The organism is Francisella salina (assembly GCF_000219045.1).
Lineage (GTDB): Bacteria > Pseudomonadota > Gammaproteobacteria > Francisellales > Francisellaceae > Francisella > Francisella salimarina.
Map to the genome: position 1 here is coordinate 1,985,172 of NC_015696.1, position 50,760 is coordinate 2,035,931.

Below are 50,760 nucleotides of genomic sequence, written 5' to 3' on the forward strand. Positions count from 1 at the left end.
CTAACATTATTGAGAAAAAAATAGCTAATTCCCACTCACCAAATACCCAATCAAACGATAAAAGTCTAAATACATTAGCAACAACAAACTATGAAAGCTTTATTCAAAAAAGTCAGCCACTGCTCTACAGTAGAGCAACTGATAAGCTTCCAATAACTCAAAAAGATACAGTTTCAAAGCAAGCAATTGATAATAACATAAGAGAGTCAGATAGTAGCTCAGAGATTATAAAACCTCAAATAGAAAAATCTCCTGATATTACAACAAAGTCAGAGAAGCAAGATAATGAGCATAATAAAACAGTACTAGAGAGTCAGCCATCAACAATTTTAGAGCAAAAAAACCAAGATCAAAGTAATAATATAGAGTCTAAGAATCTATCTCCTCAAGCACAGGTAAATAATAAAACATATATAATAAAATCTGGTGACTCATTATATAAAATTGCACAGATGGTTTTAGATAAAATTGATAATAACGATGATTATAGTAATTATGATTTAATTCTCTCAATCAAAGGGTTAAATCTAAAAGATGATCCGGATATTATTAACGATACTATCTTTGCCGGTGAAGAGCTAAATATCCCTACAAATGATGAGCAAATTAAAAACGGTATAAAGATATACAAACAGTATAGTAATAATTAAGTCCTTAAAATTAACTTCATCGTTATAATTTTTTATATAACTCTAGATATATAGTATTATTTAAATATTATTTTTATAAGAATAACTGATTATGTATAGCAAAACACCAAAGATTAAAATCATGCTACTTGGCTCAGGTGAACTTGGTAAAGAATTTATCATAGCAGCTCAGAGACTAGGTATATATACCATAGCAGTAGATCGTTATGAAAACGTCCCTGCTATGCAAGTAGCACATGAGAGTTTCGTTATAGATATGCTAAATGCTGATGCTCTTGAACAACTAATATTAGCAAAAAAACCAACTTATATAGTTCCTGAGATTGAGGCTATAAATACTGATAGCTTAGTAAAGTTAGAGGCTCATAACTTCAATATTGTCCCATGTGCCAAAGCTACAAAGCTCACTATGGATCGCCAAGGTATAAGATCTCTAGCAGCTAATGAGCTTGGTCTAGCGACATCTAAATTTGCTTTTGCAAATAGTGAAAAAGAATATCTTGATGCTGTTGAGACTATAGGACTACCATTTGTAATTAAGCCAGTAATGAGCTCATCAGGTAAAGGACAATCTATAGTCAAGGAACATAACGAAGTTCAAAAAGCATGGAATTATGCCCAAAGTGGCTCTCGAGGTCATGCTAAAGGTGTAATTGTAGAGCAATTTATAGATTTTGATTATGAGATTACACTTCTAACTGTTAGACATAAAGATGGTACTTCATTTTGTGATCCTATCGGACATATCCAGAAAGATGGTGACTATAGATTCTCTTGGCAACCTCATGCAATGTCGGATATAGCTCTAGCGAAATCTCAAAAGATATCCAAAGAGATCACAGATGCTCTAGGTGGATATGGAGTTTTTGGTGTTGAGTTATTTATAAAGGGTGATGAAGTATTTTTTAATGAAGTCTCTCCTCGTCCTCACGATACAGGCATGGTAACACTCATATCACAAAACATTAATGAGTTTGAATTACATCTGCGTGCAATATTAGGGTTACCAATACCGCAAATACAAACTCTTCAACCCTCATCATCTGCTGCTATATTACTTGAAGGAGAATCTACAGATCCAAGTATATTAGGGATTGATGAAGCTCTAGCTGACTCAAGTATAGATATTAGAATTTTTGGCAAAAAAGAAATTCATGGTAAGCGTCGCATGGGAGTAGTTTTAGCTAAGGGTCAATCAACACAACAAGCTTTGGACGTGTCTAAAAAAGCCCTAAGCAAAATTTATCTAGCATAAAAATCAAAGCTTCCTAACTAGGTTGATACCATCTCCTATAGGAATAATACAAGCTTCCACTCTGCTATCATTATAAATTAATTTATTTAACTCTCTTATAATCAAGGTGTTTTGCTCATTATTACAATCATCTGCAACCCTACCCGACCAGAGCACATTATCTATTGCGATAATTCCACCTGAGTTTACCAATTTTAAAGCTTTTTCATAGTAGTTAATATAATTTGGCTTATCCGCATCTATATATACAAAGTCAAACTTCTTAGCTTGCTTTTCAAACCTTTCTAAAGTTTCTAAAGCTGGTGCAATATTAAGATTAATTTTATGCTCAACGTTTGCTTCTTGCCAAAAGTGTTTGTATGGCTTGATATATTCATAACTAATATCACAGGCTTCTACTTTACCGTCAGAGGGTAATGCTTGAGCCATAATCAATGTTGAAAAACCTCTAAAAACACCGATTTCTAAGACATTTTTTGCATTAATCATTTTGATAAAGAGACTAATAAGCTGTAACTGATTAGGTGAACTAAGCATGTGACTTAACTCATCATTTGCTGCTTTATCAAAGAGCTCCTGTTCAGTTTTATCTAGTTTTACTGAATTATCATTTATATATTGATTAAGGCTAGGATTACTAAATAATGATGCTATAGACATAAAAAAATACCAATTAATTTAACGATACAATAGTGATAAGTTTAGAGAATCTCGAGCAAAAAGACAAAAAGTGTGCAGTAAATGGACTACTTAATTTTAGTAATAGAAAATGTCCAGAACCAGAAAATAAGAGCATAAACACCCCACCATTCAACAATATTGTGATTAACTGTTGTCTGATCCATAAATACTGACCATATCGAAAAAGCTGCCGTTATGAAAATCGCAAATCTACGCAAGATAAGTGGTACTTTATTAAGTCGATCTGAATACTTATATTCGATAATTGTATACCAAACCTGACAGATACTCATTAGCACAAAAAACACAGCAACGCCCTTTAGGTGAACTTTCATGAGAGTCTGCTGACCATCAATTACTGAAGTCCCAATGATTAAGCCAATACAACCAACAGATGCTAAGAAAAGCATAATCTTACCTTGCTTAATTATTGATTTTTTATTATCACTTATTTGAACAAGTAACTGTGTGATAAAAAAGAAAATCACTGCCATAAGCGTAGCAGTCGGTATTAGTATAGCCTTAAGCATATACTTCTCATACGATGTAAACCCAGCATGAGTAATATCAGAACAGCCAGAAATAAATGGATTACATAAAGTGTTATTACCATCAGCAATAGATACAAGATATGTTACAAAAAACAAAACCGCTACAGATATCGTTGTCGCAGCGATTAATTTTCTTGGGTCAAGTTCAGCTTTCATTTTTAACCAAAACATTATTATAAATATTTATGCTAATACTATCATTTGTTAATGAATATTTCTAATTTTAGCTATTTTATTTTATGCTTTAGCACTATACAAAATATTAACTGTGGGAGAGATAATCTGCCAAAATAGATTAATATTTACCTTTTTCATATCTATGCTATAATTTGTGGGTTTCTTTTAACAAAAGTAAAATAACGAAAGGATTTAATAAAATGCCATTTGTAGTTACTGAAAATTGTATCAAATGTAAATATGGTGACTGTGTAGAAGTATGTCCTGTTGACTGTTTCTATGAAGGTCCTAATATGTTGGTAATAAACCCAGATGAGTGTATCGACTGTGCTTTATGTGAGCCTGAGTGTCCTGTTGATGCTATCAAATCTAGCGATGATCTTACAGAGAGCCAAGAGCAAATGCTTGATCTAAACAGAGAGCTTGCTGGTATTTGGCCAAATATCGTAGAGAAATGCGACCCTTGTGAGGACGCTGACAACTGGGCATCTGTTCCAGATAAGTTAAAATATTTAGAAAAATAATCTTTCATTTTTATCTAAGAATCTTATCTTATTTTCTTCATAGGCTTATTTTTTTGTCGGCAGCTATTTATAAAAAGTGTATAATGATACCAATGATTTTAAGCTTTAGTACAAACTGATAGTTAAATAAACCTACTAAAAATTTATGGAGAGTTTTTGATGAAATCTTTTTTAAAAAAGATTTGGAATATACTGATGTGGGCCAGGATGACTGCGTTCCAACTCTATTCGTTTGCTGTTATTGGTGGTAGTAGCATACTTATAAATATATTTACTTTTTTTAACCTTCCCATTTCTTGGAGAATGGCGGTTTGTAAAGTTTGGACTTATCTTTATTGGATAGGTATGCTTGTTTTTTTACAAGTATACATCCGTGTAACAGGTCGTATAAACATCGACAAAGATTATCCTTGCATATACGTGTCTAAACATCAATCAATGCTAGAAACATTTATGTTTTATGGTTTGATTGGTAAGTGTCACTTTATCATGAAAAAAGAGCTTTTTGATGCTCCAATCTTTGGTACAGCAATGAAAAACTTAGGCAGTATCGCTATAGATAGAGATAAGCCTAGAGAGTCACTAAAAAAAGTAGTCACTGACGGTAAACAAAGCTTAGCTGATAGCATAAATGTTGTAATTTTTCCAGAGGGTACAAGAGTTGAAGTTGGAGAGTATCCAGAGTTTCAGCGCTCTGCAATGAAGCTAGCAGCTGATGCTAACACCTATATTATTCCTGTAGCTCACAACTTTGGGAGATTTTTCCCTAAGAAATGGGGGCAAGTTATTAAGCCAGGTATTGCTAGAATGGATTTTGGTAAACGCATTGATCCTAGAGATTTTGACTCAAAGACTCTGACTACTCACTGCCATAAGGTAATAACAGAAAAAACAAAAGAGTTTAAAGGTTAAGAAGAGGTCTATCAGATGAAAAAAATTATTCATCTACTATTATTAGCAAGAATGCAGGTTTTCAAAGTTTACGGGTATATAGTATTATTATTTTCTTGTTTACTTATGAATACTGTTGGTGTATTAGGAGCATCATTAAAAGTTAGATTATTTGTTTGTTGGATATGGTCTTGTTTATATCGCTTAGGAACTCTAGTCATACTACAAATATATGTAAAAATTGAAGGTAAAGAAAATATTCCAGACTATCCCTGTATTTATGTTTCTAAACACCAGTCGATGTTAGAGACTTTTGTATTTTATGGCCTTGTTCATGATTGTTGCTTTGTGATGAAGCAAGAGTTACTAGAAAAACCAATTTTTGGTAAGACAAACATATTTGCTGAAGCTATTGGTGTAGATAGATCAAAAGGTCTTTCTGCAATCAAAAAAGTTTTAGAGGATGGCAAAGATAGAATAGAAAATAAAAATTTAAGCATTATAATCTTCCCAGAGGGTACAAGAGTGCCTGTTGGTAAATATCCGAAATTTCATCGCTCTGCAATGAAGCTAGCTAAAGTATCAAATATTCCTATAATCCCTGTGGCTCATAACTTTGGAGTATATTTTGGACGTAAAAAAGGTGACTTTGTGAAGCCTGGTATCGCTAGAATGTCTTTTGGAAAACCTATTGATCCAAAAGATTACTCTGTCGCTGAGTTGACTGATCTTTGCTATGACATCATCAACGATAAAACTAAGTCTTATGGTGGTTAATCAAATATTTATTTGATACAAAACTCTGCAATAATCGGATTATGGTCTGATATTTTTTTGCAATCTAAAACAGATGCTTTTTCAAGGTTTAGACCTCTGTATAATACAAAATCTAAATGATTGCTCTGAAAAGATTTGACTAATTGAGGCTCATCTATAAAAGCCACTTTAAAACTAAACTCTCTACAGAAATCTTTGATTAACTTAACTCGTCTTCTATTCCAAGTATTAAAATCCCCTGCAATTATAATAGGATGCTTATATTTCTCTGGAGAGATATATTCTTTTATTTTCTCAAACTCATATTCATAAACTTTATTACTCTTGAAATTGATTGCATGGATATTCACAACAACAACTTTTGTGCCCGCTATATTTAAATGTGTAATCAAAGAAGCTTTGTGAGTATTTATTACAGACTCTCGATGAGTTGTAAGTATTTTGACATTTTTTATCACTGGGAAATGACTAACTGTAGCTACCCCATAGTTATGTGAACGTAATACAATATTAGATGCGAAGTTTATATCAAATTTGTCGATAGGAAATTTAGTATCATGCTGATGTACTGCTTCTTGTAGACAAAAGATATCAATATTGTGATTAAAGTATGTATGTCTGATATAAGCTTTGAATGCTTCTGTATCTTTATAGTCAATTTTGTATGAGTTCCAACTCATTAAGCAGAATTTTGTAGATTGATTTTGTTGTGAGTTTCTTTCAAACATTTAATCAACTAGAGTTGAATCATCATAATTTCATTATATATTAAAAATACTTATACAGTTATATTAGTGAGGTTTTCTAGCTATAAACCTTAGAACTATATAACCACAAACTCCTGAGAGTAAAGAACCTACTATCACACCTACTTTGATTGCATTAAGAGTATGATTATCATCAAAAGCGAGAGTTCCAATAAATAAACTCATGGTAAAACCTATACCGCATAAAAGGCTTATACCATATATCTGAGAACTCGAAAAAGACTCTCCTAGCTTAAATAGTTTCAGCTTCTTTGAAATAGCCAATATGGAGAAAATACCCAACTGCTTACCGACAAATAACCCCAATATAATACCTAATGTAATTGGCTCAAATATTATAGAAACACTCATCCCTGAGAAATTGATACCAGCATTAGCAAATGCAAATATAGGTAGTATAAAATAGATAACCCAAGGATGAAGAGACTCTTCCATAAAATTAGCTGGAGAATCTTTGTCATTCTCTATAAAAGGAATACACAGCGCTGTTGTAAAACCTGCCAAAGTTGCATGAACTCCAGACTTAATCGTACAAAACCAAGCAAAAAAACCAAGAACCACATATACAGAACTTCTATTAACTTTAAATACTCTATTACAAATAATCATCGCCAATATAAAAAGAGTCCCTAAAGATAGCGAAAGTAAAGACAGTGACTTGGTATAAAATATCGCAATAATTACTATTGCAGCTATATCATCAAAAATAGCGATTGTAATAACCAATAGCTTTAGCTTTGCTGGGATTCTTGAACCAAGTAGAGCTAATATACCTAGAGTAAATGCTATATCTGTTGCAGAAGGTATTGCCCAACCTGTGATATTAGCATCATAGTTAATTGATAAATATATCAAGCTTGGAACTGCAAGTCCTGCAAGAGCTGCTACGGCCGGTATTATAATATTAGAAGGCTTTGACAATGCTCCTGAGATTATCTCTCTTTTGATTTCTAAACCAATATATAAAAAGTATATAGCCATCAAACCATCATTAATCCAATGCATCAAATTTTTGTCGATAACGAGATTTTCAATTCCTAGTTTGACATTGATTGTCTCAAGCATTCCATAGTAGATAGATAATGGTGAGTTATTTATAAGTATTGCAACAAAAGCTGCAGCAAAGAGAATTAACCCTCCGACTATCTCTTGATTATTTTGGTTTGCACTCATATTTATAGTATCTAAAAGATTTCAATAGTATTAATTATCTAATAGCTTAAGGTATAATTCTACTCATGCAAAAACTAATTTTTGTGCTCAATGATAAATAACATTCCCAAAGCTTGGTACGCTATAGCTCATATCAAAGAAATCAAATCTAAACCTATCAAACTAGAAAGACTCGGTAAAAATCTTGTTTTATGGAAAGATGCTGAGAAAATAATAGCTATGGAAAATCGTTGTCCTCATCGTGGTGCAGAATTAAGTTTAGGCAAAGTATGTGATGGAGCTATAGTTTGTCCTTTTCATGGCTTTAGGTTTGACACACAAGGCAACTGTATATACACACCAGAAACTCAAAGCGCTATCCCAAAACTACAAGTTAAAAGCTATCAAACAAAAATTGTCGCTGACATGATTTGGATAAATGTTTTTGATGAAGAACTAGATAATAGCTACGCTTTTGAATTTGCACAAAAGCTATATAATGATTTTGCTGGTAAGTACTCTCTTTTGACGGACACATGGGATAACAACATCCGCCACTGTATCGAGAACCAACTTGATTATACTCATTTAGCTACTGTACATAAGAGATCTATCGGCAGAGGATACAAAATCCCTCAAGATATAAAGCTAAATATAAGTAATGAATATATAGAAGCACTAAAAAACCAACGTTTAATGCTAAAGTACATCTTTCCTAACTTTTGGTTACTTAATAATGCTGATAAACTTAAAATTTGTGTTTATTTTGTACCTATTAATGAGTATCAAACTAAGCTATATTTAGTAAACTATCGTAAGTTTTTGACTGGCAAAATCATCAAACCTATCGCAGACATAGTATTTAGTATCACTAATAAAATCATTCTCAATGAAGATAAAAGAGTCGTTAAAACCCAGAAATATGATGAAAAATACGATACTGAAGATTTTCTATTACGTCATGATCAAATCATCAAAGAATTTAGAAAGATTTGGCATACTCCAGATTAAAATATTTCTCAAAAGTTTGTAAATACTATACAATCAAAAAACACTCTATTAACTTATCTATGATTATGAAATACAGTCTATCTGTTAGGGTTCTACATAGCTTATTGGCTTTTTTGATAATTGCTCAGCTTATCTTGGGCTTCGGTTATGCTTATGATCTATTTGATTCAAGATGGATTATGACCTTGCATAAATCTTTTGGTTTAGTAATTTTCTTTGTGATACCTCTGTTGGTTGTTGCTAGGTTTTTTAGTATCAAACCACCGTATAATCCACCACTACCATTACTACAATTAATCATAGCTAAAATAGTGCATCTTGGCTTATATATTTCAGCATTTGGCATGGCTTTTTCGGGAGTAGTTGGCTCGATGCTAATGGGCTATCCATGGAAGATATTCTTCGTGATACCATTCCCAGAAATCGTGACTCCAAACTTTGAATTAGGTAGCAAAATCTTTAGTTATCATTATATCTTTGCCTCAGTTTTATTAGTGCTAGTGGTACTACATATAGCTGCTGCTCTACACCACCAGTTAATAGTAAAAGATAATATCTTAGCTAGAATGAAGTAATTAATATACAGAGGATCTAATAATAAATATGTTACAAAAAAATCAACGTAAAGCACTATTACTATCAAGTTTAGGCGGTATGCTTGAGTTTTATGATTTTATTATCTACGCTTTACTCGCTAGTTACATTTCTAAGCTTTTCTTTCCTATTCAATCAGCAATTACATCTTTATTAATCGCATTCAGTGCTTATGCTGTTGGCTATCTTGCTAGACCTTTTGGTGGTATTATCTTTGGTCATTTTGGTGATAAATATGGCAGGAAAAAAACTTTTACAATCTCTATTTTGATTATGGCATTATCAACATTTCTGATTGGTATACTACCTACTTACAGTAGTATTGGGATTATGGCACCTATATTGTTAGTACTATGCAGAATAGCTCAAGGGATATCAGTTGGTGGCGAGATACCAGGTACTATCACTTATGTTGGTGAAGCTGTCCCTGAGAAGCGTGGTTTTATGACTGCGGTGATTTTTGGATTCTTGATACTTGGTGTTGCTATAGGATTTATAGTTGAAAGTTTGCTATTGGAGTTCTTTACAAGTCAGAGCATGCTTGCCTATGGTTGGCGCATACCTTTTATATTAGGTGGTCTGTTTGGGCTTGTTGCATACTATCTTAGACGTCAGCTTATTGATATCAAAGAGTTTAATCCTTTTGTGAATGAAGAGTTTTCTCTACCGATTACAAAGATGCTTCTAACTCATCGCTGGAACTTGATCTATTCAACAATTATTGTGTCATTTGGAGCTCTTTGTTTTGTAACACTATTTTTGTTATTACCGGCATATTTTAGTACTATTCTAAATCTTCACTTAGATAACTTCACATGGATTAACAGTCTTGGTGTGATTATTATTTCTATCCTTTGTGTAGCTGTTGGTCTATTTGCTGATAAAGTTAGTAGAAATTTGATTTTGTTAATTAGCATAGTAGCCACATGTGCTTTTAGCTTTGTCATTTATACTACATATACATCACATCAAAATTTCTATTTTATCGCTATAGTTCTTAGTGCTATTTTGGTAGCTCTTTGTTGGGGCAATATACCTGCGATGTTGATTGATTTGTTTAAGCAAGATGTTCGCTATACTGGCATAGGTTTTGCATATAATCTAGGATTTGCTGTCTTTGGTGGTCTGACACCTATGATTGTAATCAGCACTATCAAATTCTCAAATAATAACTTAGCTCCGGCATATATACTAACAGCTGGTGCGATAATCACTCTTATAGCTATGATTGCAAACCTTATTATCTCCAAAAGATAATATGATCCATATACACTTACATTGCTGATTACTCCCTTAATAATTACTTTAACCATCTTTAACGTATATACTAAACTTATTGATAAACTAGATTTTTCAAGTAATACTTAAGTTATTAACTTTTTAAAGTGACTTTATTTTTATGATTAGAATCTTTGTAACATTAACTCTTTTACTGATTATTTCAAAAGTTAGTTTTGCTATTGGTCAGATAAATTATGATGAAACTAAAGTTGGAACATATAAGCTTCCTGATGCTTTAATAATGAATGACGGTAAAGAAGTTACCACAAAAAAACAATGGCAAGAGCGAAGAGCTCAAATAATAGATTTATTTAAACAAAATGTTTATGGAGATATCCCAAAAGATAATTTAGAACTTAGATATAAAGTTATTCAAGAAAATGATAATGCCTTAAATGGTAAAGCTATAGAAAAACAGGCTGTCTTGTATATTGGTAAAACCAAAGTAAATCTACTAATATACATTCCAAATCAACAGAAAAAAAATTATCCAATATTTTTGGGATATAACTTCTGTGGTAACCAAAGCGTAACTAATGACCCTAATATCCTAATCAATAAGAACTGGGGAAATCCAGTGACCTGTCTTAAGCCTACAGATCCTAAAGGAGCTTTGATTGATAATCATTTTACAGCTCAGTCAAAAGGTTATAGATCTAGTAGGTTTGACTTGGAAGATATCATTAATAATGGTTACGGTCTAGTTACTGCTTATTATGGAGACATTGCACCGGATAATGCACAGAAACTTTATGATAATGTGTCTCAAAGTCTTAAAAACTATAAAGATTACTCGGCAATTAGTCTTTGGGCATGGGGTTTAATTAATATCTCTAATGGATTAAAAAACGAGCCTTTAATCAATCAAAATAAAATTATTGTTTTTGGACACTCAAGGCTTGGTAAAACAGCATTATGGGCAGCAGCACTAGATCAAAATTTTGCGATGGTAATATCTAATGACTCAGGTACTGGAGGCGCAAGCTTATCAAAACGAAACTATGGAGAAACTTTATACTCAATAAATACAGAGTTCCCATACTGGTTTTCTAAAAACTTCAAAAAATATAATAACAACACACAAGCTCTGCCAGTAGATCAACATATGTTACTCGATCTAATTGCTCCTAGACCACTATATGTTGCTAGTGCAGAAGATGATCAATGGGCTGATCCTAATGGTGCATTTCTTGCTGCTAAAGCCACATCGCCAGTATATAAGCTCTTTGGAGAAGCGCTAAATCTACCTAAAAATCAGCCAGCCGTTAATAAACCAGTAATAGGTATAGTTAGTTATCATATAAGATCCGGTGGTCACGACCTAACAACCTATGACTGGCAACAATATATAAAAGCAGCAAACTTATTTGTTAACTTTTAATTATTAAAATACGAAATGACTCAAAACCATACTAAAACAGTATAATTTATAATTCAACAAAAATTAATCCTCCTTAAGTCAGCAGATACTTACAGCTTATATTTTGGTATAATATAGTTATAGTCATGTAGTTTTGGATTTGTCCTAATGCACGAGTTTTCATTGTGTCAAAGTGTCATAAGTATCGCGAAGAAAGCAGCTGAAAATAACTCTAAAAAAGTATCTAAAGTAGTTGTCAAAATCGGTAATTTAGCTGGTGTCGATGTCGAATCTTTTGAATTTTGGTTCCCAGTAGCTGCAAAAGATAGTGTCTTAGAACAAGCAAAGCTAGAAATAATACATGAGCAAGCTATAGCAAAATGCAAAGCTTGTGAACATGAATTTGAATTAATCAGATTATATGAGCAATGTCCAAACTGCGGTAGTTTTGAGAAAGATATTCTCAAAGGTAAAGATATGCTCGTAGAATCTATAGTTTTTAATTAAGGAGTAAATTATGTGTACAACTTGCGGATGTGGAACAGATAGTAGTCATCACCATCATCATGGTCATGAAGGCGATGCTGTAAAGCTAGAAAAAGCAATCTTAGAAGCAAATGATCAATATGCCGAGCAAAATAGAGATGTATTAGCTAAGGGTAATAATATTGCCCTAAACTTTGTCTCAAGCCCAGGTTCTGGTAAGACATCTCTACTTGAGAGAACTATCAAAGAGCTTGGTGGTAGTCACCCTATCGCAGTTGTTGAAGGTGATCAACATACAGATCTTGATGCTGAGAGAATCCGTAAGGCTGGTGCAAAAGCTTATCAGATAAATACTGGTAAAGCCTGTCATTTAGATGCTCACATGGTTGGTCATGCTTTTGAACATCTTGGTAATATCAAAGATGGTTTTGTGATGATTGAAAATGTTGGTAACTTAATATGTCCAGCGATGTTTGATCTTGGTGAAAAGCATCGTGTTGCAGTTATCTCAACTACAGAGGGAGCTGATAAGCCACTTAAATACCCTGATATGTTTTATTATGCAGATGTAGTTGTTATCAATAAGATTGACCTATCGCCTTATGTAGATTTTGATATCCAAGAATGTATCGCAAATATTAAAAAGATTCGTTCTGATGTGAAAATATTTGAACTATCCGTAAAAACTGGTGCTGGTTTTGATAGCTGGTTGGATTGGTTGAGAGAATTGAAAGGTTAGAGTAATTATGACCAACAACGAAAATACAAATCCTATTGAACATTTAATTCATAGTACTATAAGAATAGAATGTGAAACTCCTCATGGTATTAGCTCTGGAACAGGTTATTTTTATGCGTTTCTGAAAGAAAAAGAGCACCATATCCCTTGTATAGTAACCAATAAGCATGTAATTAAAGATGCTACAAAAGGTACTTTTTTCTTATCTAAACAAAATAATAATGGAGAAGTAGAAATAGGTAGTCACATTCCAATATCAATAGATGGTTTTGAGAGCAGATGGATTGGACATCCTGACAAAGATATTGACTTAGCTATTTTACCCATTGCCCAGATTATTAAACAAGCTAATCAAGATAATATTACTTTTTACTATAGATCTCTTCATAAAGAACTTTTAGCTCATGATGAACTTCTTAAGTCTTTATCTACTATGGAGGATATAATTATGATTGGATATCCTAATGGAATATGGGATGAAAAGCATAATTTACCAATTATTAGAAAAGGAATTACAGCCACACACCCTAAAACTCCATATAATGGTAAACCAGAATTTATGATTGATGCCGCATGTTTCCCAGGCTCTAGTGGCTCTCCAGTGTTTTTAGCCAATATCGGTAGTTATGTAAGTAAAGACGGTAATCTTTGTGTCGGAAGTAGAATATCTTTATTAGGCACACTAGTGTTTTTAGCCAATATCGGTAGTTATGTAAGTAAAGACGGTAATCTTTGTGTCGGAAGTAGAATATCTTTATTAGGCACACTATATGCAGGTCCTCAACATACAGTAACTGGAGATGTTTGTATTATTAATATACCTACCGTGAATAAACCCATATCAAGGTCTACAATTCCAAACAACCTCGGACTAGTAATTCAAGCTAGTAAACTTAATGACTTTGACGAAATACTAAAAGAGATGCTAAAAAAAGGAGAATCAGAATGAAAACACTAGAACAAGGACAATTAGCTCCAAACTTTAAATTAGAAAATCAAAATAATGAAGAAGTATCATTAAGTGATTTCAGAGGTAAAAAGAATATTTTAATTTACTTCTATCCAAAAGCTATGACTCCAGGTTGTACAACTCAATCTATTGGTCTAAGTAGCATTAATGACAAACTAGCTGAGCTTGATACTGTAGTTCTTGGTATTAGTTCTGATGCACCAAAACGCCTCAAGAAATTTGAAGAGAGATAGCCTAACAGTACAGCTTCTAAGTGATGAAGATCACAAAGTTGCTGAACAGTTTGGTGTTTGGGGCGAGAAAAAGTTTATGGGCAAAGTATATGATGGTATTCATAGAATTAGCTTCTTTATCGACGAAGATGGCAAGATCAATCATGTGTTTGATAAGTTTAAAACAAAAGATCACCATGAGATTGTCTTAGAGTATATTGAGAATTATAAAAATTCATAATTTTAATTCCCCTTTGGAACGAAGGGGTGGCAGTCGCAAACTGACGGGGTAGTTTTAAAAAGAGGTATGACTAACAATTTTTATGTAGTGACAGATCATTGATCTGTCAGCTGTTTGCCATAACTATAATAAGACAGCACACTGTGCTGTCACTACAGCAAATTTAAAAATATAGCTGATGATGAAAAATCATCACAAGAGGAAAAAATGCAACAAACCATAATAAAAATTCTCGTCAATGGTATAGTCCAAGGGGTTGGATTTCGCCCTTTTATCTATTGCCTTGCCAAGGATATGGATTTGTGTGGCTCGGTGCAAAATACTCCGAATGGTGTTGAAATAATTCTACAATGTGATGAATCTACTGCCGATAGTTTTATAACTAATATGCAGGCAAAACTGCCTCCGCTAGCTAATATAGAAACTATTGAAAAGACTATTTGCCAAACTGAAAATAAATTTACAGATTTTAAAATATTAGAAACTCAACAAGGTAGCTCTGCTACCAAAATTCCAGCCGATACAGCTATTTGTGACTTGTGTCTAGATGATATTTTTAACCCAAAAAGTCGCTACTATCTGTATCCATATACTAGCTGTACACACTGTGGCCCTCGCTTTAGCACAATACAAAGCCTACCTTATGATAGAGATAAAACTGCTTATAAAGATTTTCCACTCTGTGATGGCTGTCACGATAGCTACACAAACCCATTAGACAGGCATTATCACGCTCAAACTGTTGCATGCTCTAAATGTGGACCAGAACTATCTCATTCTTTTGCAGAAATATCTCAGGCTATCAGGGCTGGTAAAATTATCTCAATTAAGAGTCAAAACGGTTTTAAGTTAGTCGTAGATGCTACAAATACTCAAGCAGTCGAAGAACTCCGTAGAAGAAAACATCGCCCAAACAAACCATTTGCTTTAATGGCTTTAAATACTCAAAGCATAAAAGAGCATTTTGCAGAAGTTACTACACAGCAAAATGAGCTTCTAAATACGACTATCAGACCTATCGTTTTACTTAAAAGACACTCTACTAACAATATCAACTCATCTATTGCACCACGCATAAATCAGCTTGGTTTTATGCTACCCTCAACAGGGACTGATTATATCCTTTTTTATCATCTATTAAATCAACCTCAGGGAGCTAACTGGCTTAAAGAAGCTTACAATTTAGCTTTGATAGTTACTAGTGCAAATATATCTGGTGAAAGCATCATTGCTAATAATGATGAAGCTCACGAAAAACTCAAAGATATTGCTGATCTTATAGTTACAGATAATCGTGATATAGCGATAAAAAGTGATGATAGTGTTTTTCATACTGTGATAGATAAAAATCTACCTATTAGAAGATCTCGAGGACTTGTACCGCAATCAATCCAACTATCAGAAACCCTACCAAATATACTAGCGACTGGTACATTTTTAAAGAATACTTTCTGTTTTATCAAAGATAATCAAGCCTTTGTATCACAACATATAGGCGATATGGATAGCCAAGCTAATATAGAGTTTTTTGAGCAGTCTCTAGAGCATTTCCAAAAGATGTTTGGTTTAAAGTTTGATGGTATTGCTTGTGATTTACATCCTGATATTTATACTACGCATTTTGCGCAAAACTTTAATCTACCAATTTATCAGATTCAACATCATCAAGCCCACCTAGCAGCTGTAATAGCTGAGCATAATTTACAAGGTCACGCTATAGGTTTGGTACTAGATGGTTTTGGTTTAGGTGAGGATGGTTTAGCTAGAGGTGGCGAACTTTATCATTGTGATATTGATAGTTTAGAATTTAACCGCATTGGTGAGCTAGATCCTATCGAATATATAGGTGGTGACAAAGTAGCAAAAGAGCCTTGGCGAATGGCTCTTGCAGTATGCCATAAATACGATCTTGAGATACCAAATCATCTCAAAAAACTTCCGCAAGCTGAAAGTCTAATCAAGCTTTTACAAAATGACTCTTTACCTAAAGGTAAAACTACTAGTATGGGTAGACTCTTTGATGCTGTTTCTAGCTTATTAAATATTTGCTATATCAACACTTACGAGGCTCAAGCAGCTATAGAATTAGAGTCTTTAGCTGATATTTCAAACATTCAATATGATACCAAATCGGTATCATTTAAAACTAATTTAAATTTAAAAAAACTACTAAAAAGCATAATAAAATGCGATAATATAAGTGTTGCTAGTAACTTATGGCACAGCACTTTGGCTTATGCTCTAGTGCAGTGGATTAGTAACTCAGCCCAACCTCGAAATATTAAGAATATAATACTAAGTGGCGGTTGTTTCCAAAATAAGCTACTACTAACAGAGACTTACCGTCAACTTAAAGAAATGGATTTCAATATTTATATATCAGAGAAAGTTCCTCTAAATGATGGTGGTGTAAGCCTTGGACAAGCTTGGCTTGGTGCCAAAAAATATAAAAAAGGTGAGTAAAATGTGCTTAGCAATACCCGCAGAAATTGTAGAAATCAAAGAAGATAATCAAGCAATTGTTAATGTTGGCGGTGTAAAAAAAAATATCTCTCTAGCACTACTAAGAGATGAAGTTCTTATAGGTGATTTTGTCATAATCCATGTTGGTTTTGCATTAAGTAAACTAGATAAAGAAATGGCTCATCAGACTCTAGAGGATCTAAAAAGTATAATATAAAAGGGGTAATGTAATGGATTACATACAAGAATTTAGGGCCCCGGAAGTTGCAAAAAGTCTTTTACAACAAATCGCTAAAGAAGTTGACCCTAATAGACAATATAACCTAATGGAATTTTGTGGTGGGCATACACATGCACTACATCGTTATGGGATTCCTAGTCTTTTGCCAGAAAATGTCAAAATGATACATGGTCCGGGGTGTCCAGTTTGTGTACTACCAATCAAGAGAGTCGATCAGGCAATATTTTTGGCATCACAAAAAGATGTCATATTCTGTAGCTATGCAGATATGATTCGCGTACCGGGATCTCATCAAGATAGTCTAATCAAAGCTAAAGCACGCGGTGCTGATGTACGGATGATCTACTCAGTGGAAGATGCTCTAAAACTTGCTGAAGAAAATCCTAATAAAAAGATTATATTCTTTGCTATCGGGTTTGAGACAACTACTCCCCCAACTGCTGTGGCTATACAACTAGCTATTGCTAAGAAGTTGGATAATTTTCTAATATTTTGTAACCATGTACTTACACCAGTAGCTATGCAAGCAATCTTATCTGAGGATGTTAAGATTGATGGCTTTTTAGGCCCATCTCATGTCAGTGTTATCATTGGTAGTAATGCTTACGATAAAGTCACAAAAGAATACGAAAAACCAATGGTTGTAGCAGGTTTCGAGCCTTTGGATGTACTACAATCTATACTTATGCTTATCAAGATGATTAACGCTGACAAAATAGGCATAGAAAATCAATATACAAGGGCTGTAGTACCTGATGGCAACCAACTAGCACAAGATTTAATCTCTCAATATCTTACTATCAGAGATACCTTTGAATGGCGTGGACTTGGATATATCCCAAACAGTGCTTTAGAAATAAAAGATGAGTACGCAAAATTTGATGCTGAAAAATACTATCAAATTCCCGAGGTACAAGGGCTAGAGCATAAACAATGTGCTTGCCCTGATATTCTAAGAGGTCTTAAAGAGCCAAAAGATTGTAAATTATTTGGTGTGGTATGTACTCCAGAGCAACCTATGGGAGCTTGTATGGTTTCATCAGAAGGTGCCTGTGCTGCACACTATCAATACGGAGATTAAAATGGCTGTGAAATTAAATATCAAAAACGGTGTAGTCGACCTAGCAATGGGAGCTGGTGGTAAAGCTATGCATCATTTAATCGAGCAGATGATTAAAAAAAGCTTTGATAGTCAATATCTAGCTCAAGCAGAAGATCAAGCTGTATTACCACAAATAAATGGCAAAATTGCCATGACAACAGATAGCTATGTTATCACGCCATATTTCTTTAGAGGTGGCAATATAGGTAGTCTTGCAATTCACGGTACAGTCAATGATCTAGTAGTTGGTGGAGCTAAACCATTATATATATCTGTAGGGCTTATTTTGGAAGAAGGTCTTCCCCTTAAAGATCTAAAAATAATCTTAGACTCTATGGCAGAGGCAGCTAAAAAAGCAAATGTTCAAATTGTAACAGGTGATACTAAAGTCGTTGAGAAAGGTAAAGGTGATGGTATCTTTATCAATACAACTGGAGTTGGAGTTATCCGTGATGATTTTGTAACTAGAGATGCTCTTGAAGATGGTGATGAGATTATCATCAATGGCACTCTTGGCGATCATGGTGTAGCTGTGATGTCACAACGAGCAGGTCTTGATTTTGAGTGTCAAATTCTAAGCGATGCAACATCTTTAGACAACTTAGTTGATTCAATTTATGACAATAAATGTCAAATAAAAACAATGCGTGATCCTACTCGAGGTGGAGTTGGTGCAACCCTAAATGAATGGGCTAACCAATACAATGTAGCTATCGAGATAGATGAGGCAAATCTTCCTGTCTCTAGAGAAGTTCAATCAGCATGTGAGCTTCTTGGTTTGGATCCATTATATATCGCCAATGAAGGCAAAATTTTAATCGCTTGTAAGCCTAGTCAGACTCAAAAGGTTTTGGACTGCTTAAGGGGTCATCCATTAGGAGAAAATGCCCAAGTGATAGCAACCGTAAGAAAAAGTGAGCAATCTCAAGTCTTTATGAAAACCACATTTAGTGGCAAAAGACGCGTAGATTGGTTAAGTGGTGAGCAATTACCAAGAATATGTTAAGGAGAGTAATATGAGTCAGTTTTATTTCTTAAAACATAATGATCTAGATAGAATGATTTCTTACTTCTCAGGGCAAGGCTATGAAGTTATGGCGCCAGCAGTTAGAGATAAATCTATTGTTTATGACAATATAAACAATGCAAGTGAGCTTCCATGGGGTTATGTAGATATACAAGAGCCTGCAAAATATGAAGTCATCAAAACAGATGCCAAAAAAGCTTTTGGTTGGAGTGTACCAGTTCAGTCTGTTAAGCCGATGCTTTTTGAAGAGAAAGAAACTCTCTGGAAAGTTACGCGTGATGAGAATGGTAGATTAGCATTCAATCAAAGTTTGAACAACAAAAAATATGCTGTACTAGGTGTTAGACCTTGCGATCTAAGAGCTATCGAGATTCAAGATAGAGTATTTGTTGAAAATGCTTATCAAGATGTTCGTTATAAAGCTAGAAGAGAAGCTATGTTTATCGTAGCTGCTAATTGTACTACAGCTCACAGTAACTGTTTTTGTATAGCTCTAGGTGATAAGCCTGAGGCTGATAAAGGTTTTGATTTAGCGATGACAGAGATTGATCATGGCTTTGTAATCGAGACAGGTAGTGACAAAGGTAGACAAACAATATTAGCTCTACAACTAGGTCCTGCAACAGGTGCACAAACATACCAAGCTGAACAAAAAGTAAAAGCTGTATATGCTATGCAAGAGAAAACTCTACCACCAATAGCTCAAGTAGAAAAAGCTCTAACAAGCTCTTATGACCATCCGCAATGGGATGATGTTGCAGAGAGATGTCTATCTTGTGGTAGCTGTACTCAATCATGTCCTACTTGTTTCTGCCATACAGAAAAAGAAGAGCCAAGTTTAGACGGCAAAGAAAGTGAACATACTCGTGAATGGGATTCATGTTTTGGATTAGATCATAGTTATACTCATGGCGAGCTATACCGTGAAGAACCAAAACATAGATACCGCCAATGGCTAACACACAAGTTTGGAACTTGGAGAGAACAGTTCAAAACTAAAGGTTGTGTTGGTTGTGGTCGTTGTATCACATGGTGTCCTGTAAAAATTGATGTTACAGAAGAAATTAACGCTATTTGTGAGGAGAAATAATTATGATATACCCACAAGATGCTTACTTACCACATGAAGCAGAGATAGTTGAGTTTATCCAAGATGATCATGATATTTTTACATTTCGTTTACGTTTTGTAGATGAAGAGCTACGTAAAAATTATAAATTCCACCCAGGTCAGTTTAATATGCTGTACCTATATGGTGTTGGCGAAGTTGCTATTTCTATCGTAAATGATAAAAACTTCTCTGATGAGATATTTGAGCATACAATCCAAGTAGTTGGTCGTGTAACCAAAGGTATGGGCAAACTAAAAACAGGCGATACTATCGGCGTAAGAGGCCCTTATGGTAGCTCTTGGCCTGTAGAACAAGCTAAAGGAAAAGATGTTGTAATTATGACTGGTGGTCTTGGTAATGCTCCTCTAGTTGCTGCAACAGAAGAAATCCTAAAAGATAGAGATGCTTTTGGCAAAGTCTATGTAGTACAAGGTATTCGCGATACTTCTGGCCTTATTTATCAAGATAAATATACTCGTTGGAATAACCAACCAAATACAGAGGTGCTTTTAGCAGCTACTGCTGGTGAGCCTCATGGTCCATGGAAATGGTACGATGGTTTTGTAACTGCAGCAATTCCGGATCTTGATATTGATCACAAAAATACTGTGGTTATGACTGTTGGTCCTGAGATCATGATGAAAAATGTTGCTAAAGAGTTTGCTAAGGTTGGCGTACCAGAAGAGCAGATTTTTGTCAGCTTAGAGCGTAGCATGAAGTGTGCTATCGGACATTGCGGTCATTGCCAAATGGGCAAAGAGTTTGTCTGTAAAGATGGTGCTGTATATGCTTATCCAGCTGTTAAAAAACTATTAGAAATAAAAGGAGTATAGTTATGTCAGCTCAAGATAAATTAAAAAATTTAGCTCCTAGACCAAAAATCGCCGTGCATAAATTTAGCTCATGCGATGGTTGCCAACTAGCTCTAATCAATGATGCTGTATCATTACTTACATTAGCTGAAATGGTTGATATTGTTCACTTTGCGGAAGCTGGTCCTCTAGATGAGTTTGCTGATGTTGATATTGCATTTATCGAAGGTAGTGTAAACACTCATCATGATATTCCACGCTTACAAAAAATTAGAGAAAAAGCAAAGTATGTAGTGGCTATCGGTGCTTGTGCCGTAGCTGGTGGTATTCAAGCTCTAAGAAACTATACAAATGCTGCCGAGCTCCTAGAATGGCAAAAAGCTGTATATCCTCAAGATACAGATGTGATTATCAAAGAAGATTTATCTACAGCAAAAGCTATCAAAGAGTATGTAAATGTAGATTTTGAAATCTCTGGTTGTCCTATAACTACGGAGCAAATACTCAAAGCTATCCGCCAGCTACTATTTGGTGTAGAGCCTGAGAAAGTTGTTGATCCAGTTTGCACAAGCTGTAAGCATGCTGGGGTTACTTGTGTAATGGTGGCAAAAGATGAGCCATGCTTGGGTCCTGTAACAGCAGATGGTTGCGGTGCAATCTGTCCAAAACTTGGACGTGGTTGTTATGGTTGCTTTGGTGCATCAAAATATGCCAATCTAGATGCAATGACAACTAGATTAAAAGAACTTGGTTTATCAGACAAACAAATCCAAGATAAATATAGATTTATCAGTAGCCAAGATGAAGTATTTAAAAAGGCTGGAGTATAATCATGAGTAGAGAAACTGTTATTGAAGTGCCTATTTTAGCCCGTGTTGAAGGTGAAGGTGCTTTAGATTTAAGAATTAAAGATGGCAAAATAGATAAGTGTGAGCTAAGAATTTATGAGCCACCTCGTTATTTTGAAAAATTCCTTGAAGGTAGAGAGCCAAATGCAATTATTGATGCTGTAGCACGTATTTGTGGTATTTGCCCTCTTGCATATCAGGCAGGCTTCTCAAGAGCTTATGAAAGTGCTTTTGATATTACTAGAACTCAATGGATAGATGATATGCGTCTATTGATGTTTTTAGGTGAGTGGATTGAATCACATTATTTACATGTGCATTTACTAGCAGCCCCTGACTTCTTAGGCTATAGATCAGCTATAGAGATGGCAAAAGACTTTCCTAAAGAAGTTGTTCGTGGTGTTAAACTACAACATTTAGGTAATGATATTCTTAAGCTTTTAGGTGGTAGATCAGTTCACCCTAACGGTATGAAAGTTGGTGGTTTCTACAAAGCTCCTTTAGTTAAAGAAGTTCATGCTCTGATTCCTAAGTTAAAAGATGCTCTAAAAGAAGCTCAAGATGTTGTTGAATGGGTATCTACACTATCATTCCCAGAGACAGAAATCCCATTTAAGATGGTTAGTTTATCTCATCCTACTGAGTATCCTATCTTTGGTGATGATGTGATTACTAGTGATGGTGAAAAATTCCATATTAGTGAGTATGATGATCATTTCAGAGAGTTTCATGCTCCACAATCTACAGCTCTACACTCTACAACTATTGATGGTGAGCCAATACTTTTAGGTCCTCTTCCAAGAATCAACCTAAACTTCGACAAACTGCCTAAGCATATCCAAGAAATGGCTCATGCTACTGGTGTTAAATGGCCAAGTAAAAACATGTTCCATTCTGTTGTAGCTAGAGCTATCGAAGGTTATTGGGCAATAGAAAGAGCTCTTAAAATATGTGAAAACTATTCATATACAGATACTCCTTGCCTAGACTATACAGTTAAAGCTGCTGATGCTTGGGGTGCTGTAGAAGCTCCACGCGGTATCCAAATCGACCATATCAAGGTTAATGATAAAGGTTTAGCTGAGAAAATTAGAATATCAGCACCTACATCACAAAACTTACCTTGTATCGAGGCTGATTTGCGTATAGCTTTAGAAAACTTTGGTTTAGATAAGCCAGAAGATGATATAAGGCTACATGCTGAGATGGTTATTCGTAACTATGATCCATGTATCTCATGTTCTGTACATTTCTTAACTTTGAATATTGATAGAGATTAAACACAATCAATCATCCTATGACACATATTTTTTTAATTTAGCTATAAATTTCTAATTTAAGAAACAAAATTAGTTAAAATAAGTAGCGAAATATTAACTATGTTCATAATTTAAGGAACTAATATGAGAAAAAATATAACTATTTTCTCTGTACTAATCTTAGCGTTACTATTATTCCTAGCAACCCAAGATCTCAAAATGCTTAGCATGATTGGCATTGCCTTTATGCTAGGTCTTAGACATGGCTTTGATGCTGATCATATTGTAGCTATAGATAATGTAACTAGACAACTAATAATTCAAAATAGAGCGAGTTTCAAAACTGGTTTATTTTTTGCTTTAGGTCACTCTACAATAGTTTTTCTACTTACTCTACTTATAGTTATCGGCTTTAGTTTTGCAAGTATCGAGAAAACTAGTGCTTTGGATGTGGGAGCTTTTTTTGGAACTATTGTATCGGCTGTATTTTTGCTACTAACAGGGACTATGAGTCTTCTCTCTCTAAAGAAAATGCTCAAAAATAAAACTAGTATGGCTCACGATCATACATCAAATTCTATATTGGCAAAACTTTTTAGACCTATAATCAAAGTTATAGATAGACCATATAAAATGTATCTTGTAGGCTTTCTATTTGGTTTAGGCTTTGATACCGCGACTGAGATAGCTCTATTGGGCATGGCTGCTGCTAATGTACTAAATGGTTTATCTATTTGGTATATTATGTTGCTACCTATCTCATTTGCTCTAGGGATGATTATAGTTGACTCTATAGATGCTGGATTGATGTCAAAAGTTCTAAGCTTTAACTCAAAAGAGCAGAGATTTTATCGTTATAACATTATAATACTATGTATTGTGATAGCAGCTGCTTATATCGTTGCATTTGTTGAATTGTTAGGTTTATTAAATACAAATATAGCTACAATTAATATGATTACTGGCTTTGTTGATGATTATTCATCTACTATTGGCTTAAGCTTAGTAGCTATTTTCTCTGTATTTTTTGTGTTTAAGTTTGTAAATGTATACTCAAAAAGAAAAATAAAATAATACCTTACTGGACAGCATAATGTGCTACCCCTACAGAATTTTATTTATCATAAAAGGTAAAAAATGAAGCAAAAAACTCTAATTCTTGGTATAGGATCACCTTTTGCAGATGATCAATTTGGTTGGTTTGTAGCCGATAAACTAGCTGAAATTGTAAGAGAAAAAAATATTCAAAATATCACTGTAGAAAGTGCTGATAGACCCGGTTTAAATCTACTAACATTTCTAGATAGTGGATATGACAAAATTATCTTAATAGATGCTGTATATGCAAAAGTTACACCAGGTACAGAGTTTTACTTCAAAGCAAAAGACATACTTAGCTTTGGTGGTTTTCTATCCTCACATAGCGTTGGAGTCGCGCCATCTTTAGCATTAGCTGATGCTATAGGGATGGATATTAGCAATGTTGAGTTTTATGGTGTAGAGGGTCAAAGAATCTTTGAAAAAGATGAAATACTCTCTGATGTTGTAAAAGGTGCTATAGAGTCAATGTCTAAAAATATTATAAGTAAACTAGATCTATAGTTTAGTAAACTTATAACTAAGAGCTAATATAAATTCATATAATTACTTCTGTAATAGCTTCTCAGCAACATAAGGTGCAAAATACGTAAATATCCCACATGCACCAGCACGCTTAAACACTAGCAGAGACTCTAAAATAACTTTCTCATCTAACTCACCACAATCAACAGATTTTTTAAGCATATTATATTCGCCACTTACCTGATAAACAAAAGTTGGAAGTCTAAACTCTGACGATACTCTATAAACTATATCTAGATATGGCATACCAGGCTTGACCATAATACTATCAGCGCCTTCTGATATATCCATAGCTACTTCTCTAAGTGCTTCATCAGAGTTTGCTGGATCCATTTGATAGCCACGCTTATCGCGAAATTTTAATATTTTATCATTACCTGTTAGGTTAGTAGTACCTATAGCATCCCTAAATGGTCCATAAAATCCTGAAGCATACTTAGCTGCGTATGACATAATCTGCGTATCAACTAACCCCTCATCTTCTAATGCTTGACGAATCATTCCAATACGCCCATCCATCATATCAGAAGGCGCAACGATATCACATCCTGCCTGCGCTTGAACTAGTGCTTGCTGAACTAGTACATCTACAGTCTGGTCATTCAATACCCTATGTTTATCGTCTAGAATCCCATCATGTCCGTGATCTGTGAAAGGATCTAAAGCTACATCACATATAATTCCGATATTCTTATTTTCATCTTTTGCAGCTTTTATAGCTCGACAAACAATATTTGATGGATTTACAGCCTCTGATGCTTGAGAGTCTTTCTTATGACTACTTATATTTGGAAAAAGTGCTATTGCTGGGATTCCTAACTCAGTTGCTTTTCTGACAATGGCTGGAACACTTTTTAGGCTATAACGAAATACTCCAGGCATAGACTCAATAGGAATATCTCCTTCATCATCACGGTCATGTATAAATACCGGCCAAATTAAATCACTTGGCGAAAGAGTATTTTCTGCAATTAACTTTCTTGACCATTCAGTCTGTCTAGTTCGACGAAGTCTAGTTTTTGGGTAACTCTCAAATGACATATAATAATCCCTTAAGGTTTTTAACTTTAAATATTTATCTGAGCAAATTCTAACTTGTGTTAACAACACGTTATACGAAGCAGATTATCAAACTTTTGATAAAAAAGAGTTTAGATAAATATTGTCAGAATAAACTCTGAGGTGATTATAATTTATTTTTTATAAAATTGTTATCTTTGATACAAAAATACATCAGGCCTCTGTAGTAGCTGATGACAAAGAATCAAATAACTTTTGTATTACCTCAGCAGGAATATTACGAGTTATAAAAACTAATCTAGTACGATGATCATTATCTGGCCATTCATCGAGCCATCTAACAGGATGAAAAAGATGTTGTACTCCGTGTATAACCACAGGCACCTCCTCTCCCACTATATTTATAATACCCTTAACTCGAAGCAAGTTTGGTCCTGATATAGCTGAAACTAGCTCTAGAAACAAATTAAATGCCATCAAACTAATAGGGGTATCAACTAGTCATTGAAAAAGCTTGTATTTCACTACTATGGCGATTTATATTATGATGGTCGTGGTCGTGGTCGTGGTCGTGGTCGTGGTCGTGGTCGTGGTTATGATGCTGATCAAACTCTTCGATTGCAAGCCACTTTAAAATTTCTTCAGATTCACTATCTGAATCATAAGTATTTAAACCTATTATTGCTGATATTACAGCACCTTTATCTGCACCATCTATTATTTGAGTTGATGGATTTATTGACCTTAATACACTTATTAGATTTTCTTGTGTTTTTTTGTCAGCTATATCTGTCTTAGAAATAACAATTCGTTCAGCCATTGCGGCTTGTTTAAGAGCTTCTTGATGTATATCTAAAGTTGAAGCCCCATTAACCGCATCAACAATAGTAATCACCCCTGCTAACTTATAATTTTGATGAAGCTCGAATGATCTCATTAATGTATGGATTATAGGTGCTGGATCTGCCAAACCTGTAGTTTCTATTACAACTCTATCGAATTCTTTCGTATCTTTGTTTGACAGTTTATTTGCTAAATTAAGTAATGTTTGAGTCAAATCTGCTCTAATAGTACAGCAGATACAGCCATTTTGGAGTTCAACGATATCTTCATCACTATGTTCAACTAAAGCATGATCTAGTCCAACTTCACCAAACTCATTAATTATTATAGCTGTTCTTGACATTCCTTCTTGTCTAAGAAGCTTAGATAAGAAAGTAGTCTTTCCACTACCTAGAAAACCTGTGATTACGATCACAGGAATAAGTTTTTGAGGAGCCATATCTTGCATTACTAATACCTAACCTTTATTGATTTTGTATCTAGACAATATAAATCTTATCAAATACTATTAAATGTTATAATATAACATATTAAGAATTTTAAGTTAAATCTTCTTGTGTACTGAAGCTATGGTAAAATCTATTGGAAAAAACAGATCTCAATCAAAAGATAAATTAGTACTATCAGATATATACGATGATAATATTAATATCTCTATATGGCAGAGAAATATTAGTGAAAACTTATCTATAGCTGCTAAAAATTACATTAGAGAAAGTAGCAGTACTCATACTCTACCTATAATAGTCAAACCATTAGATGTCAAAGAACAACTAACTAAGCAGCTACCAAACTTTCCTCTGCAAAATTATTTAATTGAAGATATAACAGAGATCATCGATATGTTTTGTTATCTTTTTGATTTAGAACAAGCCGGTCTAAGATTAGCTATTATTGATAAAGCTATGTGCCCTCGTTTTCATGTTGATCATGTGCCATGTAGACTTATAACAACTTATTCAGGTACAGGAAGCGAATGGTTATATAATGAAGAAGTTGATAGAAACTTACTAGGTAAGGTCGATAATCCTTTCTTGAATAAAAATGCAAATATTCAAAAACTTAATACTGGAGATATTGCATTACTTAAAGGGGAGTCTTGGATAGGCAACTCAGGCTCAGCTATAGTTCATAGATCACCAAATATTGTAGATGGAGAAAGAAGGTTACTATTAACTTTAGACTTTGCCTAAAGTAATTTGGAAACTGTAGCCCCCAACTATAAGTTTTAAATATACTCCTTTTTAGTAATTTAACTTTTCACCACTTATCAGATCAGCAGGTAGTTTGACAGTCATATAAATTGCTCCACCTAATGCAAAGCCTATTGCTGCAAATGGAGCTACAAAAGCATTAACTATATCGCTATCACCTGAATGATATTCTCCATTATAGAGAATATCTTGTGTCTTTGAAGCCCCTTTGAATAAACCAAAAAAAGAACCAATTGGTGCAGTTGCCAATAAGGCTACATCTGTAACTGGTGTAACTACAAATTCATCCAAAAAACCTTTACTCTCTACTTTTGAAGGATTAGAAGGAGCATTTATCGGATCATTACTAATACCAGTATCAGCAAAGCTATAGTTTAATAGGAAGAGAAAAAAGCATATATAAAACACTATTTTTTTAATCATAAACCTCTCCAGCGAAGCTATTTATTAAAGAAAAATAATTAAGATTTTACTTTAATATCATTTAGATAAATAGCTGATTAGATAAATATTAATCAACCGAAATTCGCTTATATTTGATCTTAGTGATAGCATCATATTTATCACCAAGACGGCGCTTTTTGTCTTCGATATAAGCATCGTAGTTACCTTCAAACCAAACCACTTCACTATTACCCTCAAAAGCAAGCATATGAGTCGCAATACGGTTTAAGAACCATCTATCATGCGAAATAACCATAATACAACCCGGGAAGGCTAATATAGCTTCCTCAAGCGCTCTTAGAGTCTCGACATCAAGATCGTTTGTCGGTTCATCTAGTAGAATAACATTGCCACCACTTCTAAGTAGCTTCGCAAGATGGACACGGTTTCTCTCTCCACCTGATAACTGAGAAATATATTTCTGCTGATCTGCTCCTTTGAAGTTAAATCTACCTACATATTGGCGTGATGGAATAGTGAATTTACCAACTGTAATTACATCTAGACCATCTGCAATTTCTTCCCAAACAGTTTTGTTATCATCTAGAGCATCACGAGACTGATCTACATAAGCTAAATTTACAGTTTCACCGATATTTATCTCACCAGAATCAGGAGTTTCTTTACCAGTTAGCATCTTAAAGAATGTAGACTTACCAGCACCATTAGCTCCAATAATACCAACAATCGAACCTGGATAAACATCCATTTCAAGACCATCTACAAGAAGCTTATCATCAAAAGATTTTACAAGATCTTTGACTTTGATGACATTGTTACCTAGTCTTTCTCCAGGTGGAATATATAGCTCTTGAGTTTCATTACGCTTTTGGAACTCTTGTGAGCTTAACTCATCGAATTTCGCTAATCTAGCTTTTGATTTAGCTTGGCGACCTTTGGCATTTTGACGTACCCACTCTAGCTCTTCTTTAAGCGCTTTTTGATGTGAAGATTCACGTTTCTCTTCCATCTCTAGACGTTTTTGCTTTTGCTCAAGCCATTGTGAATAGTTACCTTTAAATGGTATACCTTCTCCTCTATCAAGCTCAAGAATCCACTCAGCAACATTATCTAAGAAATATCTATCATGAGTAATAGCTACAACTGTACCTTTATATTCTGCCAAGAATTTCTCTAACCATGCTACAGATTCAGCATCTAAGTGGTTAGTAGGCTCATCTAGAAGTAGGATATCAGGAGCAGATAATAGAAGTTTACATAAAGCAACACGACGAGCTTCACCACCAGATAGCTTAGTAACATCAGCATCCCAAGGTGGAAGGCGAAGAGCTTCTGCAGCAACCTCTAGCTTACGATCAATCTCCCAAGCACCAGCAGCATCTATAGCATTTTGTAAATTACCTTGCTCTTCTAGAAGTTTAGCCATTTCATCATCTGACATTGGCTCACAAAACTTCATACTAATTTCATCAAACCTAGTAAGCATCTCTTGCAAGTGTGATAATGCCTCTTCAACATTACCTCTTACATCTTTTGTTTCATCTAGCTTCGGTTCTTGTGGTAGATAACCAATTTTGACACCTTTACGTGGAGCTGCTTCACCAACAATCTCAGTATCAAGACCAGCCATAATTCTAAGTAGTGTTGATTTACCAGAACCATTAAGACCTAATACACCAATCTTTGCGCCATCAAAGAATGATAGTGAAATATCTTTAAGGATATATTTGTTAGGTGGCACAACTTTGCCGACCCTATGCATTGAGTATATATATTTTTCAGCCATGCAAATTATTTTTGAAAATTTTAGATAAACAGATTATAGCAGATGATTAAAATAGTTTCTTTTATAAAGCAAAAATGACTTATTTTTTTGTTTTTTACAAAACCATATTCACTATAGTTTAGTTATTTTCATGATATTATCTTACGAACAATTTGACCTAATTATTGCGAGTTAGGTACTTTTATTTAAACTTTGAAATTAGAGATAAAAAAATGAAAGACTTACAACTAAAAACTATTTTTCTTTGTTCTTTAGGCATGGTTCTAGAATATTTTGATTTTATAATATATCTGAGCTTTTCTGAAGTGATTGGAGCTCATTTACTTCATAGTTCTAACTCCCAAATTATCATACTTTTAATATTTGCTTTAGGCTTTGTTACAAGACCTATTGGTGGCATTATCTTTGGACAAATTGGTGATAGAGTTGGACGCAAAAAAGTATTGGTAGCTGCTGTACTTTTGATGACAATTGGCACATTAGGTATTGGTCTTATTCCTAATGCTTCAGTCATAGGAATATATGCTGGTTTACTATTACTTACTTTTCGTATTATGCAAGGTCTTTCTGCTGGTGGAGAGGTCAATAGTGCATTTACATATCTAAACGAAACTATCATTACTAACAAAATATATCCTATCGCAGCAATAATGATCTCTGCAGCTATAGGTGTAATGCTTGCTAAGCTACTAACGATAATACTTAATTTTATTTTCCCTGAGAATTATGCTTGGAGAATTGCTTTTATACTTGGTTCTACGCTAGGAATTGTTACTTTTTATATAAGAAAAGAGCTGCATGAGAGTCCTCTTTTTACACAATTATTACAAACTAATCAACTGACAAAAAATCCAATTATTGAGCTATTCAAACATTACAAAATGCCGTTATTAGGTTGTTTTTTGATGACTGCTAATGTTATGTCTTGTATTACATTGTTCTATTATGCTTTACCAAGCTATTTAACAAATCTATCTAGTTATAGCTCTAACAGTATGCTCAAGATTAGTATTATAGGCTTACTTATGATGTGTTTATTTGGCTTACTATCAGCATTACTAATAAAGAAAGATAACATTCCAAAATTGGATAATTGGTTCTTACTTTTATCATCAATATTATCTATCTGGTTATGCTATGCTTTTATTCATAACTCACACTATATGGTTGCGTATTTAGTCTATAGTATTTTTTTTAGTGCTTATATTATGATTGCTCAATATAGATGTATTAATGCTCTACCTGTCAAAGTAAGATTAGTTGGTATGGGAATTGGTTATGGTTTAGGTTCTGCTGTTTTCGTTGGATTTATGCCTCTTATAACACAATCTCTTATTCTAGAGTACCACTCACTTTATGTACCTGCTTTTATTGCTATTATTACAGCAGTATTATCTTTAGTAGGTTCCCTTATTCTAAATAAAAATAGCTAAATTTTATATTCTTCTTTATTTTTCATATCCAATATATTCGACAGAATTATTAGCTACTTCAAACTTAAATATTACTAATCTAAATCTAAACAGAAACATGCCCTCAGTGATATTATCTTCTTTGACTCTTCTAATAACCTCTTCTTCTAGAGATTCATTTGTGTATCTACATAAATCAAAAATACTTGTAAAATCAGTATATAATTTTTCAAAGTTTATAGTTTTCATTATTGTTTCTGATGTAAAACAAATCTATACAACCAAATATACATTACGGTAAAAGTTATCTCTATTAATAATTCTACTAAAAATAGTTTTTCTAATCCCCCAGGTAGCCCCATGCGCAAAGGAGGAAGTAGAGATTTTTTAAGATTTATTTTTTCCTCTATGTTTAAGAGACATAAAGAAGATTTTCCTAAAGACCATGTTTTAGAAAAACAACAAGCTTTAGAGCTCTTAGATAAATTAAATGATTATAGTATTACTTGGTTAGGGCATGCTGCTTTTTTGATTAAGCTTAATGAATATTTTATTGTTACAGATCCTTTTTTAAGTAAAAATGCTGGGCCTAGATTTTTAGGACCAAAACGAGAAATATTTTCTCCTTTAGATTTAAGTGAGCTTCCAAAAATTGATATGCTTATTATTAGTCATAATCATTATGATCATTTAGACTCAAAAGTTATAAAGAACTTTCCAAATAAAGAAAATATCAAAGTAATAGTACCACTAGGGCTTAGTAATTTCTTTATCAAAAGAGGTTTTAAAAATGTAACAGAAATGAACTGGTGGCAAGAGATTAATATAAATAATATTACTATAGGCTGTTTACCATGCGTTCATTTTTCTGGTCGAGGATTATTTGATAGAAATAAAACTCTATGGGCCAGTTTCTCAATCAAAGATAAATACAAGAAAATATGGTTCTCAGGTGATACTGCTTATGGCGATGTATTTAAAGAAATTGGCAAAAAAGAAAAGTATTTTGATCTGGCTTTGATAGGTATAGGAGCATATGAACCTCGTGATTTTATGTGTTCTGTACATGCTACTCCGGAAGAAGCAATTCAAATAGCCAAAGATATCAAAGCGACCAAAACCATAGGCATGCACTGGGGAACTATCAGACTTACACCAGAGCCTTTTTTTGAGCCACCTAAAAGATTCAAACAAGCAGCTATAAATCAAAAATATGGCGATGATAATGCTTTGATTTTAAAAATTGGTGAAACTATAGATTTAGAAATCTAATAGGGTTGATTAGAAACTAATTAGCATTCGAGTACAACTAATCGCAATAATAAACATAAGAATCCCCGTAACTCGTTCTACCCACTGCCAAACAACTAATTTTTGGATAAATTTTCTTAGAAAAAAACCTGATAACATCAAAGATAAAAACCAAGTAAAACTTGCTAACATTGCGCCAAACATAAATTCTATTTTTAAAATATTGTCTTCATAATGCGCTGCTACTCCTCCTAATAGTATAACTATATCCAAAATAGCTTGAGGGTTAAGTAAGCTAAAGGAAATACTCAAAATGAAAATTTTTAAAAAACTATACTTATAAAAGTTTTCTTCTAATGGGTTTTTATTTGAGAAAGATGACCTTATCGAAATAAAACCATAATAAACTAAGAATAATATCGCAATAATAAGCATCACTGGTCTCAAAAGAGGAATGTATTGAGACATAGTAGTAGTTAATAAAATACTTAATATAATTAATACAACATCACAACAAAAGCATAGTAGTGCTGTAGAGATAGCGTAGTGTTTCTTGATTGACTGCTTGAGTACAAAAATATTTTGTGCTCCTATTCCTAAAATCAATGATAAAGCTAAACTAAACCCAGATATGAATGCCATAATTATTTTCTTGTTTTGAAATATTTGATGAAATAGAAATTTATCATACACTCGATAATTAGTATAATTAATAATTATTATAATACATAAGTTAAATTAATAATCATGGTAGATTATAAAGCTATACAGGCATTAAAAGAAGTAATAGAACAGCAAAGTTTCGAACTTGCTGCTGATAAATTATTCATAAGCCAGTCAGCTGTATCACAACGAATAAAATCTCTTGAAACAAAGTTTGGTGCTCCTGTTCTTATAAGGGTACTTCCTTATAAGGTTACAAAGTTAGGCCAAGATTTATTAAGTCATTTAGCAAAAGTAGAACTATTAGAATCTGGTCTACTAAAAGAAAAAAAACTAATAGAAAATACTAAACTGCAAATATCAATAGCTATAAATCAAGATAGTCTAGATACTTGGTTTCTAGATACTTTAGACAATATAGATACATCTAATATCTCTAGATTCAATATCAAAACTTTTGATCAGGAAATGACTCACAAATCATTGCAAAACGGAGAAGTTTTGTCTTGTATTAGTACAAATGATAAAGTCTCTCACGGATGTCTTGTCGAGAAGCTTGGTGAAATAGACTATTTGTTGGTTTGCTCTAATTATTTTTATGATAAGTACTTCAAAAAAATTAAAAGAAATAGTAAAAAATGGATAAATGCTCTGAAGCAAGCTCCTTCTTTATTATTCAATCAGTATGATCAATTAAATGCTAGATTTATGGAGAAATTTTACGGCTTTCAAGTTGATATAGATAATTGTCATATTATTCCTTCTGTAAAAGGATTTAAACAAATGTGTTTACAAAGCAAGGGCTATGCTTTATTACCAAAATCAGACATTATAAAAGAACTTAAAAATAATGAACTTATTGTTTTAGATAATGAGTGTATATGGAATATGAAACTATATTTTCATTACTGGGATTTACCAGATGATACATATCGCGCAATCATCACCAAACTAATTTCAGAAAGTAAAAACCAATTACAACAAATCAATGATTATTTTGATATATCAAATATTGTATATTACGCTGATTGAATAGTATTACTCCTAATTTTAAATAGATTATTTCTTTTATAAAAAATCCTAAGTCCCATAATAAAACTAATAACTGATAATACACTTATAATACTTAGCATAAAACCAATCGATGGATTCATACTTGATGCAATAATACTTATCAAGAAAATCCCACACATTTGCATAGATTCATAAAAAGCACTAGCTACTCCTTTCATATTATCAAATAAACTCAAAAGATTTGCTGCTGAAATTGGTATTACTATTCCACAAGCTAAGAAAAAAATAGCAAGAATAAATAAAAGATCAAATAGCCCTAATAGATTTAATAAATCTAAAATTATCAATATATTAGATGATAAGAACATGAGAAATAATCCAAACAGTATAACCTTATTTTTATCCATATACTTAAGCAATATCATTGATGTCAAAAAACGTGAAACAATTATCATCATTAATAAAAGTGTTGAGATCATACCAAAAGCTACTGATGTTAAATGATAATCCTTGATTAATATAAATGATCCTACTACATCAAACGAAATTCCTCCTGATAAACCAGTAATAATAAAAAGTAGATAAATCCAAAATTTCTTATTTTTTGCAACAATTAGATAATTATTGACTAAATGACTAATATTCATTGCTTTAGGATTTTTATCTTTATTAGTTTCTGGTAATAAAAAAAGTACAGCAATAAATAAACTAACCGCAAAAATAAACATAAAAATAAAATTGCTCTGCCAACCAAAATGAAACTGTAAAAAACCTCCAATAACTGGAGAAATAGCTGGAGCTACGGCAAAAAATATACTCATCCAAGATACTGCTTTTAAAAAGTGTTCTTTTCTAAAAGAGTCCTGAACCAATGTTCTAGCCAAAGTAATTAAAGCTCCTGCACCGAGACCCTGTATAGCTCTACTAAAAATTAGAAATATAATAGAATGAGAGAGAATACATAATATTGAACCTAAAGCAAAGATTATAGATCCTATTAAAATTAAAGGTTTCCTACCGTATTTATCTGATGCTGGTCCATAGATAAGCTGAGATATAGCCATTGTTACAAAAAAACTTGAAACTGTCATTCTAGATAATGATGAACTTGTATCAAAATAATCTGTAATTGCTGGAAGAGAAGGTGTAAACATCATCGCACCAAAGAAATAACCGCAACCTAAAGCTATTGTAAAAATTGTTAGCATTACAACACCTAAAGGTTTTTTTCTGACTAAAATCATAGGAAGAGTCTCTTTTTTAAATTATTGAACAATTGATCAATAATATTATCACCTAATGATCGATCGTTCAATAGAATTTAAAACATACTATCTGCTATAATTTCTAAAAACTTATGAAACTCTTAAAATTAATGGAATCTAAAACTCATAAAACTGCTAAAAAAATTATTAAATCTGCAAAAGTGTTATTTCTTGAAAATGGTTTTAATGGCACATCTATTAGAGATATTGCTAAAAAAGCTAATGTACAAAGCTCTCTTATATATCATTATTTTTCTAATAAGACTGACTTATGGAAAGCTGTTAAAGAATCTTTAATAAATTCTGAAACATTTTCTGATATCAAAGACTGTATAAAGGAAGATACATTTGAAGAGTTTTTAAAAAAGCTAGTCAAAGCAAGGTTTAATATTCATACAAAAAATCCTGATATACTAAAAATGTTAGACTGGCAGCGCTTAGAAAAAAACTCTTCTTTATCAGGTATCAAAAATCAACAAAAATTCGCATCATTTGATCAACTTGAAGAAAAAATAAAAGATTTTCAAAATAATGGACAACTATCCAAAGATTTTTCTGCTAAATATGTCCTTCTATTTATATCATCTGCAACGTTAGCTCCATTCATAAGATCTTATGAGTTAGATAAAGATATATTAGAAGAAAATGACTTTATTAAAACAACCACTACGCTTTTATTAAAAGCATTCAAATAATTATAAAACTAAATATTTCTCGCAAAAACAATAAGTGTTAATCCCAAAATATAAGTTATAAACATTAGTACTATCAACTTATTTGTACCTTTTGGTGCTTTGGCAAATTCTTTCCAAATAAATACACCCCAGAATGCCGCTATCATTGTTGCACCTTGACCCAAACCATACGAGATAGAAGGTCCAGCAATACCAGAAGCTATAAAGTTAAGACAAGATCCAATCCCCCAAATCACACCACCTAATATACCAATAATATGCAACCATGGCGTACCTTGAGAGAAATAGTCTTTAAACTTAAGTTTTTTACCAGAAATAGGAAACTTAATCATCCAACCATTAATCACAAAGTTAGATACAAATATCCCTACAGCAAATATAAAACTTGCTGTATAAGGTGTCATTAAGCCAACCTGAGGAGTTACAAAATCATTTGAGATTGATTTAATAACCAATGGATAGAAAAAGCCCATTAAGATACCTGAAATAATAGAAACTATAAATCCTTTAAGCATATTTTTGTTTTTATTATCAGAAATACGCTTATATATAACAGCATCAATAATAATTGCTGCAAGTACGCTCAAAACTCCTAAAAACAAGACTATAGGCTGACCTAGAGGTGTTGCTATATAGTTTGTAATCACACCTATGACTAGAGCCAAACCAATAGCTAAAGGAAAAGCTACAGACATCCCTGCAATATCAATAGCAGCTACAAGTAGTATATTAGCTAAGTTAAAAACCACACCACCCATAAAAGCATAAATAAAACTCTCAGATGACGCTTGAGAAATATCACTAAAGAATGATCTACCTTCTGTACCAAAACTTCCCATAGTTATAGCTAAGACAAAAGATACTATCAAAATCCCTAAAGCATAATCCCAATAATACTGTTGAAAAGGCCACTCTTTTGTCGAGAGCTTTTGTGTATTTGCCCAAGAACCCCAACATAGCATCGTAATTATGCAAAAAAATACCGCAACACCGTACGAGTGTAGTACAACCATTTTAAATCTCCATATATTATATTTTTTGTTCTAAATAAGTATTCAATTTCTCTAAAGTAGGTGCTGAATCTTCTGCCCCCTCTATAGTTACTGCTAGAGCTGCTGCTGTATTAGCTATCTCGATTGATTGTTCTATAGATAATCCTTTGTCTAGACAAAATGCCAAAACACCATTAAAAGTATCTCCTGCAGCTGTAGTGTCTACCACATCTACTTTTTTGGTAGCAAATAATTTTTGTTCTTGACCATTATTTTTTGATAATAAAGCGCCTTGTTCACCCAAAGTTACTATAACTGTAGATACACCTTTATTATGCAGCTCTTTTGCTGCCTGCTTAGCTGTATTTACGTCTTTAACCTCTATACCTGACAAAATAGATGCCTCAGTCTCATTTGGCGTTAATATATCTACCTTTTTGAGTAGCTCTTGAGGTAGCTCTCTAGCTGGGGCAGGGTTTAATATAAAAGTTTGTTTATCAGTGATTTTATTTGCTAAATACTCAATAGTTTCCAAAGGAGTTTCTAGTTGGGTTAATATGATTTTTGCTTGTTGGATTTTTTGGTTATGTTTGTCCAAAATTTGCTGATCTAACTTAGCATTAGCTCCCATTACTACATTAATTATATTTTGACCTTGATTATCAACACAAATAAAAGCCAAACCTGTATTACTACCAGAATCTTGATTGATAGTTAAGCTATCTAGACCTTCTTTTTTATAAAACTCTAAAAGCCTATCTCCAAAACTATCTTTACCAAGGTTTGTAATAAAAGTTACATTTTCGCCAAGTCTTCTTGCAGCTACAGCTTGATTAGCTCCTTTACCACCACAAAACTCTTCATAATTTTGACTTATTATCGTTTGACCTTTTTGTGCAAGTTGATCAACTTTTACAACTAAATCTCTATTGGCACTTCCTACAACAACTACTGACATATTGATTTCTATATTTTTCATGAGTAAGTTATTATAAGGCTTTATCGATTACAGCTCTATAAAATACACGGTAATAATTATATAGATCTGAAATACTTAGATAAATATAAAGAAAACTACAACTCTAAACTCTTACTAACTATCTCATAGACATTTTTACTAGGATTAGAAGCTTTGATTTTCTCAAGAGCCTGTTTCATCATAGCTTGTCTATCAGAGTCATAGCGTTTCCAGCTCATCAGATTTCGAGCCATTCTTGCAGCAACTTGATGATTAAATTTATCAAGCTCTAGCACAGTATCAGCCATAAAAGCATATCCTAAACCATCTTTGCGATGATATTGTGAGAAATTAGCACCAAAACCACCAATTAGTGAATAAACCTTATTAGGATTTTTTGCATTATATGCAGGATGATTAACTAAGCCTTTAACTATATCTAAAGCTGACTCATGAGAAATTTGAGCTTGAGATACTAGCCATTTATTTACAACTAAATCCTCATGTTTCCAACGCTTATAAAACTCATTAATAGCATTATCACGAACTTGCTTATCATTAGACTTTAACAATGCTGAAAATGCGGTTTGCTGATCTGTCATATTATCAGCATTATCAAATAGTTGTTGTGCTAGCTTTGTACCTTGACTTTGATCACTAGCATTCATCAGATAACTCAAGCAGACACCTTTTAGCTTTCTTTTAGCAATTTGCTCAGCTGATAGGCTATATGGCTTATTATCACTACATTGTTGATATACTGCTAGCCAATCATCTTTTAGCTTATCTGCTAGCTGATTCATGACTTTTTTACGAGATTTTACAATTTCATCAACCATAATTGTCGGCATTGCCTCAGCAATTGTAGACTCTGTTGGTATCATTAGAGCATCACTAATTAAGGCTTTATCTAAATCTTTATCATGTAAAATTGATTTAAAAGCATTTAAAAACTCCGTATCTACATCAGCATTGTTTAATATCATTTTAGTAGCTAATTGCTGTAAAGAGTCCCAACGATTAAAAGCATTATTATCATACTTAACGATATGTAATAGCTCTGATTCAGCACGCTCATGCTCAACCTTCACAGGTGCCGAAAAATCTCTAAATAAAGAAGCTACTGGCTTTGCAGTAATATTTTCAAAAGTATAGGTTTGCTTTTGCTCTGTTAGCTCAATAACTTGCTCGGCGATATTTTCACCTTCTGGAGTGATAAGCCTCATACTAACTGGTATATGAAGAGCTTGTTTTTCTTTTTGATCTGCTGTTGGCGGAGTAGTTTGCTCTAGTATTAGACTATAAATTTGATTTTCTGCATCATAGTTCTGAGCAACTTTAATGCTTGGTGTACCTGATTGAGCATACCATCTTTTAAATAAGTTAAAATCACGATTATTAGCATCTGCCATAGCATTTACAAAATCATCACAAGTAACAGCTTGTCCATCATGTCTTTCAAAGTATAATTTCATACCTTTTTGGAAGCCTTCTTCGCCTAGTAAGGTATGAATCATACGAATTATCTCAGCACCTTTATGATAAACCGTTACAGTATAGAAATTATTCATCTCAATGTACGACTCAGGTCGGATAGGATGAGACATTGGACTAGCATCTTCAGCAAATTGAGCACTTCTAATAATACGTACATCATCAATTCTTTTAACATCTCTAGAGTTTAAATCAGAAGTAAACTCTTGGTCTCTAAATACAGTCAAGCCTTCTTTTAAGCTAAGCTGGAACCAGTCTCTACAAGTAACTCTATCACCTGTCCAATTATGAAAATACTCATGTCCCACTACACTTTGTACCAATTCAAAATCTTTATCTGTAGCAGTCCTATCACTAGCCATAATATATTTGGTATTAAAAATATTTAGACCTTTATTTTCCATTGCACCAGCATTAAAATCAGGCACCGCCACAATCATAAAAGTATCTAAGTCATACTCTAAGTCAAACCTATCCTCATCCCATTTCATAGAGTCTTTAACAGCTTGCATTGCATAATGACATTTATCTATATCTTGTTTAAAAGCGTATATTTCTAGACTGACTTTACGTTGTGATTTTGTGATATAAATATCTTTGATACTTGCCAAATCTCCAGCTACAAGAGCAAATAAATAGCAAGGCTTCTTAAATGGATCTTTCCATACTGCAAAATGCTGAGTATCTGAAATATCTCCAGACTCAACTTTATCGCCATTTGATAAAATTACTGGATATTTTTGCTTGTCTGCTATTATTTTGACTGTATAAGAAGACATCACATCTGGTCTATCTAGATAGTAAGTAATTTTTCTAAATCCAGTTGCCTCACATTGGGTACAAAACACCTCTCCAGACTTGTATAAACCTTCTAAAGAAGTATTAGCCTCAGGGTTAATCTCTACCACTGTTTCTAATACAAACTTTTCTGGAGCATCATCTATGATTAATTGGTTTTCATTAACTATAAAATCTGTATTTGATAGCTCTTTATTATCTATTTTTATAGATAATAGTTTTAGATTATTACCATCTAAAACCAGTGTGTTATTTTCACGATTTGCTGGATTAGCTACTATATATAAATTTGCTGTCACTCTAGTTTTTGACTCATTAAGTTCAAATTTTAGATGTGTTTCATTTATAAGATAATTACTTGGCTTGTAGTCTCTCAAATATTTAATTTCTGGTTGATTCATAGTTAGGGTGATATTAGATATTTTTATTTAGAATAGCAGTAGCTAAATATTGTTGCAATTATATATACTAACTATGAATTACTTTTAATACTTATAAGTTAAAATAAAGTGTGAAATAAGATGCTAGTAGTCTCTTATAACCTCAAAAACTTCTTTTAATTTCTGCTGATCTTTTTGTCCTGGTTCAGATTCTACACCAGAATTAATATCATAAGCAGAACATCTTAGCTCTATTGCTTTTGCTATATTTTTAGGATTCAGACCACCAGCAAGTATTATATTTTTCCTGTCTTTGATAAGACTCCAATCAAAAGCTTTACCAGTACCACCTGATTTACCATCTACTTGAGCATCCAATAAGTGATAATCTACATTAGCAAAAAACTCTGGGACAGTTTTGTCAATTCCATAAGCTTTCCATATCTGACAGTTTTTATGTAGTTTTGATTTTAGTGCATCTATATATTCTTGATTTTCGTCACCATGTAACTGCACTGCACTAAGTTTCAAACCATAAGCAGTATTTACAACATCTTCAATACTAGCATTAGCAAATACACCTACATAGTTTAATCTAACTTTTTTAGTTATTTGTTTTGCCATGGCAAAATCTACACAGCGAGGAGATTTCTCTACAAATATAAATCCTCCATACACCGCTCCTGCATTATATGCTTTTTGCGCATTTTCTACAGAGGTAAGACCACAAACCTTATTAAAACCATATACAAGCTTTCTAACTGCAAGTTCTAGATTGCGTTCACTCATAATAGAACTACCTATCAAAAAACCATTAACATAATTTCTTAAATCACGGATTTCTTGATTTTTATAAATTCCTGATTCTGAAATAATAGTTGTTCCTTTAGGTATTTTTGGCGCCAAAAGACGCGTAGTATTTAGATCAATAGAAAGATCTCTTAGATTACGATTATTAATACCTATAACTTTTGCTTTGAGTTTGATAGCTCTTTCAAGTTCTTCTTCATTACTAACTTCAGTTAAGATACCCATGCCAAGACGATTAGCTACTTTTGCTAGTTTCTTATACTCATTATCATCTAATACCGAAAGCATCAGTAACACTGCATCAGCTTGATAATGCCTAGCTAAATATATTTGATACTCATCTATAATAAAATCTTTACAAAGTATAGGTTGAGTTACTTGCTTTCTAACAATTTCTAGATTTGCAAAGCTACCCATAAAGAATTCTTCATCTGTAAGTACAGATATTACATTTGCGTAATTTTTATATACTGCTGCTATTTCATTTAGATCAAATTTTTTACGGATAACTCCTTTAGAAGGAGATCCTTTTTTACACTCTAGAATAAATACTGCTTTGTCTGATTCTAAAGCCTGATAAAAATCCCTATCTGTTTTTATAACTTCTTTTTTGAATACATCTAGTGGAAATAATCTTTTTTTTGCAAAAAGCCAATTTCTTTTTGCTTCAACTATCTTAGCTAATATAGTTTCCATAATACTTATTATTTATATAATTTTATGAAGTATTTTAAACGAAAAAACAATAAAAGTTGAATTTTTCTGTACTTTGTTGATTTGAAGATTATTTATTTTAGATATTCAACATTAACTTCAGCATAATCTTTAATAGGATTATATCTATCAAAATCTGCTTTATAAGCTCTCTTTTTAGAATTATCTGCCCAAATTTGTTGCCATTTATCAATAATAGCATCAGGTAGCTCGCCTTCAATACGGTGCGTTTGATGGTTAAGCTCAATTTGCACAGAATTTAACCCTGTTGGTACCTCAAAAGACTCTGCCACCTCATAACCTATCAAAAGAGTATATGGAGCCGTATGATCGCCTTCATACTCATAATAAACAGATATTATATCCTGAGATATATTTTGACCATTAAGATACTCTAGTACCTCACTATTAAAGAAAAGCTCCCAAGCTTCTTCAAGCAAATCTTCCCTATCATTAGAAACTTTTGATGCTACACCTACTACTTTCATTTTACTATCTTGTTAAACATTCTGCATAGCTAGATGGTATATTAAAAGGTGTTATATTACTATATTTCCAATCTATATTTTGCCAAACTTTATTTACTGTTACATCACGACCGCAGCCTGTACGATAATAGCAATATCTTTTAGGGTTTTTATGATGATAATCTTGATGATAACTTTCGGCTTTATAAAAATGTGTAGATGGTAAAATTTGAGTATATACAGGTTGATTATGCTTTTTAAATTCTGCTTTTAATTTTTTAGTAACATCTTCAGCAACCTGTTTTTGTTTATCATCGCTATAATATATAGCTTATTGATACTGCTCGCCTTTATCACAAAACTGTCCTTTAGAATCTGTAGGATCTATACGACGATAAAAATATTCTACTAAATCTTGATAACTAATTTTAGTAGGATCATATACAACCTCTACTGATTCTTTGTAGTTTGTAATACCTGCAGATACTGTTTTGTAAGTAGGATCTTTTTGCAAACCACCGTCATAACCAGAAATAATCTTTATAATACCATCATGGCTTAAATCTTGATGTTTTTGCATATATTCAAAATCTGATTCTAAACACCAAAAACAACCACCTGCAAATACAGCTTTTTGATATTTAGTATCACTATCAGCTGAAAAACCTAAACTACAAGATAATATCGATAAACTATATATTATTTTTTTCATGGTTATTGTCCATTATAATTTTGATACATCTTATGATATTTATAATAAAATTCATCTTTATCAACAATAATATCATTATTTTTATGCTCTTCCCAAAAGCATTTATTTAGTTTTATAGTAGCTCTATTGTACGGTTGTGCTGGAGAAGTAATTTCAACAAATATATATGGAACTTCTCTTCCTGTGGTATTGTCTTTAATAAAACTAACAACATATTTTGCTCTACTACTTTCTCTAGAAACAGCCATATTAGATGACATAGTATAGCCATCTAAATCATATTTACTTGGATTATATATATCATTTAAGAACATAATAGCTAACTCTCTAGAGTATCCATTTTTATCATTAACCAATTTTGATATTTGCTCTGAATTTTTGAGCAAAGTATCTAAAGAGTCATAACGAGATATAGATTCTGGGGGAACAAAATATGTATATTTTTGTAAATCTAGAGAGGTTATAGAGTTAGTTTCAATTAGATAATCATTCGATTTTTTAATTTTATAATCGAGTTTTAAGTTATTATATGCTGTCAATTTAGCAACTTGATCTGCAAAGTAATAACTTGCTAAATTTGAATAATTATTTTTAAAGCTTGTTCTTCCAATATAACTACAGATAAATTGATTAGACATAAATACTTTATTATAAATATTTACTATGTCTTTATTAAATCCTTTACCGTACATATTATTCAAAATACTTATGCACTTCTTATTTTCCTGGAAATCTTGATAACCACTTATTTTTAATGATTTAAAGTATGTTTTTTTTACAGTATTAGGGTTTGATATTACAATCTCTACAACCTCATAAATATCTTTTTTATTTTTATTATGTTGCGCAAATGATAATAACATAGGAACAGCAAAAGGCTCTTGTTCAGTACTTTTATTATTAAAATTATAAACAGCTTGTTTAATTATTTTATTTACATCATTTAATGTAGCAGCGTTACTAATTAAATATCTATTAAACTTATCAGCCATATTTATAATAGAAGGAGTATATTCAGATAAATTATCGCCTGTACTTCCTAACTGTGAACTATCATAGTTATAACTCATAGACAAATTTTTTTCATTTGTTCCTGTAGAGAAAATATTTGGATCTGGTTGAGATTGGCTATATTGTAAAGAAATATATTTATAACCTTTTTTTGGTACATGAAAAACTACATTTTCTTGCCTTAAGAAATAATATGTTGAATCGTATCTATTAAAAGTTACGTCTCTACTTTTAGCAAAAATATAATTATTTTTACCATCATTTTTAATAAAAACTGTACAAGTATATCCAGAATTCAATATTAATAATCCTAATATACAAATTCCTATTTTTTTGATTTTATTTATCATAATTTATAACTTGTTGTAATGTATCAAAACATTTGCCTGATTTTATAAGCTCTAATATTTCTTGAGTATTTTGTTTTAAATCATCCTTATCATAAAGTTTCATAAGCATAGCTACATTTACAGCTACCGCAGCATTATGCGCTTGTTTACCCTTACCTTGAAGTATTTGCTTTATAATCTCTCTATTTTGCTCTGGTAATCCACCTTCAAGATCTTTGATTGCATATGTATCTATACCAAAATCTACAGGAGAAACTTTATATTCCGTTATCTGATTATTTTGTATTTCAGCGACATAAGTATCATCATGTATTGCTACTTCATCTAAGCCACTACCGTATACTACAACTGCTCTATCAATTCCAAGATTAATTAGAGTTTTTGCCATTGGCAAAATTAAATCTTTTGAGTAAACTCCTATCACAACCTTATTTGGTCTAGCTGGGTTTATCAAAGGTCCTAAAATATTAAAAATAGTCCTTGTTTTTAAGATAGCTCTAGCCTCTTTTATATACCTAAAACCTCCACTATAAAATGGCGCAAATAAAAATCCAAGATTATATAGTTCTAAACATTCTTTTGTTTGCTGTGGTGATAACTCTATATTGACACCAAAAGATTCTAAAAGATCAAAAGAACCTGATTTACTTGATACACTTCGACCACCATGTTTAGCAACTTTATAACCAGCTGCCGCTGCAACAATCGCAGCTGTTGTAGAAATATTAATAGTATTAAACCCATCTCCACCAGTCCCAACTATTCCAGCTAAATCTCCATTTATTTTTGGAAACTCTTTTGTATTATCAAGTAGAGCTTCTACTGCGGCTGCTATTTCTGTCGAAGTTTCTTGTTTTAGTTTAAGAGCTATTAATATACTAGTTTGTAAAGGTAACTCTATTTGACCTTTGATAAAATAATCAAAAAGCTGATAACTTTCTTCATAATTAAGATTTTCTGAATTAAATAATTTTTCGACAATATCTCTTAAACTAATCATTGCTGTACCCATTTAACTATATTATCTAAGAGTTTAGAACCATGTATAGTCATTATTGATTCAGGATGAAATTGTAAACCACAGACCTTATTTTTATCATCTACTACAGCCATTACCAAATCATTAACTTCCGCTACAGTTTCGAGGCCAGTTGGTACTTTAATAGCCACTAAAGAATGATACCTAGCCACACTCAATGGTGATTCCAAACCTTCAAAAATACCATGCTTTATAAATTTAACTTTAGCAGTTTTACCATGAACAATTTCGTTAGCATGAGATACTATACCACCATAAGCTTCAACTATAGCTTGATGACCTAAACATATTCCTATAATTGGTACCTTACCTTTAATAACTGATATAAGATCAACTATACATCCTGCACTTGCAGGATTGCCAGGACCAGGCGATATCACAACTATAGGATTATCAGTTGAGTTAATTTTATCCAAAAGAACTTCCAGATATAAATTATTTCTGAATACTTCGACATTATTTCCTAGAACTCTAAATTCATCCACCAAGTTATAAGAAAATGAATCAAAATTATCTATAAATATAATATTAGCCATTAACTACACTCCATGTACATTTTTGATAGCTGATATTACAGCTTGTGCTTTTGTTCTAGTTTCATCAGCTTCTGCTATAGGTATAGAATCCAATACTACACCTGCACCTGCTTGAACCTCTGCCACTTCATCTTCAACATATGCAGAACGTATAACTATGCAACTATCTAAATCACCATACCCATTAAAATAACCAATAGCTCCGCCATATCCACCTCTAGTCTGTTTTTCGACTTCTGATATTAACTGCATTGCTTTTATCTTTGGCGCACCTGTTAATGTACCCATATTCATAGAAGCCTGATAAGCATGCAAAGCATCCAAATCATCAGCAAGTTGACCTACTACTCTAGAGACCAAATGCATAACATGACTATATCTATCAACCTTTAAAAGATCAGCAACATAACGAGTACCAGTTTTAGATATCCTTGCAACATCATTACGTGCTAAATCTACCAACATCATATGCTCTGCATTTTCTTTAGCATCTAATCTAAGCTCTAGCTCAATCCTACTATCTAAATCTGCATTAATACTACCATCTGGATTTTTTGCTCTTCTACGTGTACCTGCTATAGGATATATTTCTACTTGATTCGTAGATTTTTGATATTTTAAGGCACTTTCTGGCGATGCTCCAAAAATAATAAAATCTTCATCTTGCATATAAAACATATACGGGCTAGGATTTGTACGTTTAAGCTCTTTATAAACTTCCAAAGAATTTTGACATGGCAAAAAGAAACTTCTTGAAGGTACAACTTGGAATATATCACCATTTATAATATGTGATTTTAGTTTATCTACTACACCACAAAAATCTCTATCACTTATTGATTCTTTAGGTTCTAAATTGCTAAATTTTTCAACTTTTAACTCTATATCATTATTTATATTTTGCTTAATTACAGCAACGCTATCCTCTAGTTCTGATATTGTTTGATGTCCAAAGCTATTAACTTGTATAAATGTATTTTTTTCTTGATGATCACTTACAAGTATTGTATCAGCTAAATAAAATACATAGTCTGGACATTTATTCTTACGTTTTACTTGACCTATTTTTTCAAAACTACCAACAACATCATAAGCAAATAAACCAGCCAAAAAAATACTAAATTCATTATCTATTTCAAAACTATCTTTTATAATTCTTAGAGCATCAAAAACTGACTGTTTTTTTAATTTTTGATGTTCATTAAATTGATAATCTTTTATTGATTTAAAAGTTAATATTAATTGTTTGTTATCATATTTATATTCAATATCATCTTTGATGTTTTTTTGTATCTCTTTTAGTGCATATTCACCATTTTTGGACAATGGTTTCATAAAAACTTTGTTTTCAATACAAGCTATACGTAAGGCACTATTTAGTACCAAAATACTTTTGAGTTTATCTTTTGTATCTATTTCTGCTGATTCTAACAATATAGTATTTTTTTTGTTAGTACATAAATTAGCAAAACATCTATTTAAATCTTCTTGATAATCTAAATTATAGATATGTGATGCTAAAAATTTTTCTGGCTCTTTTACTGACATTTAATCACCTTTTATATTATCAGAGAATATTTCTTTTACTCTTTTAGAACAATCTTTTAGAGCGTTAGAACATCTTGTAACTGTACAAATACTTATACCTACTTCCTTAGATATTTCTCTTTGTGATTTTTCTTTTTTTAATAACTCTTTTGTCAAAAGAACTCTTTTATTTAATTGCTCTTTTTCTTCTTTAGTTAATAAAAAATCACAAATAGTATCAATATCTTTGGAATCTGAAGTTTCAGATAAGATATTTACTAATTGTTGCCATCCTTTATTTGAATTCATAAAAAAATATCTTTAGTGTAATGATGTAATGGTACATCATTACACTAAAGATAACAACTTATCTTTATATACAAATAAAAAGTAATATAGATTTTATCGAAATATTTTTTTAGATATTTAATAGTTAAAATTTATTGAGTTTTTAAGAAAATATAAAAAATTAAGGTCTAGATCAAGATATCAGAAGTAAAAAGGGGAAAACTGAGTTTTAAGAACTAGACCTTAATGAGAATATGGCGGAATGGACGGGACTCGAACCCGCGACCCCCTGCGTGACAGGCAGGTATTCTAACCAAACTGAACTACCACTCCGTATTTATGGTGCCGACTGCCGGAATCGAACTGGCGACCTACTGATTACAAGTCAGTTGCTCTACCTATTGAGCTAAGTCGGCGACTATGAGTAAGTATTATAGCTCTTTTTATTAAGCTGTCAATAATGTTTTGTATTTTTTTTTAATTTAATGGAATTATATCGTATTGATTGTATATATGACTACTTTCAGCTTTTAGATGAATGTTTTTATCGATTTCAAGTTCCAGTTCTGCTAACCATATAGATTCTTCTTTTTCTATATAGTCAATAATCTTTTTTGAAGACATAAGTAAGAAATTATTATAATTTGGATAATTTTTTGATTCTGATTTAATTTCTCTGAATATATCATAACAAATTGTCTGTAATGTTTTGACGCTTCCTTTACCTCTACAGTGATCACATGGCTGGCATAGTGTTCTTAATAAACTCTCATGTACCCTTTTACGCGTCATCTCGACCAATCCTAGCTCTGAAATATCACTGACACTAGTCTTGGCCTTATCAAGCTCTAATTCTTTCTTCAGAGCCTCTAAAACTTGATTTTTATGTGACTCATCCATCATATCAATGAAATCTATAATTATGATACCACCTAAATTTCTTAGCCTTAGCTGTCTAGCTATTTCTTTTGTAGCTTCTAAATTTGTCTTAAATATAGTTTCTTCTAGATTTTTTGTTCCTATAAAACCACCTGTATTTATATCGATAGTTATCATTGCTTCAGTCTGTTCGATAACCAGATATCCTCCTGATTTGAGATATACTGTTTTATCTAAAGCTTTATTTATTTCTGTATCAATATCATATTCTTCAAAAATATTATGTTTTTGATAAAGCTCTATTTTATCTCTTAATCCAGGAATGTATTTATCAGCAAATTGACAAATTTCTTTGTATGAATCTATATTATCAACATGAATTTTATCAGGATTGTCATTAGCAAAAATATTAATTGTTTTAATTATTAAACTAAAATCCTCATAAACAACACCTGGTTTAATTATAGTACTTGAAATATCCAAAATATCTTGCCATAGGTTATTTAAAAACTTGATGTCATTTTCTAGCTCTTCATAACTAGCACCTTCTGCAGCAGTTCTTAATATGTAACCTCTAGGATTTTCACTTTGAGTTATTTTCTTAATAGAATCTAATAATCTTTGTTTTTCTTCTTCTTTATTTATCTTAAGAGATATACCTATATGATCTAAATCAGGCAAGAAAACTAAGAATCTTGATGATACAGATAAATGTGAAGTTAATTTTACACCTTTATTACCTATACTTTCTTTTACAACTTGAACTAATACTTCTTGGCCTTCTCGTAACCATTTATTTATATCTTCAGTATTTAGTTTGTTTAATTTAAAATTTTCATCAGATTCTTCATCATCTTTTTCTAGAGGTATAACTTCTGATAAATGTAAGAAACCTGCTTTTTCTAATCCTATATCTACAAATGCTGCTTGCATACCAGGAAGTACTCTTATTATTTTACCTTTATAAATATTTCCTACTATTCTTTTTTGGTTATCTCTTTCAATTAAAATTTCTTTAAGAATATTATTTTCTTTTATAGCTATTCTTTGTTCATATTTATTTATGTTTAAAAATATTTCAGTATTTAATGACATTAGAAAAAAGTTTTTAATCTTATTAACATCAATTATAAAGAAAAAATTTTTTTTTTATATTTTTGATCATTTTTCTTTTACTTATTTATATATAACTTAATTTCTTTTTCTTTATATTATTATTTATTATGTGGATATTTTCTTGTTGATAACTCTTTAAAACACAAATATATCAATAGATTTGAGTATTTTACAAAAGATGTATAAGTATGTAAAAAAGTGGATGAAAGAGCCTGAATAAAAATGTGGATAATTAATCATCAAATTTATCAACAAAATTATTAACATATTTGTAAATAAGTTATTTAACAACTGTTTTGACAAAAAATAAACAAAT

General features: G+C 32.3%; 50 protein-coding genes, 2 tRNA genes and 2 pseudogenes (1 of these 54 cut by a window edge). 28 read left to right on the forward strand and 26 right to left on the reverse strand.

The features are described 5' to 3' along the window. Window positions 1–650: the 3' portion of a helix-turn-helix domain-containing protein gene (locus F7308_RS09925; RefSeq protein ID WP_049775493.1), read on the forward strand. It extends 337 nt beyond the left edge of the window; the window shows 650 of its 987 coding nt (coding positions 338–987); the start codon falls outside the window, past its left edge; its stop codon occupies window positions 648–650. A 91-nt stretch (window positions 651–741) separates the two neighbouring features. Beyond that, the gene (gene purT, locus F7308_RS09600) at window positions 742–1,905 is read left to right on the forward strand and encodes a formate-dependent phosphoribosylglycinamide formyltransferase (RefSeq protein ID WP_013923680.1); all 1,164 of its coding nucleotides are present in this window, start codon (window positions 742–744) and stop codon (window positions 1,903–1,905) included. Between the two features lie 3 nt (window positions 1,906–1,908). Here the strand turns inward: purT and F7308_RS09605 are convergent, their stop codons facing one another. Then, complete coding sequence (locus F7308_RS09605) at window positions 1,909–2,565, reverse strand: O-methyltransferase (protein WP_013923681.1); 657 nt, start codon at window positions 2,563–2,565, stop codon at window positions 1,909–1,911. An 86-nt stretch (window positions 2,566–2,651) separates the two neighbouring features. Next, window positions 2,652–3,293: a Frag1/DRAM/Sfk1 family protein gene (locus F7308_RS09610; RefSeq protein ID WP_013923682.1), complete on the reverse strand. Its 642-nt coding sequence runs from the start codon at window positions 3,291–3,293 to the stop codon at window positions 2,652–2,654. Window positions 3,294–3,514: 221 nt separating this feature from the next. On the opposite strand from F7308_RS09610, the gene fdxA reads away from it, so the two are divergent. The 3 genes from fdxA to F7308_RS09625 all read left to right on the forward strand — a co-directional run bounded on the left by fdxA (window position 3,515) and on the right by F7308_RS09625 (window position 5,506). Next, window positions 3,515–3,838 carry a ferredoxin FdxA gene (fdxA, locus tag F7308_RS09615; RefSeq protein WP_013923683.1) on the forward strand — a complete coding sequence of 108 codons (324 nt, stop codon included), beginning with the start codon at window positions 3,515–3,517 and terminating at the stop codon, window positions 3,836–3,838. Between the two features lie 159 nt (window positions 3,839–3,997). After that, the gene (locus F7308_RS09620; protein WP_013923684.1) at window positions 3,998–4,750 is read left to right on the forward strand and encodes a lysophospholipid acyltransferase family protein; all 753 of its coding nucleotides are present in this window, start codon (window positions 3,998–4,000) and stop codon (window positions 4,748–4,750) included. 15 nt (window positions 4,751–4,765) lie between these two features. Beyond that, complete coding sequence (locus F7308_RS09625) at window positions 4,766–5,506, forward strand: lysophospholipid acyltransferase family protein (protein ID WP_013923685.1); 741 nt, start codon at window positions 4,766–4,768, stop codon at window positions 5,504–5,506. Window positions 5,507–5,514: 8 nt separating this feature from the next. On the opposite strand, the gene F7308_RS09630 is transcribed toward F7308_RS09625, so the two are convergent. Beyond that, a complete protein-coding gene (locus F7308_RS09630) occupies window positions 5,515–6,234 on the reverse strand; it encodes an endonuclease/exonuclease/phosphatase family protein (RefSeq protein ID WP_013923686.1) in 720 nt (239 codons plus the stop codon). Between the two features lie 63 nt (window positions 6,235–6,297). Then, window positions 6,298–7,446: a Na+/H+ antiporter NhaA gene (gene nhaA / locus F7308_RS09635; RefSeq protein WP_013923687.1), complete on the reverse strand. Its 1,149-nt coding sequence runs from the start codon at window positions 7,444–7,446 to the stop codon at window positions 6,298–6,300. A gap of 93 nt (window positions 7,447–7,539) precedes the next feature. Here nhaA and F7308_RS09640 point away from each other — a divergent pair, with 93 nt between their 5' ends. The 18 genes and pseudogenes from F7308_RS09640 to F7308_RS09725 all read left to right on the forward strand — a co-directional run bounded on the left by F7308_RS09640 (window position 7,540) and on the right by F7308_RS09725 (window position 24,784). Then, window positions 7,540–8,436 carry an aromatic ring-hydroxylating oxygenase subunit alpha gene (locus tag F7308_RS09640; RefSeq protein WP_041263995.1) on the forward strand — a complete coding sequence of 299 codons (897 nt, stop codon included), beginning with the start codon at window positions 7,540–7,542 and terminating at the stop codon, window positions 8,434–8,436. Between the two features lie 59 nt (window positions 8,437–8,495). After that, the gene (locus F7308_RS09645) at window positions 8,496–9,011 is read left to right on the forward strand and encodes a cytochrome b (protein ID WP_041263851.1); all 516 of its coding nucleotides are present in this window, start codon (window positions 8,496–8,498) and stop codon (window positions 9,009–9,011) included. A 28-nt stretch (window positions 9,012–9,039) separates the two neighbouring features. Next, on the forward strand, window positions 9,040–10,287 hold the full coding sequence (locus F7308_RS09650) for an MFS transporter (RefSeq protein ID WP_013923690.1): 1,248 nt from the start codon (window positions 9,040–9,042) through the stop codon (window positions 10,285–10,287). Between the two features lie 142 nt (window positions 10,288–10,429). Next, window positions 10,430–11,692, forward strand: a complete 1,263-nt coding sequence (locus F7308_RS09655) for a glucuronyl esterase domain-containing protein (protein ID WP_013923691.1) — start codon at window positions 10,430–10,432, stop codon at window positions 11,690–11,692. A 147-nt stretch (window positions 11,693–11,839) separates the two neighbouring features. After that, complete coding sequence (gene hypA / locus F7308_RS09660; protein WP_013923692.1) at window positions 11,840–12,178, forward strand: hydrogenase maturation nickel metallochaperone HypA; 339 nt, start codon at window positions 11,840–11,842, stop codon at window positions 12,176–12,178. Between the two features lie 10 nt (window positions 12,179–12,188). Further along, window positions 12,189–12,896 carry a hydrogenase nickel incorporation protein HypB gene (gene hypB, locus F7308_RS09665; RefSeq protein ID WP_013923693.1) on the forward strand — a complete coding sequence of 236 codons (708 nt, stop codon included), beginning with the start codon at window positions 12,189–12,191 and terminating at the stop codon, window positions 12,894–12,896. Window positions 12,897–12,903: 7 nt separating this feature from the next. After that, a complete protein-coding gene (locus tag F7308_RS09670; RefSeq protein ID WP_013923694.1) occupies window positions 12,904–13,845 on the forward strand; it encodes a S1 family peptidase in 942 nt (313 codons plus the stop codon). Then, window positions 13,842–14,319: pseudogene (gene bcp, locus F7308_RS09675) on the forward strand (thioredoxin-dependent thiol peroxidase). Before F7308_RS09670 ends, bcp begins: the two are co-directional and overlap by 4 nt. A gap of 207 nt (window positions 14,320–14,526) precedes the next feature. After that, entirely contained in the window at window positions 14,527–16,782 is a 2,256-nt protein-coding gene (gene hypF, locus F7308_RS09680; RefSeq protein WP_013923696.1) for a carbamoyltransferase HypF, read from the forward strand. A 1-nt stretch (window position 16,783) separates the two neighbouring features. Further along, window positions 16,784–16,999, forward strand: coding sequence for a HypC/HybG/HupF family hydrogenase formation chaperone (locus tag F7308_RS09685; RefSeq protein ID WP_012280238.1), 216 nt, complete (start codon window positions 16,784–16,786; stop codon window positions 16,997–16,999). Between the two features lie 13 nt (window positions 17,000–17,012). Continuing rightward, entirely contained in the window at window positions 17,013–18,104 is a 1,092-nt protein-coding gene (gene hypD, locus F7308_RS09690) for a hydrogenase formation protein HypD (RefSeq protein WP_013923697.1), read from the forward strand. 1 nt (window position 18,105) lies between these two features. Further along, complete coding sequence (gene hypE, locus F7308_RS09695; protein ID WP_013923698.1) at window positions 18,106–19,131, forward strand: hydrogenase expression/formation protein HypE; 1,026 nt, start codon at window positions 18,106–18,108, stop codon at window positions 19,129–19,131. A gap of 10 nt (window positions 19,132–19,141) precedes the next feature. Next, complete coding sequence (locus F7308_RS09700; protein ID WP_013923699.1) at window positions 19,142–20,242, forward strand: 4Fe-4S dicluster domain-containing protein; 1,101 nt, start codon at window positions 19,142–19,144, stop codon at window positions 20,240–20,242. A 2-nt stretch (window positions 20,243–20,244) separates the two neighbouring features. Continuing rightward, a complete protein-coding gene (locus F7308_RS09705) occupies window positions 20,245–21,096 on the forward strand; it encodes an FAD/NAD(P)-binding protein (RefSeq protein WP_013923700.1) in 852 nt (283 codons plus the stop codon). A gap of 2 nt (window positions 21,097–21,098) precedes the next feature. Then, window positions 21,099–21,905, forward strand: coding sequence for an NADH-quinone oxidoreductase subunit B family protein (locus F7308_RS09710; protein ID WP_013923701.1), 807 nt, complete (start codon window positions 21,099–21,101; stop codon window positions 21,903–21,905). A gap of 2 nt (window positions 21,906–21,907) precedes the next feature. After that, a complete protein-coding gene (locus F7308_RS09715) occupies window positions 21,908–23,203 on the forward strand; it encodes a Ni/Fe hydrogenase subunit alpha (protein ID WP_013923702.1) in 1,296 nt (431 codons plus the stop codon). A gap of 123 nt (window positions 23,204–23,326) precedes the next feature. Further along, window positions 23,327–24,256, forward strand: a complete 930-nt coding sequence (locus F7308_RS09720) for a HoxN/HupN/NixA family nickel/cobalt transporter (protein ID WP_013923703.1) — start codon at window positions 23,327–23,329, stop codon at window positions 24,254–24,256. 63 nt (window positions 24,257–24,319) lie between these two features. Further along, the gene (locus tag F7308_RS09725) at window positions 24,320–24,784 is read left to right on the forward strand and encodes a hydrogenase maturation protease (RefSeq protein ID WP_013923704.1); all 465 of its coding nucleotides are present in this window, start codon (window positions 24,320–24,322) and stop codon (window positions 24,782–24,784) included. A gap of 42 nt (window positions 24,785–24,826) precedes the next feature. Here F7308_RS09725 and hemB read toward each other — a convergent pair whose 3' ends face one another. The 3 genes from hemB to F7308_RS09735 all read right to left on the reverse strand — a co-directional run bounded on the left by hemB (window position 24,827) and on the right by F7308_RS09735 (window position 27,116). Beyond that, window positions 24,827–25,846 carry a porphobilinogen synthase gene (gene hemB / locus F7308_RS09730; protein WP_013923705.1) on the reverse strand — a complete coding sequence of 340 codons (1,020 nt, stop codon included), beginning with the start codon at window positions 25,844–25,846 and terminating at the stop codon, window positions 24,827–24,829. Window positions 25,847–26,038: 192 nt separating this feature from the next. Beyond that, window positions 26,039–26,311 carry a CobW C-terminal domain-containing protein gene (locus F7308_RS10230; protein WP_269562930.1) on the reverse strand — a complete coding sequence of 91 codons (273 nt, stop codon included), beginning with the start codon at window positions 26,309–26,311 and terminating at the stop codon, window positions 26,039–26,041. A 7-nt stretch (window positions 26,312–26,318) separates the two neighbouring features. Next, on the reverse strand, window positions 26,319–27,116 hold the full coding sequence (locus F7308_RS09735) for a CobW family GTP-binding protein (RefSeq protein ID WP_013923707.1): 798 nt from the start codon (window positions 27,114–27,116) through the stop codon (window positions 26,319–26,321). 121 nt (window positions 27,117–27,237) lie between these two features. On the opposite strand from F7308_RS09735, the gene F7308_RS09740 reads away from it, so the two are divergent. Continuing rightward, complete coding sequence (locus F7308_RS09740; protein WP_013923708.1) at window positions 27,238–27,861, forward strand: DUF1826 domain-containing protein; 624 nt, start codon at window positions 27,238–27,240, stop codon at window positions 27,859–27,861. A 51-nt stretch (window positions 27,862–27,912) separates the two neighbouring features. On the opposite strand, the gene F7308_RS09745 is transcribed toward F7308_RS09740, so the two are convergent. Then, window positions 27,913–28,305 carry a hypothetical protein gene (locus tag F7308_RS09745; protein WP_013923709.1) on the reverse strand — a complete coding sequence of 131 codons (393 nt, stop codon included), beginning with the start codon at window positions 28,303–28,305 and terminating at the stop codon, window positions 27,913–27,915. Between the two features lie 88 nt (window positions 28,306–28,393). Continuing rightward, window positions 28,394–30,073, reverse strand: coding sequence for an energy-dependent translational throttle protein EttA (gene ettA / locus F7308_RS09750; protein WP_013923710.1), 1,680 nt, complete (start codon window positions 30,071–30,073; stop codon window positions 28,394–28,396). Between the two features lie 212 nt (window positions 30,074–30,285). Here ettA and F7308_RS09755 point away from each other — a divergent pair, with 212 nt between their 5' ends. After that, window positions 30,286–31,506, forward strand: a complete 1,221-nt coding sequence (locus F7308_RS09755; RefSeq protein ID WP_013923711.1) for an MFS transporter — start codon at window positions 30,286–30,288, stop codon at window positions 31,504–31,506. A 15-nt stretch (window positions 31,507–31,521) separates the two neighbouring features. On the opposite strand, the gene F7308_RS09760 is transcribed toward F7308_RS09755, so the two are convergent. Next, complete coding sequence (locus F7308_RS09760; protein WP_013923712.1) at window positions 31,522–31,734, reverse strand: hypothetical protein; 213 nt, start codon at window positions 31,732–31,734, stop codon at window positions 31,522–31,524. A gap of 111 nt (window positions 31,735–31,845) precedes the next feature. Here F7308_RS09760 and F7308_RS09765 point away from each other — a divergent pair, with 111 nt between their 5' ends. Beyond that, the gene (locus F7308_RS09765; RefSeq protein ID WP_013923713.1) at window positions 31,846–32,757 is read left to right on the forward strand and encodes an MBL fold metallo-hydrolase; all 912 of its coding nucleotides are present in this window, start codon (window positions 31,846–31,848) and stop codon (window positions 32,755–32,757) included. A gap of 9 nt (window positions 32,758–32,766) precedes the next feature. Here F7308_RS09765 and F7308_RS09770 read toward each other — a convergent pair whose 3' ends face one another. Then, window positions 32,767–33,378 carry a LysE/ArgO family amino acid transporter gene (locus tag F7308_RS09770; protein ID WP_013923714.1) on the reverse strand — a complete coding sequence of 204 codons (612 nt, stop codon included), beginning with the start codon at window positions 33,376–33,378 and terminating at the stop codon, window positions 32,767–32,769. 105 nt (window positions 33,379–33,483) lie between these two features. Between F7308_RS09770 and F7308_RS09775 the strand changes: the two genes are divergently transcribed. After that, the gene (locus F7308_RS09775) at window positions 33,484–34,431 is read left to right on the forward strand and encodes an ArgP/LysG family DNA-binding transcriptional regulator (RefSeq protein WP_013923715.1); all 948 of its coding nucleotides are present in this window, start codon (window positions 33,484–33,486) and stop codon (window positions 34,429–34,431) included. Here F7308_RS09775 and F7308_RS09935 read toward each other — a convergent pair. Further along, window positions 34,419–35,657, reverse strand: a complete 1,239-nt coding sequence (locus tag F7308_RS09935; protein WP_013923716.1) for a Bcr/CflA family efflux MFS transporter — start codon at window positions 35,655–35,657, stop codon at window positions 34,419–34,421. The genes F7308_RS09775 and F7308_RS09935 overlap by 13 nt on opposite strands. A gap of 131 nt (window positions 35,658–35,788) precedes the next feature. On the opposite strand from F7308_RS09935, the gene F7308_RS09940 reads away from it, so the two are divergent. After that, window positions 35,789–36,373 (forward strand): TetR/AcrR family transcriptional regulator, encoded by a 585-nt coding sequence (locus F7308_RS09940; protein ID WP_013923717.1) that lies wholly within the window; start codon window positions 35,789–35,791, stop codon window positions 36,371–36,373. An 8-nt stretch (window positions 36,374–36,381) separates the two neighbouring features. On the opposite strand, the gene F7308_RS09790 is transcribed toward F7308_RS09940, so the two are convergent. The 14 genes and pseudogenes from F7308_RS09790 to F7308_RS09855 all read right to left on the reverse strand — a co-directional run bounded on the left by F7308_RS09790 (window position 36,382) and on the right by F7308_RS09855 (window position 50,423). Continuing rightward, complete coding sequence (locus F7308_RS09790) at window positions 36,382–37,386, reverse strand: GRP family sugar transporter (protein ID WP_013923718.1); 1,005 nt, start codon at window positions 37,384–37,386, stop codon at window positions 36,382–36,384. A 16-nt stretch (window positions 37,387–37,402) separates the two neighbouring features. Beyond that, on the reverse strand, window positions 37,403–38,344 hold the full coding sequence (rbsK, locus tag F7308_RS09795; RefSeq protein WP_013923719.1) for a ribokinase: 942 nt from the start codon (window positions 38,342–38,344) through the stop codon (window positions 37,403–37,405). 95 nt (window positions 38,345–38,439) lie between these two features. Further along, the gene (pepN, locus tag F7308_RS09800) at window positions 38,440–41,016 is read right to left on the reverse strand and encodes an aminopeptidase N (RefSeq protein ID WP_013923720.1); all 2,577 of its coding nucleotides are present in this window, start codon (window positions 41,014–41,016) and stop codon (window positions 38,440–38,442) included. A gap of 123 nt (window positions 41,017–41,139) precedes the next feature. Beyond that, entirely contained in the window at window positions 41,140–42,501 is a 1,362-nt protein-coding gene (gene trpCF, locus F7308_RS09805) for a bifunctional indole-3-glycerol-phosphate synthase TrpC/phosphoribosylanthranilate isomerase TrpF (RefSeq protein ID WP_013923721.1), read from the reverse strand. A 92-nt stretch (window positions 42,502–42,593) separates the two neighbouring features. Further along, window positions 42,594–43,007, reverse strand: a complete 414-nt coding sequence (locus F7308_RS09810; protein WP_013923722.1) for a GyrI-like domain-containing protein — start codon at window positions 43,005–43,007, stop codon at window positions 42,594–42,596. A 4-nt stretch (window positions 43,008–43,011) separates the two neighbouring features. Next, window positions 43,012–43,698: pseudogene (gene msrA, locus F7308_RS09815) on the reverse strand (peptide-methionine (S)-S-oxide reductase MsrA). A 2-nt stretch (window positions 43,699–43,700) separates the two neighbouring features. After that, entirely contained in the window at window positions 43,701–45,059 is a 1,359-nt protein-coding gene (locus tag F7308_RS09820) for a hypothetical protein (protein WP_013923724.1), read from the reverse strand. Then, entirely contained in the window at window positions 45,049–46,059 is a 1,011-nt protein-coding gene (trpD, locus tag F7308_RS09825; protein WP_041263855.1) for an anthranilate phosphoribosyltransferase, read from the reverse strand. The genes F7308_RS09820 and trpD overlap by 11 nt, the downstream gene beginning before the upstream one ends. Beyond that, window positions 46,056–46,634: an aminodeoxychorismate/anthranilate synthase component II gene (locus F7308_RS09830; RefSeq protein ID WP_013923726.1), complete on the reverse strand. Its 579-nt coding sequence runs from the start codon at window positions 46,632–46,634 to the stop codon at window positions 46,056–46,058. Before F7308_RS09830 ends, trpD begins: the two co-directional genes overlap by 4 nt. Window positions 46,635–46,637: 3 nt before the next feature. Continuing rightward, a complete protein-coding gene (locus tag F7308_RS09835) occupies window positions 46,638–48,182 on the reverse strand; it encodes an anthranilate synthase component 1 (protein ID WP_013923727.1) in 1,545 nt (514 codons plus the stop codon). Further along, a complete protein-coding gene (gene trpR, locus F7308_RS09840) occupies window positions 48,183–48,470 on the reverse strand; it encodes a trp operon repressor (RefSeq protein ID WP_013923728.1) in 288 nt (95 codons plus the stop codon). It lies immediately after the preceding gene. A 234-nt stretch (window positions 48,471–48,704) separates the two neighbouring features. After that, window positions 48,705–48,782, reverse strand: a tRNA-Asp gene (locus F7308_RS09845). A 7-nt stretch (window positions 48,783–48,789) separates the two neighbouring features. Further along, a tRNA-Thr gene (locus F7308_RS09850) sits at window positions 48,790–48,865 on the reverse strand. A gap of 61 nt (window positions 48,866–48,926) precedes the next feature. Continuing rightward, window positions 48,927–50,423: an Rne/Rng family ribonuclease gene (locus tag F7308_RS09855; protein ID WP_013923729.1), complete on the reverse strand. Its 1,497-nt coding sequence runs from the start codon at window positions 50,421–50,423 to the stop codon at window positions 48,927–48,929. Window positions 50,424–50,760 lie beyond the last annotated feature (337 nt).

Coding starts and splice junctions, on each gene's coding strand:
- trpD (WP_041263855.1), bottom strand. CDS start 46,059: ATGATTAGTTTAAGAGATATTGTCGAAAAATTATTTAATTCAGAAAAT.
- F7308_RS09775 (WP_013923715.1), top strand. CDS start 33,484: ATGGTAGATTATAAAGCTATACAGGCATTAAAAGAAGTAATAGAACAG.
- trpCF (WP_013923721.1), bottom strand. CDS start 42,501: ATGGAAACTATATTAGCTAAGATAGTTGAAGCAAAAAGAAATTGGCTT.
- hypD (WP_013923697.1), top strand. CDS start 17,013: ATGGATTACATACAAGAATTTAGGGCCCCGGAAGTTGCAAAAAGTCTT.
- F7308_RS09710 (WP_013923701.1), top strand. CDS start 21,099: ATGTCAGCTCAAGATAAATTAAAAAATTTAGCTCCTAGACCAAAAATC.
- F7308_RS09830 (WP_013923726.1), bottom strand. CDS start 46,634: ATGGCTAATATTATATTTATAGATAATTTTGATTCATTTTCTTATAAC.
- F7308_RS09835 (WP_013923727.1), bottom strand. CDS start 48,182: ATGTCAGTAAAAGAGCCAGAAAAATTTTTAGCATCACATATCTATAAT.
- hemB (WP_013923705.1), bottom strand. CDS start 25,846: ATGTCATTTGAGAGTTACCCAAAAACTAGACTTCGTCGAACTAGACAG.
- F7308_RS09630 (WP_013923686.1), bottom strand. CDS start 6,234: ATGTTTGAAAGAAACTCACAACAAAATCAATCTACAAAATTCTGCTTA.
- F7308_RS09720 (WP_013923703.1), top strand. CDS start 23,327: ATGAGAAAAAATATAACTATTTTCTCTGTACTAATCTTAGCGTTACTA.
- F7308_RS09940 (WP_013923717.1), top strand. CDS start 35,789: ATGGAATCTAAAACTCATAAAACTGCTAAAAAAATTATTAAATCTGCA.
- pepN (WP_013923720.1), bottom strand. CDS start 41,016: ATGAATCAACCAGAAATTAAATATTTGAGAGACTACAAGCCAAGTAAT.
- F7308_RS09735 (WP_013923707.1), bottom strand. CDS start 27,116: ATGCAAGATATGGCTCCTCAAAAACTTATTCCTGTGATCGTAATCACA.
- trpR (WP_013923728.1), bottom strand. CDS start 48,470: ATGAATTCAAATAAAGGATGGCAACAATTAGTAAATATCTTATCTGAA.
- F7308_RS09705 (WP_013923700.1), top strand. CDS start 20,245: ATGATATACCCACAAGATGCTTACTTACCACATGAAGCAGAGATAGTT.
- F7308_RS09700 (WP_013923699.1), top strand. CDS start 19,142: ATGAGTCAGTTTTATTTCTTAAAACATAATGATCTAGATAGAATGATT.
- F7308_RS09790 (WP_013923718.1), bottom strand. CDS start 37,386: ATGGTTGTACTACACTCGTACGGTGTTGCGGTATTTTTTTGCATAATT.
- F7308_RS09670 (WP_013923694.1), top strand. CDS start 12,904: ATGACCAACAACGAAAATACAAATCCTATTGAACATTTAATTCATAGT.
- nhaA (WP_013923687.1), bottom strand. CDS start 7,446: ATGAGTGCAAACCAAAATAATCAAGAGATAGTCGGAGGGTTAATTCTC.
- F7308_RS09610 (WP_013923682.1), bottom strand. CDS start 3,293: ATGAAAGCTGAACTTGACCCAAGAAAATTAATCGCTGCGACAACGATA.
- F7308_RS09605 (WP_013923681.1), bottom strand. CDS start 2,565: ATGTCTATAGCATCATTATTTAGTAATCCTAGCCTTAATCAATATATA.
- F7308_RS09820 (WP_013923724.1), bottom strand. CDS start 45,059: ATGATAAATAAAATCAAAAAAATAGGAATTTGTATATTAGGATTATTA.
- F7308_RS09935 (WP_013923716.1), bottom strand. CDS start 35,657: ATGATTTTAGTCAGAAAAAAACCTTTAGGTGTTGTAATGCTAACAATT.
- hypF (WP_013923696.1), top strand. CDS start 14,527: ATGCAACAAACCATAATAAAAATTCTCGTCAATGGTATAGTCCAAGGG.
- F7308_RS09650 (WP_013923690.1), top strand. CDS start 9,040: ATGTTACAAAAAAATCAACGTAAAGCACTATTACTATCAAGTTTAGGC.
- ettA (WP_013923710.1), bottom strand. CDS start 30,073: ATGGCTGAAAAATATATATACTCAATGCATAGGGTCGGCAAAGTTGTG.
- F7308_RS09755 (WP_013923711.1), top strand. CDS start 30,286: ATGAAAGACTTACAACTAAAAACTATTTTTCTTTGTTCTTTAGGCATG.
- F7308_RS09740 (WP_013923708.1), top strand. CDS start 27,238: ATGGTAAAATCTATTGGAAAAAACAGATCTCAATCAAAAGATAAATTA.
- F7308_RS09855 (WP_013923729.1), bottom strand. CDS start 50,423: ATGTCATTAAATACTGAAATATTTTTAAACATAAATAAATATGAACAA.
- F7308_RS09745 (WP_013923709.1), bottom strand. CDS start 28,305: ATGATTAAAAAAATAGTGTTTTATATATGCTTTTTTCTCTTCCTATTA.
- F7308_RS09685 (WP_012280238.1), top strand. CDS start 16,784: ATGTGCTTAGCAATACCCGCAGAAATTGTAGAAATCAAAGAAGATAAT.
- F7308_RS09620 (WP_013923684.1), top strand. CDS start 3,998: ATGAAATCTTTTTTAAAAAAGATTTGGAATATACTGATGTGGGCCAGG.
- F7308_RS09625 (WP_013923685.1), top strand. CDS start 4,766: ATGAAAAAAATTATTCATCTACTATTATTAGCAAGAATGCAGGTTTTC.
- F7308_RS09645 (WP_041263851.1), top strand. CDS start 8,496: ATGATTATGAAATACAGTCTATCTGTTAGGGTTCTACATAGCTTATTG.
- fdxA (WP_013923683.1), top strand. CDS start 3,515: ATGCCATTTGTAGTTACTGAAAATTGTATCAAATGTAAATATGGTGAC.
- F7308_RS09760 (WP_013923712.1), bottom strand. CDS start 31,734: ATGAAAACTATAAACTTTGAAAAATTATATACTGATTTTACAAGTATT.
- F7308_RS09715 (WP_013923702.1), top strand. CDS start 21,908: ATGAGTAGAGAAACTGTTATTGAAGTGCCTATTTTAGCCCGTGTTGAA.
- hypA (WP_013923692.1), top strand. CDS start 11,840: ATGCACGAGTTTTCATTGTGTCAAAGTGTCATAAGTATCGCGAAGAAA.
- F7308_RS09810 (WP_013923722.1), bottom strand. CDS start 43,007: ATGAAAGTAGTAGGTGTAGCATCAAAAGTTTCTAATGATAGGGAAGAT.
- F7308_RS09655 (WP_013923691.1), top strand. CDS start 10,430: ATGATTAGAATCTTTGTAACATTAACTCTTTTACTGATTATTTCAAAA.
- rbsK (WP_013923719.1), bottom strand. CDS start 38,344: ATGAAAAATATAGAAATCAATATGTCAGTAGTTGTTGTAGGAAGTGCC.
- F7308_RS09765 (WP_013923713.1), top strand. CDS start 31,846: ATGCGCAAAGGAGGAAGTAGAGATTTTTTAAGATTTATTTTTTCCTCT.
- hypE (WP_013923698.1), top strand. CDS start 18,106: ATGGCTGTGAAATTAAATATCAAAAACGGTGTAGTCGACCTAGCAATG.
- F7308_RS09770 (WP_013923714.1), bottom strand. CDS start 33,378: ATGGCATTCATATCTGGGTTTAGTTTAGCTTTATCATTGATTTTAGGA.
- F7308_RS09725 (WP_013923704.1), top strand. CDS start 24,320: ATGAAGCAAAAAACTCTAATTCTTGGTATAGGATCACCTTTTGCAGAT.
- purT (WP_013923680.1), top strand. CDS start 742: ATGTATAGCAAAACACCAAAGATTAAAATCATGCTACTTGGCTCAGGT.
- hypB (WP_013923693.1), top strand. CDS start 12,189: ATGTGTACAACTTGCGGATGTGGAACAGATAGTAGTCATCACCATCAT.